Annotated in this window: 53 protein-coding genes and 5 pseudogenes; 34 read left to right on the top strand and 24 right to left on the bottom strand. The window is 65.0% G+C overall.

Features of this window, described 5'->3' with window-relative positions; all coding sequences use genetic code 11:
• Positions 1-250 precede the first annotated feature (250 nt).
• The 5 genes from AZG88_RS16235 to AZG88_RS16215 form a co-directional block, all read right to left on the bottom strand.
• Positions 251-598, bottom strand: coding sequence for a hypothetical protein (locus AZG88_RS16235; RefSeq protein WP_061698273.1), 348 nt, complete (start codon positions 596-598; stop codon positions 251-253).
• 250 nt (positions 599-848) lie between these two features.
• On the bottom strand, positions 849-1,166 hold the full coding sequence (locus tag AZG88_RS16230; protein WP_061698272.1) for a hypothetical protein: 318 nt from the start codon (positions 1,164-1,166) through the stop codon (positions 849-851).
• Positions 1,167-1,648: 482 nt separating this feature from the next.
• The gene (locus AZG88_RS16225) at positions 1,649-2,650 is read right to left on the bottom strand and encodes an NADP-dependent oxidoreductase (protein ID WP_061698271.1); all 1,002 of its coding nucleotides are present in this window, start codon (positions 2,648-2,650) and stop codon (positions 1,649-1,651) included.
• Between the two features lie 46 nt (positions 2,651-2,696).
• Positions 2,697-3,605 carry an SDR family oxidoreductase gene (locus AZG88_RS16220; protein ID WP_061698270.1) on the bottom strand — a complete coding sequence of 303 codons (909 nt, stop codon included), beginning with the start codon at positions 3,603-3,605 and terminating at the stop codon, positions 2,697-2,699.
• 341 nt (positions 3,606-3,946) lie between these two features.
• Complete coding sequence (locus AZG88_RS16215; protein WP_061698269.1) at positions 3,947-4,651, bottom strand: TetR/AcrR family transcriptional regulator; 705 nt, start codon at positions 4,649-4,651, stop codon at positions 3,947-3,949.
• A gap of 176 nt (positions 4,652-4,827) precedes the next feature.
• Between AZG88_RS16215 and AZG88_RS16210 the strand changes: the two genes are divergently transcribed.
• From AZG88_RS16210 to AZG88_RS49900, 4 genes are all read left to right on the top strand, one after another.
• The gene (locus tag AZG88_RS16210; protein ID WP_061698268.1) at positions 4,828-5,793 is read left to right on the top strand and encodes an enoyl-CoA hydratase/isomerase family protein; all 966 of its coding nucleotides are present in this window, start codon (positions 4,828-4,830) and stop codon (positions 5,791-5,793) included.
• A gap of 8 nt (positions 5,794-5,801) precedes the next feature.
• Positions 5,802-6,749: an alpha/beta hydrolase gene (locus AZG88_RS16205; protein ID WP_061698267.1), complete on the top strand. Its 948-nt coding sequence runs from the start codon at positions 5,802-5,804 to the stop codon at positions 6,747-6,749.
• Between the two features lie 11 nt (positions 6,750-6,760).
• Positions 6,761-8,230 (top strand): class I adenylate-forming enzyme family protein, encoded by a 1,470-nt coding sequence (locus AZG88_RS16200; protein ID WP_061698278.1) that lies wholly within the window; start codon positions 6,761-6,763, stop codon positions 8,228-8,230.
• Between the two features lie 218 nt (positions 8,231-8,448).
• Positions 8,449-8,874: a DUF4345 domain-containing protein gene (locus AZG88_RS49900; RefSeq protein WP_082833335.1), complete on the top strand. Its 426-nt coding sequence runs from the start codon at positions 8,449-8,451 to the stop codon at positions 8,872-8,874.
• A gap of 566 nt (positions 8,875-9,440) precedes the next feature.
• On the opposite strand, the pseudogene AZG88_RS16190 reads toward AZG88_RS49900, so the two are convergent.
• The 6 genes and pseudogenes from AZG88_RS16190 to AZG88_RS16170 form a co-directional block, all read right to left on the bottom strand.
• A pseudogene (locus tag AZG88_RS16190) lies at positions 9,441-9,788 on the bottom strand (transposase); the annotation flags it as partial.
• A 59-nt stretch (positions 9,789-9,847) separates the two neighbouring features.
• Positions 9,848-10,192, bottom strand: a complete 345-nt coding sequence (locus AZG88_RS16185; RefSeq protein WP_061698264.1) for an SRPBCC family protein — start codon at positions 10,190-10,192, stop codon at positions 9,848-9,850.
• Between the two features lie 87 nt (positions 10,193-10,279).
• Complete coding sequence (locus tag AZG88_RS51715) at positions 10,280-10,429, bottom strand: hypothetical protein (RefSeq protein WP_156517507.1); 150 nt, start codon at positions 10,427-10,429, stop codon at positions 10,280-10,282.
• 176 nt (positions 10,430-10,605) lie between these two features.
• Positions 10,606-11,472, bottom strand: a complete 867-nt coding sequence (locus tag AZG88_RS16180; protein ID WP_061698263.1) for an alpha/beta fold hydrolase — start codon at positions 11,470-11,472, stop codon at positions 10,606-10,608.
• 240 nt (positions 11,473-11,712) lie between these two features.
• Complete coding sequence (locus AZG88_RS16175; RefSeq protein ID WP_231914030.1) at positions 11,713-12,342, bottom strand: TetR/AcrR family transcriptional regulator; 630 nt, start codon at positions 12,340-12,342, stop codon at positions 11,713-11,715.
• 405 nt (positions 12,343-12,747) lie between these two features.
• Complete coding sequence (locus AZG88_RS16170; protein WP_061698262.1) at positions 12,748-13,596, bottom strand: alpha/beta fold hydrolase; 849 nt, start codon at positions 13,594-13,596, stop codon at positions 12,748-12,750.
• Positions 13,597-14,275: 679 nt separating this feature from the next.
• Between AZG88_RS16170 and AZG88_RS16165 the strand changes: the two genes are divergently transcribed.
• The 6 genes and pseudogenes from AZG88_RS16165 (at position 14,276) to AZG88_RS16150 (ending at position 19,475) form a co-directional block, all read left to right on the top strand.
• Positions 14,276-15,157: an alpha/beta fold hydrolase gene (locus tag AZG88_RS16165; RefSeq protein WP_197487835.1), complete on the top strand. Its 882-nt coding sequence runs from the start codon at positions 14,276-14,278 to the stop codon at positions 15,155-15,157.
• Positions 15,154-17,052, top strand: coding sequence for an AMP-binding protein (locus AZG88_RS16160; RefSeq protein WP_061698260.1), 1,899 nt, complete (start codon positions 15,154-15,156; stop codon positions 17,050-17,052). Before AZG88_RS16165 ends, AZG88_RS16160 begins: the two co-directional genes overlap by 4 nt.
• An 86-nt stretch (positions 17,053-17,138) precedes the next feature.
• On the top strand, positions 17,139-17,315 hold the full coding sequence (locus AZG88_RS51710; protein WP_156517506.1) for a hypothetical protein: 177 nt from the start codon (positions 17,139-17,141) through the stop codon (positions 17,313-17,315).
• A gap of 142 nt (positions 17,316-17,457) precedes the next feature.
• Positions 17,458-17,589 (top strand): annotated as a pseudogene (locus tag AZG88_RS49895) (SDR family oxidoreductase); the annotation flags it as partial.
• A gap of 10 nt (positions 17,590-17,599) precedes the next feature.
• Complete coding sequence (locus tag AZG88_RS16155; RefSeq protein ID WP_061698259.1) at positions 17,600-18,433, top strand: mycofactocin-coupled SDR family oxidoreductase; 834 nt, start codon at positions 17,600-17,602, stop codon at positions 18,431-18,433.
• 55 nt (positions 18,434-18,488) lie between these two features.
• Positions 18,489-19,475 (top strand): MDR family oxidoreductase, encoded by a 987-nt coding sequence (locus AZG88_RS16150; RefSeq protein ID WP_082833332.1) that lies wholly within the window; start codon positions 18,489-18,491, stop codon positions 19,473-19,475.
• 310 nt (positions 19,476-19,785) lie between these two features.
• Here AZG88_RS16150 and AZG88_RS16145 read toward each other — a convergent pair whose 3' ends face one another.
• The 7 genes and pseudogenes from AZG88_RS16145 to AZG88_RS16125 form a co-directional block, all read right to left on the bottom strand.
• The gene (locus AZG88_RS16145; protein ID WP_061698257.1) at positions 19,786-20,118 is read right to left on the bottom strand and encodes a winged helix-turn-helix transcriptional regulator; all 333 of its coding nucleotides are present in this window, start codon (positions 20,116-20,118) and stop codon (positions 19,786-19,788) included.
• Between the two features lie 851 nt (positions 20,119-20,969).
• Positions 20,970-22,649, bottom strand: a complete 1,680-nt coding sequence (locus AZG88_RS16140; protein ID WP_061698256.1) for a GMC oxidoreductase — start codon at positions 22,647-22,649, stop codon at positions 20,970-20,972.
• A 37-nt stretch (positions 22,650-22,686) separates the two neighbouring features.
• Positions 22,687-22,836, bottom strand: a pseudogene (locus AZG88_RS49890) (AMP-binding enzyme); the annotation flags it as partial.
• 67 nt (positions 22,837-22,903) lie between these two features.
• On the bottom strand, positions 22,904-23,296 hold the full coding sequence (locus tag AZG88_RS16135; RefSeq protein WP_061698255.1) for a tautomerase family protein: 393 nt from the start codon (positions 23,294-23,296) through the stop codon (positions 22,904-22,906).
• Positions 23,297-23,672: 376 nt separating this feature from the next.
• Complete coding sequence (locus tag AZG88_RS53670; RefSeq protein ID WP_231914031.1) at positions 23,673-23,777, bottom strand: hypothetical protein; 105 nt, start codon at positions 23,775-23,777, stop codon at positions 23,673-23,675.
• Between the two features lie 74 nt (positions 23,778-23,851).
• A complete protein-coding gene (locus AZG88_RS16130; protein WP_061698254.1) occupies positions 23,852-24,742 on the bottom strand; it encodes an alpha/beta fold hydrolase in 891 nt (296 codons plus the stop codon).
• A gap of 174 nt (positions 24,743-24,916) precedes the next feature.
• Positions 24,917-25,402 (bottom strand): winged helix-turn-helix transcriptional regulator, encoded by a 486-nt coding sequence (locus AZG88_RS16125; RefSeq protein ID WP_061698253.1) that lies wholly within the window; start codon positions 25,400-25,402, stop codon positions 24,917-24,919.
• A gap of 235 nt (positions 25,403-25,637) precedes the next feature.
• On the opposite strand from AZG88_RS16125, the gene AZG88_RS16120 reads away from it, so the two are divergent.
• The 5 genes and pseudogenes from AZG88_RS16120 to AZG88_RS53665 all read left to right on the top strand — a co-directional run.
• Positions 25,638-27,107, top strand: a complete 1,470-nt coding sequence (locus AZG88_RS16120; protein WP_061698252.1) for an amidase — start codon at positions 25,638-25,640, stop codon at positions 27,105-27,107.
• A gap of 267 nt (positions 27,108-27,374) precedes the next feature.
• On the top strand, positions 27,375-28,616 hold the full coding sequence (locus AZG88_RS16115; protein ID WP_061698276.1) for an NADH:flavin oxidoreductase/NADH oxidase family protein: 1,242 nt from the start codon (positions 27,375-27,377) through the stop codon (positions 28,614-28,616).
• Positions 28,617-28,630: 14 nt separating this feature from the next.
• A complete protein-coding gene (locus AZG88_RS16110; protein ID WP_061698251.1) occupies positions 28,631-30,214 on the top strand; it encodes a long-chain-fatty-acid--CoA ligase in 1,584 nt (527 codons plus the stop codon).
• A 66-nt stretch (positions 30,215-30,280) separates the two neighbouring features.
• Positions 30,281-30,802, top strand: a complete 522-nt coding sequence (locus AZG88_RS16105) for a hypothetical protein (RefSeq protein WP_156517505.1) — start codon at positions 30,281-30,283, stop codon at positions 30,800-30,802.
• A gap of 153 nt (positions 30,803-30,955) precedes the next feature.
• Positions 30,956-31,072: pseudogene (locus AZG88_RS53665) on the top strand (TetR/AcrR family transcriptional regulator); the annotation flags it as partial.
• A gap of 286 nt (positions 31,073-31,358) precedes the next feature.
• Here the strand turns inward: AZG88_RS53665 and AZG88_RS52605 are convergent.
• From AZG88_RS52605 to AZG88_RS16085, 5 genes are all read right to left on the bottom strand, one after another.
• Positions 31,359-31,553, bottom strand: coding sequence for a hypothetical protein (locus tag AZG88_RS52605; RefSeq protein WP_197487838.1), 195 nt, complete (start codon positions 31,551-31,553; stop codon positions 31,359-31,361).
• A 75-nt stretch (positions 31,554-31,628) separates the two neighbouring features.
• On the bottom strand, positions 31,629-32,300 hold the full coding sequence (locus AZG88_RS16100; RefSeq protein ID WP_061698249.1) for a winged helix-turn-helix transcriptional regulator: 672 nt from the start codon (positions 32,298-32,300) through the stop codon (positions 31,629-31,631).
• Positions 32,301-32,519: 219 nt separating this feature from the next.
• Positions 32,520-33,371 carry an alpha/beta fold hydrolase gene (locus AZG88_RS16095; RefSeq protein ID WP_061698248.1) on the bottom strand — a complete coding sequence of 284 codons (852 nt, stop codon included), beginning with the start codon at positions 33,369-33,371 and terminating at the stop codon, positions 32,520-32,522.
• Between the two features lie 87 nt (positions 33,372-33,458).
• Entirely contained in the window at positions 33,459-34,547 is a 1,089-nt protein-coding gene (locus AZG88_RS16090) for an alkene reductase (RefSeq protein WP_061698247.1), read from the bottom strand.
• Positions 34,548-34,657: 110 nt separating this feature from the next.
• Positions 34,658-35,521 (bottom strand): SDR family NAD(P)-dependent oxidoreductase, encoded by an 864-nt coding sequence (locus AZG88_RS16085; protein ID WP_061698246.1) that lies wholly within the window; start codon positions 35,519-35,521, stop codon positions 34,658-34,660.
• 133 nt (positions 35,522-35,654) lie between these two features.
• Between AZG88_RS16085 and AZG88_RS53660 the strand changes: the two are divergent.
• A pseudogene (locus AZG88_RS53660) lies at positions 35,655-35,970 on the top strand (ABC transporter ATP-binding protein); the annotation flags it as partial.
• A 62-nt stretch (positions 35,971-36,032) separates the two neighbouring features.
• On the opposite strand, the gene AZG88_RS52600 reads toward AZG88_RS53660, so the two are convergent.
• Entirely contained in the window at positions 36,033-36,587 is a 555-nt protein-coding gene (locus AZG88_RS52600) for an SDR family NAD(P)-dependent oxidoreductase (RefSeq protein WP_197487834.1), read from the bottom strand.
• Between the two features lie 3 nt (positions 36,588-36,590).
• Between AZG88_RS52600 and AZG88_RS16070 the strand changes: the two genes are divergently transcribed.
• The 18 genes from AZG88_RS16070 to AZG88_RS15985 all read left to right on the top strand — a co-directional run bounded on the left by AZG88_RS16070 (position 36,591) and on the right by AZG88_RS15985 (position 56,432).
• Entirely contained in the window at positions 36,591-37,499 is a 909-nt protein-coding gene (locus AZG88_RS16070; RefSeq protein ID WP_231914026.1) for an alpha/beta fold hydrolase, read from the top strand.
• Between the two features lie 472 nt (positions 37,500-37,971).
• On the top strand, positions 37,972-39,237 hold the full coding sequence (locus AZG88_RS16065) for a PucR family transcriptional regulator (protein ID WP_197487833.1): 1,266 nt from the start codon (positions 37,972-37,974) through the stop codon (positions 39,235-39,237).
• 152 nt (positions 39,238-39,389) lie between these two features.
• Positions 39,390-40,130, top strand: a complete 741-nt coding sequence (locus tag AZG88_RS16060) for an SDR family oxidoreductase (RefSeq protein WP_061698243.1) — start codon at positions 39,390-39,392, stop codon at positions 40,128-40,130.
• Between the two features lie 273 nt (positions 40,131-40,403).
• On the top strand, positions 40,404-40,874 hold the full coding sequence (locus AZG88_RS16055) for a nuclear transport factor 2 family protein (RefSeq protein ID WP_061698242.1): 471 nt from the start codon (positions 40,404-40,406) through the stop codon (positions 40,872-40,874).
• Between the two features lie 65 nt (positions 40,875-40,939).
• Complete coding sequence (locus AZG88_RS16050; protein ID WP_061698241.1) at positions 40,940-41,785, top strand: fumarylacetoacetate hydrolase family protein; 846 nt, start codon at positions 40,940-40,942, stop codon at positions 41,783-41,785.
• Between the two features lie 4 nt (positions 41,786-41,789).
• Positions 41,790-42,800 (top strand): C-terminal binding protein, encoded by a 1,011-nt coding sequence (locus tag AZG88_RS16045; RefSeq protein WP_061698239.1) that lies wholly within the window; start codon positions 41,790-41,792, stop codon positions 42,798-42,800.
• Positions 42,797-43,822, top strand: a complete 1,026-nt coding sequence (locus AZG88_RS16040; protein ID WP_061698237.1) for a phosphotransferase family protein — start codon at positions 42,797-42,799, stop codon at positions 43,820-43,822. The genes AZG88_RS16045 and AZG88_RS16040 overlap by 4 nt, the downstream gene beginning before the upstream one ends.
• Positions 43,819-45,120 (top strand): phosphopyruvate hydratase, encoded by a 1,302-nt coding sequence (eno, locus tag AZG88_RS16035; protein WP_156517503.1) that lies wholly within the window; start codon positions 43,819-43,821, stop codon positions 45,118-45,120. The genes AZG88_RS16040 and eno overlap by 4 nt, the downstream gene beginning before the upstream one ends.
• 321 nt (positions 45,121-45,441) lie before the next feature.
• Positions 45,442-46,650 carry an acyl-CoA dehydrogenase family protein gene (locus tag AZG88_RS16030; RefSeq protein ID WP_061698233.1) on the top strand — a complete coding sequence of 403 codons (1,209 nt, stop codon included), beginning with the start codon at positions 45,442-45,444 and terminating at the stop codon, positions 46,648-46,650.
• A 75-nt stretch (positions 46,651-46,725) separates the two neighbouring features.
• Positions 46,726-47,109, top strand: coding sequence for a nuclear transport factor 2 family protein (locus tag AZG88_RS16025; RefSeq protein WP_197487832.1), 384 nt, complete (start codon positions 46,726-46,728; stop codon positions 47,107-47,109).
• An 87-nt stretch (positions 47,110-47,196) separates the two neighbouring features.
• The gene (locus tag AZG88_RS16020) at positions 47,197-48,126 is read left to right on the top strand and encodes a bifunctional 5,10-methylenetetrahydrofolate dehydrogenase/5,10-methenyltetrahydrofolate cyclohydrolase (RefSeq protein ID WP_061698275.1); all 930 of its coding nucleotides are present in this window, start codon (positions 47,197-47,199) and stop codon (positions 48,124-48,126) included.
• A 25-nt stretch (positions 48,127-48,151) separates the two neighbouring features.
• Positions 48,152-49,009, top strand: a complete 858-nt coding sequence (gene purU / locus AZG88_RS16015; RefSeq protein WP_197487837.1) for a formyltetrahydrofolate deformylase — start codon at positions 48,152-48,154, stop codon at positions 49,007-49,009.
• Positions 49,010-49,057: 48 nt separating this feature from the next.
• Positions 49,058-50,389 (top strand): glycine cleavage T C-terminal barrel domain-containing protein, encoded by a 1,332-nt coding sequence (locus tag AZG88_RS16010; protein WP_061698227.1) that lies wholly within the window; start codon positions 49,058-49,060, stop codon positions 50,387-50,389.
• A 59-nt stretch (positions 50,390-50,448) separates the two neighbouring features.
• Positions 50,449-51,849: an acyl-CoA synthetase gene (locus tag AZG88_RS16005; RefSeq protein WP_061698274.1), complete on the top strand. Its 1,401-nt coding sequence runs from the start codon at positions 50,449-50,451 to the stop codon at positions 51,847-51,849.
• A 64-nt stretch (positions 51,850-51,913) separates the two neighbouring features.
• Positions 51,914-52,312 (top strand): hotdog fold thioesterase, encoded by a 399-nt coding sequence (locus tag AZG88_RS16000; protein ID WP_061698225.1) that lies wholly within the window; start codon positions 51,914-51,916, stop codon positions 52,310-52,312.
• A 25-nt stretch (positions 52,313-52,337) separates the two neighbouring features.
• The gene (locus AZG88_RS15995; RefSeq protein ID WP_061698222.1) at positions 52,338-53,210 is read left to right on the top strand and encodes an alpha/beta hydrolase family esterase; all 873 of its coding nucleotides are present in this window, start codon (positions 52,338-52,340) and stop codon (positions 53,208-53,210) included.
• 53 nt (positions 53,211-53,263) lie between these two features.
• Positions 53,264-56,218: a helix-turn-helix transcriptional regulator gene (locus AZG88_RS15990; protein WP_061698220.1), complete on the top strand. Its 2,955-nt coding sequence runs from the start codon at positions 53,264-53,266 to the stop codon at positions 56,216-56,218.
• A 10-nt stretch (positions 56,219-56,228) separates the two neighbouring features.
• Positions 56,229-56,432, top strand: coding sequence for a hypothetical protein (locus AZG88_RS15985; protein ID WP_156517502.1), 204 nt, complete (start codon positions 56,229-56,231; stop codon positions 56,430-56,432).
• The last annotated feature ends 513 nt before the right edge of the window (positions 56,433-56,945 follow it).

Genomic DNA, 56,945 nt, shown 5'->3' with positions numbered 1-56,945 from the left:
CGCGACTGCGCCTGAACACGTCAGCACACTCGAGATACTCGGCCCATCGCCAGGTTGAGCGGAGTCCGCATTGCCCACACTGCGTTCCGCAGGCACGGCAGCCCTGACGGAGCCCTTCCCGAAGATCGCCCGGCGGCGCGGTGGGGCGGGCGGGGCNCTACCGCCCCATCACCGCACTACCCCACTCTCGCGGGACCTGGCGATGCTATCTCCACACTGCTGCCCCGTCCCGCTCGCGGCGGGGCAGTGCTCATACGCGGCCGAAGAGCTGCCGCACACCACCGTCCTCATCGACCGCATACAGCGCCATTCCCAACAGATCGAGAATTCGTTGCGGTGCCCGCCTGGCGGCTTCCACCGATCGCGGCTCGTCCCGCACGACCAGGGCGAACGACACCGACTGATCCGGCTCGCTCGGCATCCGCCGCACCAGCTGCCCGATCGCGGTATCGACATCCAAAACCGGCGCGGTGGACGCACCCTTGACCTCGACGTAGAGCCGGTGGCCGTCCTTCTCGGCAACGATGTCGACGAACTCCGTATCGGTGCGGACTACCCACCCCTGAGACGACAACCACTCCGCGAAGTCCCGGGCCACGCGAGTCTCATCACCTCTCATGACGGACACGGTAAGCCTGAAACGTCAGTTCCGAACAACATCACAGCGCACAACACGCCAGGCGCCGGCGTTGCCACGGCTGAGACATACCCGACAGATCGTCTGGTGAGATCGACGTACCCCCTGCAGGACCTCATCCACGTCAGTCATGTAATCGACTGACTGCTAGCGCAATTCGTGTGCAATGTTTGACGCCGCCCAGAACCGGCCACGAAGCTGCTACCGCCGATTACTCTCCCCGATGTCGGCCGGGTGTCCGCACGCCCGAATCCGGGTCCGGGCTCGGGTTCGGGGCGGAGCGGTAGGAGCCCGGATCGATGGTCAGGTCTTCGGTGTCGGCGAAGACCAGCCGCCCGTCGTCGAGCGCGACCGCCCACCGATGCACCGGCGCCCACTCGTGCCCACCACCGCCCGGATCGGTCACCGCCGCATAATCCTCGACCACCTCACCGATGAGATCGGCCCCGGCGCTCCTGCGGACCAGCACCCGGACACCGACCGTCAACTCCGGGCCACCGACCGGCCGATTGCTACTGTTTCGGGCCATGCTGATGCACCTCTTCGCTCGGCTCAACCCCCGAGATCGAGCATAAGCACCACCCGGCCCGGTACGCGACCCGACCTGCACAAACACACCGCGATCGAGAACGCTGCCAAAGCAGTCGGCTGTCATCGTGCGGTCGGCGGCCACCCAGACGCGCCCAGCACACAACCGACGTGCTGCCTTCGCGCGACAGCAACCGGCGCAGGCCCGCCAGCCGTCGTCGCGAACGCGGCGACCTCGCCGGATACCAGCTCGGTCGCCGCTACCTGCACCCCGCTTCCCATTCGAGCGGCGACTGCGAAGGTGCTGCCACTGGGCGCCGACTTCGGCGGGGCACTGCGCGAAAGGGTCAACGGCTGCCACCCGGCCCTGCCGCAGGACGCGGGCATAGCGACCCGATCGAGGAAGAGGCCTCTGGTCCTGCGCGACGGAAGTCGAATCGATGAGCACCGCAAGTTGGCCGTCACCAGCCTTCGATGACATCGTCATCCGACCTTGACGACGACCTTGCCCTTGGCGCGGCCCTGTTCGACGTACGTCAATGCGTCTTTGGTCGATTCGAGGGGAAAGACCTGATCGATGACCGGGCGTATGGTGCCGGCATCGATGATGGACGCGAGCTGGCGTAGTTGGTCTCCACTCGATTTCATGAACAGGAACGAATAGGTCACCTTGCGTCGTTTCGCTGCCCGTCTGATTCGTAAGCTCAGCAAGCGCATCACCTGTTGCACGACCCAGTTCAATCCGGCTTCTTTCGCGAAACCGGGATCGGGCGGGCCGGAAATGGAGATGACCTTCCCACCGGGTTTGAGAACGCGGAGTGACCTGGTGAGCGTCTCGCCGCCGAGGGTGTCGAGGACGAGATCGTAGTCGTGCAGGATCTCCGCGAAATCATCCTTTTTATAGTCGATGACGACATCCGCACCCAGGCGCTCGACCCAATCGGCATTTGGGGTGCTCGTCGTCGTGGCGACCGTCGCGCCGAGATGCTTGGCTAGTTGAATCGCGAACGTGCCGACACCCCCGGAACCGGCATGGACCAGAACCTTCTGCCCCGCTTGCAGATTTGCCCTCTCGATCAGCCCTTGCCACGCGGTCAAACCGACCAAAGGGATCGACGCCGCCTCTTCCATGGTGAGTTCTCGTGGCTTGATCGCCACGTCCTCCTCGTTCACGGAAATGAATTCCGCGAACGTGCCGATCCGATCTTGCCGGGGTCGCGCGTATACCTCGTCGCCGGGCTTGAATCGGCGCACCGCGGCGCCGACTCGAACGACGACACCGGCCAGGTCATTGCCGAGGACGATCGGTAGGCGGTACGGCAGAATAGCTTTGAGCTTCCCCTCCAGGATCTTCAGATCCAAGGGGTTCACACTCGCTGCGTGGATTTGAACCAGGACGTCATCATCTCGCAACTCCGGGTCGGGTACCTCACCCGCCCGCACACCGTCAATGTTCCCGTATCGATCGAGAACGACAGCCTTCATCGTGATTTCCTATCTCTTGTGTTCGTGCGGACCACAGCCGGTTTCGCTAGATGCGCGCCGGGCTGCGCTGATCGTTTTCGGTGGCGCGCGGCAACTCTGGAACGAGTTGGTCGTTCCTGCCCAGGGCGGCAACTTCGGTTTCGAGGGCGGGAACTGTCGCGGCGGAGAACCGCCTGGTCCACGGCCATACGACCGGAGAATTCAGCAGCGCCTTGGCCCAGTTGGCGACGGCGACCGCCCGGGGAACGTAGACGCGACTGCGCCGATATGCGAGCCCGTCGACGATGGCGGAGGCCGCTCGGTCGACACTGGTCGTGACGTTCCCCGGATACGGCAGGCGCTGACGCATCTGCTGAAAAGAAGGAATGTCGACCTCGGCGCCCCGCACGAGGTCGGTGTCGATCCAGGACGGGTGGACAAGACCGACGGTGATCCCGAGGTGGGCCACTTCCGCGCGATAGGCAAGTGCGAGCGACTCGACCCCGGCCTTACTCGCGCCGTAGGAGGCCAGACCGCCGATCGAGGTGAAGGACAGTGCGGAGGCCACGATCAGGACGTGGCCCCGGCTGCGTTGCAGGTGCGGTGTCGCATGCTTGAGGGTGCGGAATACGCCGTTGAGGTTGATGTCCACGACGCGTTCGAAGGACGCCTCGTCCGCGTGTCGCACCGTTCCATAGGCGGCCACTCCGGCGTTGGCGACGACCATGTCCACCCCGTTCATGACATTGGCGCACTCGTCGATCGCGGACTGCAGCGCCGCGCTGTCGCGCACGTCCGCTTCGCACCAGTGCGCCGACGGCCCCAGTTCGGCGGCCAGGGCGCGCAGCCTGTCGGGTTCGAGTCCGATCAGGGCGACGCGGGCTCCCTGGGCGGCGGCGAGGCGTGCCACTTGCTCACCGATGCCGCGCGCGGCCCCGGTGACGATTACCTTGCGGCCCACGAGTTCACGTTTCATGCCTCGACTGTAACTTCGTTATATGGCGAATGCAATGGTCCTCGGCATCTCCCCCCGGATTCCCCGGTTTCGACCTGGCGCCCGTCCGCGAGTCGCCGGGCCGCGGAGACCGACGCGGCGGCAGGCTCGCGATTGGGTGCCCATGCTGGCATCGACACCGGTAGCCCTCGGCGAAACAAGCGCTACCAGGCACAGAGTTCGGGGATCCTGGCGGTACGCCATGAGGCACCGTGGGGGCCCTTGCCGACTGCGGCGGAACCCGCTGGGCCACAGCGCCTCCCGGGTGCCCGAGAGCGGGCCTCGGGCTCAGCTCGCCGCGCCCGGGGCGCCGCGGTCTCGGCTCAGGCGCCCGCCGAGCTGTCCACCGCCGGCCGGACCGAGTCGTACAGGCCCACCGTCTTCTCGTGTGAGGCCTGCGCGCGTTCGCGGGTGTCGCCGAGGCCGACGGCGAAGTTCACCCCCATCGGCAACAGGACCTGGGCTACCGCGTCGTCGAACTCGGCGAAGTGCTCGCCGAGCTCGAGGGTGATGTAGCCGTGCACGAGACTCCACAACTGCGCCGCGACCACCTCCGGGAGGTGGGGCCCGACCCTGCCGGAGCTCACCAAGCGCGCACACGCGTCGGTGACGTGTGTGTAGGCATCACGGAAGGCCGGAGAATGTCCACTCAACCGCACGTCCGACTCCAGCGGTCGGTAGGTCGCGCGTGTGGAGAGTCCGAACATCAGGTCGTAGAGGTGGGGGTTCTCGCGCGCCTGGCGCCGGCACGTCAATGCCAGCGCGAACAGATCCACGACCGGATCCTTCGTCACAGGGACCTGGGAAAAGGCCGTGCCGAGTTCGGTGAATCCATGGTCTGCGACCGCGCGGACGAGCTCGGGGATGCCGCCGAAGTGGTGGTAGACGACCATCGTCGACAGTCCGGCCGCGGACGCCACCGTCCGCGCCTTGATCGCGGACGGGCCCTGTTCGGCCAGCAGGCCGACCGTGGCTCGAATCAGCCGCTCCGGCACACCCTCGGGTGTGGTCGGCGACGTCTCTCCCATATCTCCACCTGACTTCGCATTTTCCGCCCGGTGGGCACCGAAGTACCGAGTGACCCTTGCCACCACCGCATAACATGGTTATAGTACGTCATAACGAAGTTACAGGTTGATGGCCGCTCCCACGGGTGCTCGCCGCACGTCCTTCCCCTTCCTCCCATTTACGGATGTGAAATCTCATGACACACGAAGACAAAGGCCATCTCGAGGTCGAGGACCGCGGGGACGTGCTGATCGTCCGCGTCGACGGCGGCCCGCACAGCCTGTTCGGCCTCGACATAGCCAACCAGCTCGAGGAGTTGGTGGACCGCGTCGACCGCGACGCGCACGTCCGTGCGGTCGTGTTCACCGGGACACGTCCCGGCCGGTTCGTCAGCCATGCGGATGTGCGGTGGCTGCAGGAAGAGGGTGCAGCGGTCCCGCCGCTGGGCCGTCGCGGTGCCTCCGCGATCGCGCGGGTGGCCAGAGGCGCTGATCGCGCCCGCGTCCTCGAGCCCGTGGTGCGCCGAACCCCGCTGTGGGGAGCGGTCCAGCTCGACCGGCTGCACGCGACGTTTCTGAAGATGAACGCCAGTGGTGTCATTTTCGTTGCCGCCCTGAATGGTTCAGCCCTCGGCCTCGGCGCGGAGTTCGCCTGGGCGTGCGACCTGCGGGTCATGGCCGACGGTGACTTCTTCATCGGCCAGCCCGAGGTACTGCTGGGAATCAATCCGGGTGGTGGCGGTACCCAGCGCCTGACCCGACTGATCGGCACCCACCGCTCCCTGGTCGCCATCCTCGAAGGCAGGCCGTTCACTCCCGCGCAGGCCCTCGCCAACGGAGCCGTCGACGAGGTGGTGGCTACGGGCGACGTGATCACGCGGGCGACCGAACTCGCCGAGTACTTCGGCGCCCGCCCGAGGGAGGCGGTCGCGGCGGTCAAGAGGTCGGTGTATTTCGGCGGATCGATGTCGCTGACGGAGGGTTTGCACGTCGAGCGCACCGAATTTCTCGGCACCGACCAATCCGAGGACGGTCAGCAGCTGATGCTCGACTACCTCGCGACCACCGACGCCACCGGTGAGCTGCCCCTCTACAACCCGGACATCTACAAGCAGGCCCTCGAATCGGGCCGCGTGCCCGGCGGCTCGACGAACGGACGATGAGACCCGCCATGGCCACCAAGAAACCTTTCACCCGCCACGACGTCCTCTTCTCCTCCGGTGACAGCTCCTGCGCCGCGTGGCTGTATCTGCCCACCGGCGTCACCTCACCGCCCGTCGTCATCCTCGGACACGGCCTCGGTGCCACCCGCGATATGCGCTTGGATGCCTTCGCCGAACGTTTCGCCAGGGCCGGCATCGCCGCCTTCGCGTTCACCTATCGGCACTTCGGTGACAGCGGCGGTAGGCCGCGCCAGCTGCTGTCGATCACAAAGCAGCTCGCCGACTGGGATGCCGCCATCTCCTGGGTGAAGGCTCGTGGCGGTCTCGACAGCACCCGTATCGCGGTCTGGGGTAGCTCCTTCGGCGGTGGCCACGCCATCACCGTCGCGTCACGGCATCCGGAATTGCGGGCGGCGGTCGCGCAGTGCCCGTTCACCGACGGGTTGGCCTCCGCGCTCGCGCTCGGCCCGGCCGCCTCAGTGAAGGCCTCCCCCGTGGTCGCCCGGGATCTGATGGCCAAGGTTGGTCGGCGCGCGCCGGTCATGATTCCGCTCGCCGGGCCCCCCGGCTCACTGGCTCTGATGAACGCCCCGGACGCGCTGTCCGGTTACGAGGCGATCGTGCCGGCAGGGACGACATTCCGGAACGAGGTTGCGGCACGGGTGATTCCCAGTCTCGTTACCTACCGGCCCGGGCGGGCAGCGAAGAAGATCGCCCTCCCGATCCTCTTCTGCGTGAGCAACACCGACACCGTCACCCCACCCGCCCAGACCCTCCGATACGCGCGGACCGCACCACGAGGCGAGATCAAGACCTACGACGCCGGCCACTTCGACTTCTACCTCGGCGAACCCTTCGAGGCTTTGGTCCGTGACCAGATCGACTTCCTCACCCGCCAACTCGACTCGGCACCGGTCACACCGTCACCGGGCCGGGCCGCACCACACCGAAGGTGAACACGACCACGATGAACTTCGCATCGCTGCCCGACCGCCGCGCCGATCTCGACCCGCACGCACCCGCGGTCTCCGACGCCACCGGATCGCTCACCAACGCTCAGTTCCTCGACCGAGTTCGCGCGGCCACCCGCCACCTCTATGACCGGGGAATCGGGCCCGGAGACGTCGTGGCCCTGAAGCTGACCAACCGCACCGAGTTCGTGGTGCTGCTGTTCGCGACCTGGCGGCTCGGCGCCACCATCACCCCGGTCAACCCGGCACTGACCGACGTCGAGGTCGCTCGGCAGCTCGCCGACTCCGCCGCACGGCTGCTCGTCGTCGAGGACGGCACGACCCTATTGGGTGGCGTTGCCACTCTCGCCGTCGACGAGCTGTTCCAGGAGGCGACCGAGTCCGATCACACACCACCTGCGGACTCGTCCGCACTCGCCCTGCTGATTTACACCAGCGGCACGACCGGGGTGCCGAAGGGCGTGATGCTCGACCACACCAACATCGACGCCATGGCCGAGATGGGTGTGCAGGCGCTGCAGTTGGGTCCGGCAGACCGATGCCTGCTGATCCTGCCGCTTTTCCACGTCAACGGCATCGTCGTGAGCGTCCTCACCCCGCTACTCGCCGGCGCGAGCGTCGTCATCGCCGGCCGATTCGATCCCCGAACCTTCTTCGACCTCGTCGAATCCGAACGCCCGACCTTCTTCAGCGCGGTGCCGACGATCTACGGCATCCTGGCGACGCTCCCGGACGAGGTTCGACCCGACACGTCCTCGGTGCGTTTCGGCATCTGCGGCGCCGCACCTGCCTCAGCGGAGTTGCTGGCCCCGTTCGAGGACCGGTACGGGTTTGCCCTCCTCGAGGGTTACGGGTTGTCCGAAGGGACCTGCGCCTCCACTCTCAACCCGGTCTCGGGACCCCGGCGCGCCGGAACGGTGGGGATTGCTTTCCCGGGTCAGGAGCTCCGCATCGTCGACGCGAACGGCACCGAGATGGGTGCGTGTGTGGACGGTGAGGTCGTCGTGCGCGGCCCCAATGTGATGCGCGGCTACCTCGGCCGTCCGGAGGACACCGCACAGACCGTCATCGACGGATGGCTGCACACGGGCGATGTCGGCCACCTCGATCCGGAGGGCTACCTGACCCTGGTGGGGCGCTCGAAAGACATGATCATCCGCGGCGGCGAGAACATCTATCCCAAGGAAATCGAGGACGTCCTCGCCGGTGACCCGTCCGTGCTCGAGGCCGCCGTGATCGGAGCCCCCGACGACAAATGGGGCGAGGTCGTCGTCGCCTACGTCCAACCACGACCCGGCACAACCGTCGATACGACCGCGCTGCAAGCACACTGCACGCGCCAGCTCAGTCACCACAAGCGGCCCACCACCATCGTCGTCGTGGACGCCATCGCCAAGAACGCCGTCGGCAAGATCGACAAGACCATGCTGCGGGCCACCCACCCCACCACCGCCGCAACGCAGTGACCAACCCTGACCACGCCGCCAGTCGCAATGGATAGCAGCGAGGTGCTGGCCCACGATTTCTCGAGACAGGTCCAGGCGGGCGTGACCGGAGATCTAGCGGCGCTGTACTCGCAGCCAGGCAGCTTCGAACCGGCGGTCCTCGCGCACCAACGTAATGACCCGGCGTGCAGCGCGGCCGGTGTCACGAAAACACCATCTGTCAACGGAAGGACATTCGGATGAAAGACGACCAGGCGCAGTTCGCACCCCACCGAGGTGGTAGTCCCACCCGGCGAAGATTGCAGTGGACCCTCGCGGTACTGGCTGCAATACCAATGGCTAGCGCGGCCGGGGAGGTCGTGCGCGGCCCTCAGGGCGTGCCGGGCGGATCGCCAGCTGTGATACCGACGGTGGACAGCGCGCTTCGATATGCCAATGTGTACAAGTTCGCGGTAGGGCCTGCCATCTGGTCTCAGCTCGCGCATGTCGAGCGATCGCCTGCCTTGACCTTCGCTCTCTCAACCGTGTTCATCGGCGGTCTGGCTCGCCTGAGGTCGTGGCAACAGAGCGGGCGACCGCACCCCGTTACCGTGGCAGCAATCGTGCTCGAAACCGTCGGAGTTCCAATTGTGCTTGCGTGGCAGAGGCGCGTTTCGTCGGATTGACCGCAACCAACCGTCGTCCCTGACGCCCAAAGCATTTGCGGTAGCGGCACGGATAAGAGGTTGTCTCATGTCGGGAGCTTCTTGTAGCAAGTGAGCGCAGCCGCGAGATGGAGGAATCCGGCAAAGTGCTCGGCGTGGCGTTCGTAGCGGATGGTCAGGCGCCGGTAGCCGGTGAGCCAGGCGATGGTGCGTTCGTGAGTTCGGCGATGACCCCGAACGGTATGCCACCGCGACGGCCCGCAAGAACTATGCCGCCACCAGTCCTATCACCCGAGCCTCCGGCAAGAAGAAGGTGGTTGCTGCCCGGTTTGTGCACAACGATCGGCTCGTCGACGCGCTGAACCCTCAGGCGTCCTCGGCCCTGCAAGCGTCTCCCGGGGCACGCGCTCACTACGACAAACAACGCGACCGCGGTCTCGATCACGGTTCCGCCCCGCGGCACCTGGCGAACCGGCTCGTCGGCATCTTGCACAGGTGCCTCAAGACCCACACCCGCTACGGCGAAACCACCGCCTGGTCACATCACGCCGAGAAGCGTGCTGCTTGACACTTTAGCTCCTGGGATGTCTTGTCGCCCGGACGCTGGCCGCGTCCAGGATCGCTGCCGACCAGTCGAGTTCGCCGGTGTCGCTGAGCCGGTCATGAACCTCGCGATGCAGATTTTCGAATACCCCTGCCGCCGCCCATGCGGTGAACCGGCGGTGCGCGGTAGGGACGGTCACTCCGAACGAGGGCGGAAGGTGCCGCCACCCGCACCCACTTGTCAGCACGAACACGATTGCGGTAAAGATCGCACGATCGTCGACCGGCGCGCTCCCACCTCCCTGCGGGCGGGCGGCGAAGCGCGGAATCAACGGTTCGACAATCTCCCACAACGCATCCGACACCAACCGCAGTGACAACTCATCTACCACACGTCACATAGTGCACCACAAGTCACTTCATCCACATGAGACACACTCTTAGTAGTTATCTATCGCGGCAATTGTTCTTTGGAATGAGTAAGTATGGTGCTGCCGTCTCCATCGGGTTCGAGCACAAAAGATACGCGAACTGCGCTTCGCTTGTCGCTGTACTCGATCCAGCTCAATCGCCTTGGTGCATCGAGTTCCACGACGCGGCACCTTACTTCTTGCTTCTTACTATGGCTCCTCAACCGAAACGTGAAGTCCACCTTCATCGTCTCGACAGAGCCAGTGTGCTCGATTTCGTCCCACTCTTCGTACCAACCGGTTATCTCGTCAACCGTGGTCAGTAACCTCCACAGTTCTTCGGATGATGTCGCGATCGTGATCGACTGCGTCGGAACATCGGTCATGTGACCTCCCCGGGAGTGTTGCTCATGCTTTTCGGACGGTTTCAACTAAAAGTTAGTGGTGCAGAGGGACGCTGACCTGATTGACAATCAGGCGGTGAGTGACCTCACGACGTCGGGCCGGTCGAGCAACGTGGCCCCAGCGTCGTCGCGCCGGATCGATCCCCGGCCAAGTTTCGCGATCAGCTCACCGGCACGCACGAGAACAGTGCCGCGGATCAGCGAGGTCACGGTCGTCATCTGTTAGGCAAATGCCGCACGGGGGCAACGGGCATAGCGAAAATCGGCTGTTGTCCCCGGCACAGCCGGATAACCCTGCCCGCCCGCGGGCGGGCGGGCGGATCGCGCCCTGCTCGTGCCTTCTCGGCAAGCTGGTTCGGCCTGTCGGCAAGATCCGAATCGACCGTCCCGTGATATCAGCGGGCGAGGAACTCGAGCGCTGTGGGGGCGAACTTGTCGTGGTGCTGGAAGATGCCGCCATGACCCGAGTCGGGGTAGATGATGAGCTCGGAGCCGGTGATCCGGCGGTGCAGGTCCTCCGAGAGGACGGAAGGCACCATCCGGTCGTTGTCACCGTTGGCGATCAGGGTGGGCGCGGTGATCTTTGACAGGTCGGCGGGCCTCGCGCGTCCCCACTTCTTGATCGCTTTCAGCTGTGTCTGAAATGCTTTCACTTTGATCGGCATGTCACGGTCGGTGGTGCGCTCGGCGAGACGCTCGACGAACGCGTGTGCGGCGCGTTTGCCGGTGGCGTTGCGGTTGAAGAACAAGAATTCCTTCGGGTCCCGCCGTGCGAGTGTTGCGCGCAGTGTGTCGTAGTAGGTGGTGCCTGCGACCTTGTCGATGTTTTTCCCACCGGCCGGGCCGGTGCCGGTGAGGATGAGCTTGCGGACGAGCTCGGGATGCCTGACGACGAGGTCTTGGGCAATCATGCCGCCCAGAGAGAACGAGAAGATGTCGACCTTGTCGAAGCCAAGGGCACGGATGAACCTCACGGCGTCGTCGGCCATGGCCTCGATGTTGTCGGGAACGGTGCCGGTGGAGGCACCGACTCCCCGGTTGTCGAAGGCGATGACATGGTGTTTCTTCGCGATGGGGTCGATGATGCGGGGGTCCCAGTTGTCCAGCGTCGCGGCGAGGTGGACGAAGAAGACGACGGGAATCCCGCCCTTGGGGCCCAGCTCGCGAAAGGCATAGGTGACACCCTCGGTAGTGACGGTGCGCGCCGGCGCGTCCTTGTAGGCGGTAATGATGTTGTCTGGTGTGGGGTTTTTCGTATTCATGGTGTTCTCCTGTGATGACGATTGTCGTTCGTTCCATGGGGATGTAGGTGATGTCGCGGGCGTTCCGGCCGTTGCGCCGTCGGCTGTCCATGGATTTGCCGCGTCTGCCCTGAGTTGCCAAGCGGATTGTTCGCTATCCAAGTTCGTTAGGTGCGCAACACTTTTCGTGATCTGCGCCGAGGTCGAGTACGCGAGAGCTGATGCTTCGCTGCTATTTTCCGAACTGGTCAAACAGTTCCATCAGCCCTGCTGCTCGGAGCCCAAGAGTGCGAGGGCATTCTGGACGCCCTGCTCGAGAACCTCGTCGGCGAGCTGTCGATCGGCAAGGGCGCGGGAAAGTTGCAGTGTCCCGACCATCAGGGCGAAGACGCTGAGTACCTTCGCGCGCGCCGACTGCGGATCCAGCGGCGCCACACGAGCGGCGATTTGGTCGATGACGACCAGCATGCCATCGGTATATGCCCGCTTGGTCGCGTCCGTGCAGCGTCCGATCTCGTCGAGCAGGGCCGCAGAAGGACAGCCGTCCTCTGGGTTGTCGCGGTGCTCAACCGACAGGTATCCCCGCACCAACTGTTCGAGTCCGGCATGGTCAGGCGCGAACGCACTGAAACTCGAACCTTGTTCGCGGAGTTGGTCGATGACGGTGGTGGCGACCAACTCTTCCTTGGATGCGAAATGAGCATAGAAGGCACCATTGGTCAGGCCGGCGTCCTTCATCAACGTAGCGATCCCCGAGCCATCGATGCCATTTTGCTTGAACCGCCGGCCCGCCACTTCGACGATCCGCCGCCGCGTCGCCTGCTTGTGCTCTTTCCCGTACCGCACCGCATCCTCCTCCACTTGCCGGGGATAACCCTTGCTCTCCGGCAACGCTTACTTTGTAATATTACATTACGATCATACTCCCATTTGGGGTCCTCAACGGTAAGGGCCCGCTCGTGCCGAGTTGCGTTCTCACGCTGCGGCAGGCAACCGTTCTCGCACTTGCCGACGCGGGATCGCAGACAGCGATTCGCGCACTTTGTACCGGTTCCTCAACACACCAGTGCGACGGCGTAGATCGACGAGATGTTGTCGATCCGCGACGGTTGCGGCGGGCGGGGCGCCACAAATCATACTGACGTTGCCGAAGTTCCTCATCCGTCCTTGCCGGACCCCTGGTCCGCCCACCGCGGCTGAAGGTCCGCGGGCCTGCACCGCCGGTCGCTCGGTCCAGGCTTTGCTACCACGACCTTTGCGCGTTGTCGGTCCCAGGATGGAGCTTGCCTGAACCGGTCACCCGAGGAACTCCAGCACCTGCGGGACGAACCGCTCATGGTGTTGGAAGAGGCCGCCATGGCCAGCGTCTGGGTATATGCGGAGCAAGGCGTTCGGCAGACGGTGCGCGAGGTCGAAGGAACTCCGCGTCGGCAGCATGCGGTCGTCCTCGCCGTTCGCGACGAGCACTGGATGCTCGATCGAGGCCAGGTCCATGGGATCCTGTGCTCCCCAGCGACGAATCGCGACGATCTGTGCGGCGACACCCCACGGCGAGGTAGGAGCGACGCGTCCTTCTGTACGTTCCTCGAGCCGATTCACGAAGTCCGTCGCAGCCGCCTTCCCGTGAGCCGTTCTCGTGAAGAAGAGGTAGCGCTTCGGGTCTTTGAGGGTGAGCAGGCCGTGCAGCATGTCGCCGAGCAGGGTCGGGGTGATCTTGCCGACGCCGACCCCGCCCGCCGGCCCTGTGCCAGCGAGGACGATCCTGCGGACGAGCATGGGCTCCTTCGTTACGACCATCTGCGAGACGAACCCGCCCAGGGAGAAGCCCATCAGGTCGACCTGCTCGAGGCCGAGCGCTCGGACGAAGGCAATGGCGTCGTCAGCCATCGCCGAAACCGTTGCAGGCGTGCGCCCCCCGGATCCGCCGACCCCGCGGTTGTCGAAGGTGATCACGCGTCGCTCTGATCCGATGCCGTCAATGACCCGGGGGTCCCAGTCGTCGAGGATCGCGGTGAAGTGATGAAGGAACACAACGGGAACGCCGGTGTTCGGTCCGAACTCTCGATAGGCGAAACGGGTCCCATCGATGTCAATGGTCTGGGTTGGCGAGTTTTTCGCGTTCCAGAGTTCGGTGTTCAGGGTCATGACGCCTCCTCGGCAGACGGGGGTTTGTCTTTATATTACGCCCGTAATATGATCGTACGGCAACACGCTTCATTGCGCTACGAGTAGCCGCTTGAAGATCGACGTACGCCGACAGGAGCCGGCGATCAGTCGAATGCGCCGAGGATCCAGGGGTGCGGCGGACGTACGGCGGGCGGTTCCCCGCCGCACCGCGCGCATTCGACGCAGGCAAAGCCACCCCATGGAGGGCCGAACACATCGCCGCCGTAGCTCACCGCGTGCCCGATCAGCATCGCCTACGAGAGGTCACGGCGCGCGCTCGCGGGACACCTCACATCCTGCCGCCGCGGCCACCTGGTCCAGAGAGTTGTCGCGGGCGGATCTTCGGACACAAGCACGGCGTTGTCGTCCCCCACGGCGTGACCGGCCGCCAAGCAGGCCTCCATCCTTCCCGAACGATCAAAGCGGTAGCGGCCCATATACCGATGCGCAGCGAGCCGAGCCGTTCCACCCACCGAGCCCCCCTTCGAATTGTTACTTGCATGATGGAAGTGACTGGGGTTACATTTAGCGCCCAGACCAAACGCGAGGGTCACGGCGCCGATCGTCCTGACCGTCCGACGGGCAGGGCGCCGACGGACGCCATCCGGATTGGCCCAGTTCTCGCTGCCAATTGATGAGGTGCAATATGAGTTCTTCCGTGAGCGATCAACCTGTCCAGCAGTACCTTTCGGTCGAGGCCCAAACCCAGTACGTGGAGGTCGGCGGCGTCCGCTACGCGTATCGGGAGGTGGGAAGAGACCAGCACAGGGGCACAACGCCTTTGGTCTTCCTGCACCGTTTCCGGGGAACCCTCGACGACTGGGATCCGGCGTTCGTCGACGCGGTGGCCGAACACCGGCACGTCATTCTGTTCAGTGACGCGGCGGTGGGTTCGTCCACCGGGTCTCCGGCCACGAGTGTGGACGAGAAGGCCGATAATGCGGCGTCCTTCGTGAGGGCACTGGGCCATGACGTCGTGGACGTGCTCGGATTCTCCATGGGTGGCTTCGTTGCGCAGGCCGTCGCGATGCGGGAACCAACCTTGGTGCGCAGCGTTGTCCTCGTCGGCACCGGCCCGGGCGGCAACCCGGAGACCGACCCGCACACCGACATTGTTTTCGACATCGCCCTCACACCCGAGTATTCGTTCGAAGATATCCGCTATTTGTTCTTCGCCGACGGTCGCGATGCCGAGACGCAGGCCTACATCGACCGCCACGCCCTCAGGACCGACCGCGAGCCTCTCGTCGCACCGGCGACCATCCAGGCGATGGCCGGACTGATCATGGACTTCATGGGCGGCAAGACCGACCACTACGCCCGGCTCGGCGCGTTGCGCCAGCCGACGCTCATCGTTTCCGGGGACGACGACCACTTCTTCCCGGTCAAGAATCAGTGGCTGCTCTACCGGGAGCTGGCCGACGCGCAGCTGGCGGTCTACCCCCAGGCCGGGCACGCACCGCACCAGCAGCACCCCGATGCAGTCGCGGCGCAGGTCACCCGCTTTCTCCACGTCCAGGACACGGCAGCGTCTGTATGACGAGCTACGGCAGCCTGTATGAGAGTTGGCGTGAGGATCCGTTCGGATATTGGGGCGAGCAGGGAACCCGCATCGAGTGGGACACCCCGTGGACCGCGGTGTTCGACCCGAACACCGGTCCCTACGGCCGGTGGTTCCCCGGCGGCCGGCTGAACACGAGCCACAACTGTCTCGATCGTCACGTGGAGGCGGGCGCCGGCGACCGGCTCGCGCTGGTCTGGGACAGCGCGATGACCGGCGAGAGCGCCAGCTACACCTACCGCGAGCTGCGCGACCGTGTCGCGAAAGTCGCCGGCGCGCTGGCAGCAGTGGGCGTCGGCCGCGGCGATCGCGTCGTCATCTACATGCCGATGGTGCCCGAGGCGGCAATCGCCATGCTGGCCTGCGCCAGGCTGGGGGCAGTCCATTCGGTCGTGTTCGGCGGCTTCGCCGCCTCCGAGCTCGCCGCCCGGATCGATGCCACCACGCCGCGGGCGATCATTGCCGCATCGTGCGGCTTGGAGCCGGGCCGGGTGGTCGCCTACAAACCCGTCCTCGACGCCGCACTATCTCAGGCGCGCCACCGTCCCGACGCTTGTTTCGTGCTGCAACGTCCCCAAGCGATCGCCGCACTCGACCCCGGCCGCGACCACGACCTGCTGGTGGCAGAGGCAGCGGCACGCCCGCACCCACCGGTGCCTGTGGCGGCCACGGACCCGCTGTACATCCTGCACACGTCGGGGACAACGGGGCGGCCGAAGGGCGTCGTCCGGGACAACGGCGGCCACGCCGTGGCCCTCGCCGCCTCCATCCCGACGATCTTCGGGTTACAGGCCGGTGACGTCTTCTGGGCCGCATCGGATGTCGGCTGGGTGGTCGGCCACTCCTACATCGTCTACGCGCCACTCCTGGCGGGACTCACGACGGTCATGTACGAGGGCAAACCGGTCGGCACCCCGGACGCCGGCGCGTTCTGGAACGTGATCGCCCGGCACCAGGTGAATGTCCTGTTCACCGCGCCCACCGCGATCCGCGCGATCAGGCGGCAGGATCCCGAGCTCGACCTGACGAGCCGATACGACATCTCGTCCCTCCGTGCGGTTTTCCTGGCCGGCGAGCGGTGCGACCCGCCGACCGCGACATGGCTACAGTCCCGGATCGATCGGCCCGTCATCGACAACTGGTGGCAGACCGAAACGGGCTGGCCGATTACCGCGCGGTTCCGCGGCGGTGAGCTGACACCGTTCAAGCCCGGTTCAGGAGGTCGGCCGAGTCCGGGTTTCGAGATCCGGGCACTCGACGACAACGGCGTCCCGCTGTCGGCTGGTGAGACCGGCAACCTCGCGCTGCGGCTGCCGCTTCCACCGGGGTGCGCCCCGACCCTGTGGGGCGACGACGACGGGTACCGCGCGTCCTACCTGGACGAGTTTCCCGGTTGGTACCGCACGGGCGACGCCGGGCATCTCGACGAGGACGGCGACGTGTGGGTCCTCGGCCGCACCGACGACATCATCAACGTTGCGGGGCACCGGCTTTCGACCGGCGCGATGGAGGAGGTTCTCGCCGCACATCCCGACGTGGCCGAATGCGCGGTGATCGGAGTGACCGACTCGCTGAAAGGCGAGTCGCCGGTGGGCCTGGTCGTCCTCAAGACCGCGGTGAACCGCGACCCGGAGACCGTTGTCAGTGAGCTTGTCGAGATGGTCCGCAGCCGGATCGGAGCCGTGGCCGCCTTCCGCACCGCCCTGGTGGTCGACCAACTCCCCAAGACCCGGTCCGGGAAGATCCTCCGCCGGACGCTGCGCGACCTGGCAAACGGCGAACCCGTGCACGTGCCACCGACGATCGAGGACGCCAGTGTTCTGGAACGACTCCGCGACACCTTCCCGGCGCCGCCAGCGGCGTCGGTCCACTGACGCCTGACAGACCCGAGATGACCCGATCCCCGGGTCCGCTCACCTGAAGGACGAAACCCCACGGAACTTGTCAACGTAACCGTGCCGTGTCGTCCCAACCAGAAGGAGAGAACTGCAAATGGGGCGTCGTGCCCGACATGGTCGAGCCGGGCCAGGGGGGAGCCATCGTGCTGACCAGCTCCACCGCCAGCCTGCGCGGCATTCTCGGCCGGTCCCGCGCAGCGCTCGGTTATGTCGCCTCCAAGCACGGCCTGGTCGGCTGATGCGCTCATACGCTAACACCCTTGCGGCGCATTCGATTCGAGTCAACACGGTGAACCCGTCGGGTGTGGAGACGCCGATGATCACCGCCGCCTCGATGATCGGCTTCGTCGAAGCGAACCCGCATCTCGCACCCGACATCACCACCCCATGCCGATCGACCTACTGCCCTGCCAGGACGTCAGCAACGCCGTCCTCTACCTGGTGTCCGACGACGGCCGCTACATCACCGGCACGACCTTGTCCGTCGACGCCGGCTTCAACAACAAGAACTGAGGAGACGATCATGACCGGACGTGTCGAGGGCAAGGTTGCATTCATCACGGGCGCCGCTCGTGGACAGGGTCGCGCGCACGCCGCGCGGCTGGCGTCGGAGGGCGCCGACATCATCGCCGTAGACCTGTGCGGGGGAATCGATTCGGTGCCCTACCCGCTGGCGACCGACACCGATCTCAAGGAGACGGTGCGCCTGGTCGAGGGCCTCGGGCGACGGATCGTGGCAAGCCGGGCCGATGTGCGCGACCTCGCCGCACTGGAGACGGCGGTGGCCGCGGGCGTCGCCGAGTTCGGGCGTCTCGACATCGCCGTGGCGAACGCCGGCATCCTCTCGGCCGCGCCCACCGAGGCCCTGGCGGAGCAAAGCTGGCAGGACATGATCGACGTGAACCTCACCGGGGTCTACCACGCAGCCAAGGCCGCGATCCCACACATCCGAGCGGGCGGCGAAGGCGGGGTGATCATCCTGAGCAGCTCTGCGCTCGGCATCCGCGCCATGCCCAACCTCCCGCACTACGTCGCCGCGAAGACGGGCGTGATCGGGCTGATGCGGGCGATGGCGCTCGAGCTCGCCGCCGAGAAGATTCGGGTCAACACCGTCAACCCCAGCATCGCAGACACGCTCATGGTGCAGAACACCGCCGTGCATCAACTCTTCGTCCCAGACGTCGAAGACCCGACCCGCGAGCAGGCCGCGGAGGCGTTCGCCACCCTCAACCCGATGCCGACGCCCTGGGTCGATGCCGAGGACGTCGCGAACGCGGTGCTGTTCCTCGCATCCGACGAGGCGCGATACGTGACCGGACTCGAGATGAAGATCGACGCCGGATTCTGCCTGGCATGACGTCGGGCGACACCATCCCATCAATGTGTAACCAGTGTGTGAAAGGAACTGTGTAGTGAGAGCAGTACAGATCGTGAAGGACGAATCCGGACAGCGCGCAGAACTGACCGAGATCGCCGACGATGACCTCGGCGAGGGCGACGTGACCATCGCGGTCGACTACTCGGCGGTGAATTTCAAAGACGGCCTCGGCGTGACGGGCATCGTTCCGGTCGTTCAGCGGTTCCCGGTCGTCGCCGGAATCGACCTGGCCGGCACCGTTGTGGACGCCCCCACCGAGTCGGGCTTCGCGCCGGGCGACGCCGTCGCGGTGAACGGCTGGGGTCTGGCGGTCGACCACAACGGCGGGTTCGCCACGCGCGCAAGGGTGCCATCGGGCTGGTTGACCAGGATCCCTGCACGGTTCACCACCTGGCAGGCCATGGCGATCGGGACGGCGGGGTACACGGCGGCTCTCGGTGTCGTCGCGCTCCAGCGCCGCGGCGTCACTCCGCGTCAGGGGCCGGTGCTGGTGACGGGCGCCGCCGGCGGTGTCGGCTCGGTGGCCATCGCCCTGCTGGCCGCGCTCGGACACGAGGTGCACGCCTCGACCGGGCGGCCGACCGAGGAGGCATACCTGCGCGCCTTGGGAGCCGGGGAGATCATCGCCCGCTCGGAGTTGGCGGAACCTGCCGAGGCCGCACTCGGCGCGGAGCGGTGGGCGGCGGCGGTGGACACCGTCGGTAGCCACACCCTGGTAAATGTCCTGGCACAGATCCGCTACGGAGGAACGGTGGCGAACTGCGGGCTGGCCCAGGGACTCGACCTACCGGGCTCGGTCGCGCCGTTCATCCTGCGCGCGGTAACCCTTGTCGGGATCGACTCCGTCAACGCCCCGGTCAGCAGCCGGGACGAGGCATGGACTCTGCTGGACAAGCATCTCGACGACGCACTGCTCGAGAAGATGACATCCACGGTCCCGCTCGACCAGGCTGCGGCGGTGGCACAACAGGTCCTCGCCGGAACCGTCCGTGGACGAACGGTGGTGGACGTCAACGCCTGAGGGCGACAGCGGACGGCGGGTGGCCCACCGGTACGGGACCACTCGCCGTTCCGTCCCAGATCCACCCACGACGGTTCTCCCGCCGACGGCGCGCTTCAACGTCGACATCTCCGGCCCGACCTGTGAGGACACACGGGCCGACGTTTGCACACGACCGCCGCCTGTCGGAGCCGGAACCCGCTATCGGCAGGCTTTGACTACATTGGCCCGGACGGCCTGTCCGCGCACATGCCGTCCGGGTCTATCCCGGTGCCGTCAGGCCAACCCGTACCCGACTGTCGGAACTGGCAGCAACGTCATGGCTCCGAGTTCAGGTGGTGACCTCGTTCCGCCGAGCAAGGACGGCGCGCAACCGGTCATCGGCGGACGGTCCAGGCTGAAAGCTGGTGTGCTCCTCATCGAGAGGATCCCCCGTGGAGCGGTCGATCAGCAGTGGATCGACGTCGATACCCGAGTCCTTGTGCACTAGAAGGACGTTCGGCGCTTCGGGCGGGAAGTTCTCGTTGCCCCAGGCGTAGAGCGCGATCAGCACGGGCCGGAACGCCCGTCCGGATTCGGTCAGGACGTACTCGTACCGCGGGGGCCGTTCGGACCACTGTTGTTTGTTGTCGGCGAGGGCGCGGGCGCCGTCACGGATCGCCAACGCGAGTCGGCGCGGCCGCGGCGGCGGGCAATCGCACCGAGGTTGTGCTCGGTCATGGTGACCCGCGCGGGGAGACGATCCTCGTCGTCGCCGGTGAGCAGGGCGCGGAGCCGGTTGATCAGCATCCGCGTTTCGGCGATGATTTCGCCGATGGAGTTCGGATGACCGGTTCCCCATGATCGCCGCGCAGGAGGAGCGGCGGCATCACGACCACAAGTCCCGTCGCCTTTCGGCCATCGGCATTCGCTTCTTGAGCATCCTGTTCCCGCCGAGGGATTCCGCCCCTCTCACGATCGGCCTACCGGCCCGAAGGCCGGACCCGACGGGGTTTCCATGTTCCACGCACACGAGATGCGACCGGGGAGGGCGCCCTCTATACCCCGAGACCACGGCCTGTGGCCTCCGGGCGCCGCTTGCCGCCTCTGCCAGCGGCCAGGTCCTATCACCTGGGTTCTCGACTCGTCTTCCCGGGCTTCAGATAACGAGGCGTCATCAAGGGTTCATTCGCATGCGCCCGTCCGGCCTTCCCCTCGCCCGGTCGTTCCCCCGGACGGAACGGGGGCCCTTGGGCTTCTTCCCTGAGCTTCGCACCCCCACGGGCAGGACCCGTAGACGCACGTCAGGGCGGGGATCGGTCGCGAACACCAACCGAGAACTACGTGACCGGCATCGCGAACCTCCAATCCACGAGCTCACTCACATGCGCGACACCGTGTCGCACCCACAGGTTCTGATCATTACTCGCGCACTCCCGGAGCCGGCCAACGGGTGATAGGTGTTCCGGTTCTCGCCATCGGGGCGGAGGACGGTGATGTGGTACCCCTTCTCCAACAACCGCGCCGCGACCACATTCATTGGAGCGCACCTGCGTGGGGGCGATCACAATCTTCGTCCCTGCTGAATCCCGGCAGCTGCGCCATGCCGTACTCGGCGAGAGCGGTGATCGTGAGCGCGGGGTTAACTCCAGGATTGGCGGGCAGCGCAGCAGCGTCGCAGACGATCATGTTCTGGTAGCCGAACACTCGCAGTTTGCTGTCGACAACGCCGGTGGCCGGATCGGAGCCGATGACCGCACCGCCGAGGATATGAGCCGTCCACGGGGCATTGCGAAACGCCTCCGTGAAGGTGCTGCCCGCCACCCCGCCGGTCTCCTCGGCGAGCCACTTCGCGACCTTGTGCCCGACGTCGAGGAAGGTCGGAGCAGGGCGCGCCTTATCGATTTCGCTGACGAGCGAGTAGCCGTCGCCGGTGCTGCGCTTCTGCGCCCGCAACCGGACGGCGTTGTCGCGCGGCTGCATGACGAGCATCGCGATAGACCGGGCGCTCCAGCCCTCGGATCGCTTGGTCGCCTTCCATCGTCGAGGGTGGAGCGTGACGGTCGTCAGCCATTTGATCCGGCGGACCAGGACGTTCCCTTTGCCTGTGAGCACGGTGAACTTGCCCTGCCAAGCGTCGGCGTTCTTTCCAACTGTCAGGAGCTCGACTTGGGTGTCCGCGCCAAAGATCAGGCGGCTGGGTGCGGTGACGTCCTGCCACGCACCCAGATCCTCGGGGAACTGAACGCTGAGGAAAGTCTCGCTGTTCGTTCGGACCAGGTGGCCGAGTCTGTCGCTGATCCGCGGCAGCGATCCGCGGTGCTTGCAGTCGGCAAGCAGTTCGTTCGTCGCGACAGCGCCACCGGCAAAGACGACGCCGCGCGCGGTGTACTCGGCGCGGCCGCGCGATCCGTCGGGGCTGCGCTGTTCGGTAACGATCCGGTATCCGTCTGCGCCGTCGGGGGCGCCGAGGGGCTGGACATCGATGACCTCCTGTTCGGCGATGATCTGTGCGCCGCGCTTCTGTGCGAACCACAGATAGTTCTTCGTCAATCGGTTCGCCGCACCCGTACGGCATCCGATCATGCAGTCTCCGCAGCGAGTGCACCCTGTGCGTGCCGGCCCTTCGCCGCCGAAATACGGGTCGTCGACCGTCTTGCCCGGCTCGCCGAAGAACACGCCAGTCGGTGCGAGTCCAAAACTGTCGGCAACACCGAAGTGCTCGCCGATGCGCTTGGTCAACTGGATGGAGACCGAGTCGTACGGGGATTCAGAGACACCGAGCATGCGCTCTGCTTTGTCGAAGTGCGGCTCGAGTGTCTGCTGCCATGATCCGAGATGGCCCCACTGTGGATCGTCGTAGAACCCATTCTGCGCACGGAAGAGGACGCCCCCGTACATCAGGCTTCCGCCGCCAACGCCGGTCTGCGAGGCGGTCTCAACGTGGCGGAACGCGACATCCCGGAGGATGCCGTAGAGCCCTTGATCGGGTGCCCAGACGAAGCGGTCGATGTCCGTTGTGGACGTTGGCAAGTCGCCGTCCTGATAGCTTCGACCGCGTTCGATCACTCCGACGCGGTCTCCCTTCTCGGCCAGGCGCAGCGCGGCGACACTGCCGCCGAAGCCAGAGCCGACGATGACCCAGTCGAAGTCAAACTCCGCGTCCGACGGGTCTGACGCGGCGGCCCTGTGCGTTGTGTTCGGGTTGGCATTCATCGTTGAAGCACCTTCCTCGGTGGTGTGGCGTCGTCGCTCAGGTGAGCACACGGTGGGGTTCCGTCGGCTGCTGCCGATCGGCGAGAGCGATGATGGGATCAAGGACGGTCGCGTTTTTCGGAAGGCGATCGACGATGACGACGTCGCGGAACACCGCGACAGGACCGATCCTTCGCCGCACCAGCGCGACAAGCTCTTCGCCAGGACGGTCGGCGGACCGGGCTCATGGGCTTCACGGCAGGCGTCCAACAACTTCACGTCTGCGCCGCTAGTTGGAGTTCTCCGCGTCCGAATGAGAAATTTTCTTTTGGTACCGGGATCAGTGCAATGAATACGTCGTCGGGCGAGATGCCTAGAGCTTTGACGGTGTGGTCGCAGATGGCGCGCACGAGAATGCGTTTGTCGTCTAAGGGGCGCTCTGCTGTGAAGAGCACGGTGATGATTGTCGCGTCGTTGCTGCGATTCATTCCCATGTAGGTGGGGTTGAGGACGAGTGTGCCGGCGGGTTGTTCGGAGATCACGACGAACTGGTCGTCGGCCGGGATGCCTAGCGCATCGTGAAGAGCCTGGGGCAGCGCCGTGGCAAGCGTTTGCTTCTGGTCGGTGGTAAATCGTTCAGCGGGGACATGTGCGTTGAAGACGGGCATGGCTTGCCTTTCGTCGAGGCCCCTTTTGCTCGGAGCGACTCTTCTCGTGGACTCTTGGGCAACTGGACCAATAGGCGCCCGCGCCGATCTCGTCGTCCGGCACCTCGGTCAGCTCGGCGTGCGTCCAGTGGCTGCCACCCCAGGGCGGTGCGTCAGTGTCAGTGATGCCGGCTGGCGTCAGCCGTGACCGCTCGCCGATCTCGCGAGCACGTCTCGCAGGCGGTCCACCACGGCGCACCCCCTCGGCTGCCAGGGCCCCGCCACCTTGGCCACCCGGTCCCGCAGCTGCCGATAAGTGAAGGTGATCTGCTCGCCCGTCATTGCGCTGTCCCACACGAGGGCCGGTCGTTCCCCAGCTCCGGCGTCGACGTGACGGTCAAGGCAGTTGGCGCTGGTGTTCAGGCGAGCTCTGGGGGAACCATCGACCGTACGGCCCGGACTGCTCGTCGAAGACCGCATCCCAGGGTGCGTCCCAGTCGATTCTCGATGCCTCTGCCTCCCCCTGCCCGAGCCGGTCGCTTCGTCACCGCTCGTAGAGCTGGCCGTAGCCAGGCATCAGGCCTGTGCCCGGTCCTGGACATCGAGGAAGCGGTGGACCTGCGACGCGACCTCGTGGGGGTGCTGCTGGTGCGGCCCGTGGCCGGCTTGCGGGTAGATCGCCAGCTGAGCGTTCGGCAGCTCCCGGTAGAGTAGCCACTGGTTCTTGGCCGGGAAGAAGTTGTCGGAGTCGCCCGATACGATCAGCACCGGCTGGCTGAGCTGGCCGAGCCGTTCGTAGTGGCCGGTCTTGCCGCTCATGAAGTCCATGATCAGGCCCGCCATCGCCTGGATGGTCTCGGGGACCACGAGCGGCTCGCGGTCCCTGCGCTCGGCGTTCCGGTCCATGTAGGCCTGGGTCTCGGCGTCGCGTCCTTCGGCGAAGAACAGGTAGCGGACGTCCTCGAGGGCGTACTCCGGCTTGAGCGCGATCCCGAACACGAGGTCTGTGTGGGGGTCCGTCTCCGCGTTGCCGCCGGGCCCGCTGCCGACGAGCACGGCGCTGCGGACGAGGTCGGGCTCGTCCAGAGCCAGTGCCTGGGCCACGAAGCCGCCCATGGAAAAGCCCAGCACGTCGACCGCGCTGTAGCCCAGTGCCCGGATGAAGGCGGCGGCGTTCTCGGCCTTGCCGTCCACCGTCGTGGCGGCGGTGCCCGTCGAGGAGCCGACCGCAGCGTCGCTGAACAAGATGACATGCCGGTGCTCAGCCACGGCGTCGACAAATTCTGGGTCCCAGTCGTCGAGCGTGCCGCGGAAGCGGTTGAGGAACACCAACGGGATCCCGTTCGAGCCGTCGGCCGCGCCGAGCTCGCGATATGCGTATCGGACCTCGTCGACCTCGACGTACTGGGTCTCGACGTCGTTCGAACGGTACCGCTGGTCACCGCGCTGGATGGTGGGAGAAGTCATGTCGCATCACACCTCAGGAGGATGGGTCTGCAGGTCCACGGGGCGTGGCTGCTCGGGGACCGAATGTAACCCAAGTCACTTCCATCATGCAAGTATCTCAGGCGATATTTCCACCCAGGACGCGCAAAGCCCCGTGACCGCAACGCGAGCGCGCGGTCACGGGGCTCGGATTAGTCAGGCGTTGCGAACGGTAAGCAGCTCACGAAGGCGACGACTAGCCGAGGGGCCAGGCTCGAAACGTGTGTGCTCTTCGTCGAGAGGGCGTCCCGTGGATCGGTCAACCAGGAGCGGTTCGACATTGCGACCCGACTCGCTGTCCACGAGCCGCACATTGGGTGCGTCGGGCGGGAAGTGTTGACTGCCCCACTCGTACAACGTGATCAGCACTGGACGGAATGCCCGGCCTGCTTCGGTGAGCACGTATTCGTCCCGCGGGGGGCGCTGGTTGTACTGGCGGCGCTCCAGAATCCCGGCGTCCACCAGAGCGTTGAGCCGACGGGCCAAGGAATTGGTCGAGATACCGAGGCTCTTCTGAAACTGATCGAAACGGCTGATCCCGTGCATGGCGTCACGCACGATCAGAATGCTCCACCACTCGCCGACATGCTCAAGCCCAAGCGCGATGGGGCAGTCCATGTGCTCAAAGCTCGTACGTTCCATGATGAAAGTCTATCGCAGACCTGTTGCATGAGGTCACCCCTCGGGCAGCATGAAGGTCCGTGAGCGCGACGAGCCCGTTCCGCGCAACGTCGCCGGTCGCCGGGCGAAATCAACACCGGTACACAGCAGTCCAGATCAATCATCCCGCCCGCTCCCCGCGCGAATCTTTACGATCCCTTCACGCCGTCAAATGTGCTATCGTTTTTTCAAGTCATTACTTGAAAATGGAGTTCAGATGAGTGGCATCACTTTCGCGCCGGCCCATGAGCAGGCCCAAGCCGTGGCTTCCGGTGAGGTGTCGAGCGTGGAGCTCGTCGACCTGTATCTCGAGCGCATCGCTGCTCACAATCGCCGACTGAACGCGATCGTGACCCTCGATCCCGACCGGGCACGCGCGGAGGCCGCCGCCGCGGATTCGAAGCGCGCCGCGGGCGAGGAGCTCGGGCTGCTGCACGGCCTGCCGATCACCCTGAAGGACAGCTTCGAGACGCAGGGGATGCGGACGGTGTGCGGACGGCCAGACCTCGAGGGCTACGTGCCGGAACGGGATGCCGAGGCGGTCACCAGGCTCCGCGCCGCTGGGGCGGTAATCATGGGCAAGACGAACATGCCGGCCGGCAATCAGGACGTGCAGGCCGACAACCCCGTCTTCGGCCCGACCTCGAACCCGTGGGACCTCTCGCGCACGTCCGGCGGCTCTGCAGGCGGTGGCGCGGTCGCGACGGCGGCCGGTCTGACGAGCTTCGACTTCGGCTCGGAGATCGGTGGCTCGACGCGGATCCCGTCGCATTTCACGGGCCTGTACGGGCACAAGTCGACCTGGCACTCCATTCCGCTGGCGGGGCACGTACCCGGCGGCCCCGGTGACGGGCGCTGGCTCGACATGGACATGGCGTGCGCGGGCGCGCAGGTGCGCGATCCGCGCGATCTGGTGCCGATCCTGCAGGCGACCGTGGGCCCGCTGGATCCCGACGGGGGCTTCAGCTACGCGCTTCGCCCGCCGCGCGCGACGAAGCTCGAGGACTTCCGCGTCGCGGTCTGGATCGACGATCCGGCATGCCCGGTCGACAGCGACATCGCGGCCGCGATGGACGACGCCCGCACGGCGCTCGTGGCGGCCGGAGTCACCGTGGTCGAGCATCCCGCGAGCCTGCCCGTCGACATCGCCACCTCCCACAAGGCATTCCGCCCACTCGTGTACGGCGCGTTCAGCTACGACCGCTCCGGACTGACACCGGCCTCGAACGCCGCACTGCTCGGTCGGCTGCTGCAGCACCCTCGGGGCGACGCCGGACACGCCCTGAAGGGCACGTTCCAGTCGCACTACAGCTGGATGCAGGCCGACACCGCCCGCCACGCGATCCGACTGCGATGGATCGACTTCTTCAAGGACTTCGACGTCGTGCTGATGCCCGTCGCCCCCACGGTCGCACCTCCCCACCACGACAAGCTGGTCGACAAGTTCGGCCGCTCGATCGACGTCGACGGCGAACAGCGCCCCTACTGGGACCAGGTCAAGTGGAGCGCCCTCGCGAACATCTCCGGTGGGCCGGCCACCACGATTCCGGTGCGCCGGGGGCGGACCGGACTGCCGGTCGGGCTGCAGGTAATGGGCCCTGCCGGAGGCGATCTCACCACGATCGAGTTCGCGGCACTGTTGGGCCGCGAGGTGGACGGCTACGTGCCACCGCCGGCCTACGCGTAGGTAGTCGGGCGCAATTTAGCTGGCCAGGCGATCCGGCCTACTCGACCACAGCATTCATCCGTGCGCCGGGCCGTGTCCAGGTCGACGCCCCCTCCGCGCAGGCCATCACCCTTCCGATCACGACGTGGGTGCCACGCTCGACCAACCGGCGGTCCCCGCGCCAGCGGTCACTCACCATTGAAACCAGATCGGTTTATTAATCGATATCTTTTATTATGCTTTTATGAAGTTGTGACTTTGTCGAATCCACACCCGAAGGACCACACCGTGACCTCCCTGCACGAACCCCTGACCCTGCCCAACGGCCGGGTGCTGCCCAACCGGATCATGAAGTCCGCGTTGAGCGAGGCGCTCGGTGACAAGAAGAACTCCGCCGACCACCGGCTCGAACAGCTCTACCGAACATGGAGCGAGGGAGGGTACGGCCTGATCATCACCGGAAACGTCATGATCGATCGCCGTCAGCTCGGCGAACCCGGCAACGTCGTGATCGAAGACAACCGGGACCTGGACGCGCTATCGCGTTGGGCCAAGACCACGCAGGACGCCGGCGTCCCGATCTGGGTGCAACTCAACCATCCCGGACGCCAATCGAACCCGCTCGCCCTCGGACACACCCCCGTTGCCCCGAGCCCGATCCCGCTCGACTTCCCCGGTGCCACCGCGCCGCGCGAGCTGACGTCGGCCGAGATCGAGGACATCATCGAGCGATTCGCGAACGCCGCGGCCGTGTGCGAAGAGGCCGGCTTCGACGGTGTGCAGGTGCACGGAGCCCACGGCTACCTCGTCGCACAATTCCTCTCGCCACTGTCGAACCAGCGCACCGACGAGTGGGGAGGCGACCCGGAACGCCGCATGCGCTTCGTGCTCGAGGTCGTCCGCCGCATCCGGTCCCGCGTCTCGCCCGGCTTCGCCGTCGGCATCAAGCTCAACTCGGCCGATTTCCAGCGCGGCGGCTTCACCGAGGAGGAGTCCCGCGGCGTCCTCGCCGCACTGGCCCGGGAGGGCATCGACCTGATCGAGGTCAGCGGCGGCAGCTACGAGTCGCCGGCGATGATGGGCACCGCGGCGGCATCCACCCGGGCACGCGAGGCCTACTTCCTCGAATACGCCCGCACCGTCCGCACACTGGTGGGTGACATCCCCCTGGCGGTCACCGGCGGCTTCCGGTCGCGTGCCGCGATGGACAACGCCATCGAGAGCGGCGAATGCGATGTCGTCGGCATCGGTCGCCCCACAGTCACGACGCCGGACGCCGCTGAGGTGATCCTCGCCGGACGCGCTCCGGCCCTCGTCGCCCACCAGCTGCGCCTCGGCATGCGCCGTGTGCTCGGCAAGATCGCCGACGTCAAGGCGCTCGACGGCTTGCTCGACCTCAGCTGGCACACCGACCAGTTGCATCGCCTCGGCGCCGGGCTCGCACCCGACCCGAACCGCGGACGCCTCACTACCGCCGTCGCCATGGTGCGGCGCAACGGCCGAACGTCCTTCCTGCCCAAGCGCGGCTGACCCCGAGGAGTGTCATGTTGAACTTGTCGATCCTCCTCGAGGACTCCGCCCGCAGGTATCCCACCCGCCCCGCGCTGGTGTTGGGCGACACCCGGCTCACCTACGCCCAAGTCGACGCCGCCGCCAACCGGGTCGCCAACCTACTCGTCGAACGCGGCATCTCGCCGGGCGACAAGGTTGCGCTCAGCTGCCCGAACCTGCCCTGGTTCCCGATCATCTACTACGGCATTCTCAAGGCCGGCGCGGTCGTCGTCCCGCTCAACGTGCTCCTCAAGGGCCGCGAGGTCGCCTACCACCTCGCCGACGCCGACGCGACGGCGTACTTCTGCTTCGAAGGCACCCCCGACCTGGCCATCGGCACCGAGGGCCACGCCGGATTTCGTGAGTCGCCCGCTGAGCACTTCTTCCTGATCACCGCCGATCCCGCGGCGCCGAGCCCGATCGAGGGCGTCGAGACGCTGGGCCAGGCGCTGGCAGCCCAGCCCACGAGCTTCGACTCCGTCGTCACGGCGGCCACCGACACCGCGATCATCCTCTACACCAGCGGGACGACCGGCCAGGCCAAGGGCGCCGAACTGTCGCACGCGAACACGATGCTCAACACCCTCACCGTCAACCGGCTCTTCGACAACCAGCCGGCCGTGGACACCCACGTCCTCACCCTTCCGCTCTTCCACACCTTCGGTGCGACCGTGCAGATGCACGCCGGCTTCTCCATGGCGGCAACGCTGCTCCTGGTCCCCCGCTTCGACGCGCAGCAGGTGATCGGGCTCATGCAGAAGGAGGACGTCACCTTCTTCGCCGGGGTACCGACGATGTGGTGGGCGCTGCTCGATGCGCTCACCGACGACGTCGACATCGACCGGATCGCCGGAAACCTGCGTATCGGCGTCTCCGGCGGGGCCAGCCTTCCGCTCGAGATCATCACCAAGGTGAAGGAGCGGCTCGGCGTCCAGATCCTCGAGGGCTACGGACTCTCGGAGACCTCCCCCGTCGTGACATTCAGCGACCCGGACCGGGAGCCACGGGCAGGCTCGATCGGCGTCCCCATCTGGGGTGTGGAGTGCAAACTCGTCGACGACGAGTGGAACGAAATCACGGACGACGGCTCGGGCAGTGCGATCGGGGAGATAGCGATCAAGGGCCACAACGTCATGAAGGGCTATTACGGGCGTCCGGCGGCCACTGCCGAGGTCATGAAGGACGGCTGGTTCCGCTCCGGTGACCTCGCACGCAGGGACGCAGACGGCTTCTACTACATCGTCGACCGCTCCAAGGACATGATCATCCGCGGAGGCTTCAACGTGTATCCGCGTGAGATCGAGGAGGTGCTGATGACGCACCCCGACGTCAGCCTCGCGACCGTGGTCGGCGTGCCGCACGAGAGCCACGGCGAGGAGGTCAAGGCGTTCGTCATCCTCAATCCCGGCGCCCGGACCACCGCCGACGAACTCATCGCCTGGGGAAGGGAGCAGATGGCGGGCTACAAGTACCCCCGCATCGTCGAGATCGTGGCGTCACTGCCGATGACCGCCACCGGCAAGATCCTCAAGCGCGAACTCAGCTCGCGCCCCACCGTGCCGCCGGCACACCCGTAACCATCTGATGAGAGTCGGTCAGGAGCGCGGCGCCGCCGACCCGCATCAGAAGCACTTACTCGCGGTATGGCGCCGGCAGCTCCGGGGAATATCAAACCCATTCTGCCGTACCGTCTACCGACCGGTGCTTTTGCCGGTCCCGTCGTCCGCGTCGAACCCGGGGTGCGGCGACGACCTGAGCGCTGCCAGACCGTCGATCGGATCGGTGCCTTCGCCGAATTCATTGCCGTGACCGAGGATGACGTGGCGACCAAGCCAGGAGAGCTCACCATGGAAGAGGCGGCGTCGAGCCCTCTGACCGGCGTGACCGGATGGCAGGTGATGAACGTGAAGGCGAACCTGCCAGCGGGACAGAAGGTTCCGAGTCATGCCGGTTCCGGCGGTGTAAGGACTGTTGCGAACCAACCGGCCAAGCATCTGTGTGCGCCCGTGGCCACGACAACGAGCACGACGCATGCCGAGTGGGCCAAGCGCCTGGGTGCGGAAACCGTGATCGACTACAAGAAGGACGATTTCGCGGAGATCCTGCATGACAACGATCTGGTCCTCGTCACCCTCGGCGGTGAGACCTTGGGGTTTTTCGGGTAATGAACGCGTCCGGCACGGACGGCGAGCGTTCCAGGCGCCCCTTCTCGATGTGGGCGAAGACGTCGATCGGGCGGCACCCAGGCCCGTCCCATCAGCCTGGTTCTGTTCCTACAAAGCACCAGCGGAGTCCGGCAAACGGAGGTTCGCGGCGCCGTGCCGAAGTCCACTAGGGAATCCGCCACCCGATTGGCGCGGGAACAGATCACCGAGCGACTCGTCGACGCCGCCACCACGCTGCTCGCCGAGAAGGGCCCTGCCGAGATCAAAGCACGATCGGTCGCCGAGGCCGCGAATGTATCCACAATGGCGGTCTACTACCACTCGGCGGACTACCCGAGCTACTCCGGGCCGTCGTCGACCGAGGAAGCCGAGACCTCGACCGGGTCTTCGAAGCGGTCCGTCCCAGCGACGTCCCCGTGGCCGACCCTTGCCCAATGGCGCTGTCCAGCCGCCGATCCCCCGGCAGAATCCGCGCCTCTACGATCTGGTGTTCGGGCTGTCCACACGCGGAGGCTACCGGCCGCTTCAATCGCCGATTCCTGGCACCAACGCATGGTCAGAGACGTTCCGGGCCGCCTTTACCCATGTTGTCCAGGCATGCACTCGCCTCGTGCGCAGCAGCCGCATCCGTGGCGACCAAGACGCCGAGATCGTCGCCATCCAACTCTGGCAGCCGAAAGTTTCGACCCCGTCGCTCGCCGGTCGGCCCCACAACGAAGTCAGGCGGGTCGAGTTCATCGGCGTCATTCACCAGTCGCCTCCGACACGGTCCTTCGCCCGGAATCCAGGAGGCGAATTCCCCGTGATCTCTCGCGGCGCGCCTGAATCAGCTCGCCGACGCCCCCACGCCGCCGAGGGTGTACACGCGAAGGAACTCGTCCAGATCCTCGGCGCTCGCGTCGACGACGAGCGTGCCGGACTTCATGGCGTCTGCCACTGTGATTTCGTCGTTCGCGACGGCGAGTAGTGTCGAGATATCGGTCTGGAGACGCACTTTCGGTGTCGTGGGAGCGGCGCCCGGCCTGAGCACGATGCCGTTCGCTGACGGGCCGATCCATGCGGATTCTTCGCCCACGTCGAACTGGACCACGCCACCGAAGCGGCTGGCGGCGTCTGCGTCGGCGCGCGCGAACATCCCCTGGATGATCCACTCTGCGCGAGTCATGTCCGCGTCATCGAACCCCGCACCGTGCCGGAGTCCCCAGGCGGCTAACTGCCCCAACATCGGACGCAGTTCTTCACCGGCGCTAGTGAGTGCGTACGCCGCGACCGATGCCGGCGGAGGCAGCACGATTCGTTCGATCACACCGGCCTCCTCCAGGCTCTTGAGACGGCTCGCGAGTAGGTTCGTGCCGATACCCGGCAGTCCCGACGCCAGGTCCTTGTACCTGCGGGGCCCCATCCCCAGGTCACGCATGATGAGCAGGGTCCACCGCTCGCCGAGTAGGTCGAGCGCACGAGCGAGCCCACAATTCTGGCCGTACGTCCGAGCATTCATAACCATAGTATAGTCGCTACTTCATTTTCACGTTGTTCCTGCTTGCTATATCCGATAAACATCCGCGGACGACGAGCGTGCCCGTGACGAAGCCGACCACCATTTCCGCGGGAGAACAACACCGAGAGGCCAACTTTCGTCGGGGCACCAGATGAGTCGAACGCAGCGGTCAGACATCGCGACTCATCTACGGCTCATCGCGAAGTCGCGATTGCTGCCTCAGTCGGCGAGGAACCGCTTGACCTCGGTGGTGAACTCCTCGAGGTGCTGGAAGAGGAACGCGTGACCGGCATCGCTGTAGAGCACGAGTTTGGCCGACGGGAGGTGCTCGACCGCCGAGTAGGAGGCGAAGGCGTGAATCATCACGTCGTGCATCCCGTTGGCGTAGAGGACGGGTTGGGTAATCGTCTTCAGGTTCTCCACCACCTGTTCCCACTGAGTCGCCAGGGCTGCGGTGATCGCCTGGAGCTGACCCATGGCGGCCTCTTCGCTGACGGCCGGTGCGCCCGGGGGCATCGCGGCGGAGACCTTGTCGAAGTGCTCGAGCCCCAGCTTCCGGGCTTCTTCGGTCTCCGGGTAGAAGAGGTACAGGGTGTCCTCCACGTCGGCGTTCGGTTTCGCCATGATCTGCAGGACGCGCTCGGTGATGCTCGGCATGTTGGGCGCGAGACCGGATCCACTTCCCGCGACGATCAGCTTACGGACGAGGCTCGGCCGCGTCAGGGTGACGGCCTGCGCGACGACACCGCCGAAGGACCATCCGAGCAGATCCACCTCGCTCAGGCCCAGTGCGTCGATGAAGTCGATCGCGCCGGCCGCGAAGCCCTCCACAGTGGTCAGGGCATCACCGCCGGTGTAGCCGATCCCGATGTTGTCGAAGAGGATGACGTCGCGGTCGGCGGCGAGGATGTCGAGGAACTCCGGATCCCACCAGTCGACCGTCGCACGGAAGCGGTGGACGAGAACGAGGGGGATACCACCGCGCGGGCCGAACCGGCGGTAGGTGAAGCGACCCAGCGCTCCGTCGACCTGGAGGTTCTCAGCGGTGTTGATCGGCGTGTAGGTGCTCATGTCGTTTCCTCGCAGAGGTTGTGATGATCGATCTGCTGCTTGCGATGTCGACGAAATACCGACAGTGTCGACGAAATAGGTTTCGTGTCAGGAGATCTCGGCCAGGGTCGGGTAGTCGGTGTATCCGCGGGCGTCGCCGCCGTAGAGGGTGCCGAAGTCGACCTCGTTCAGCTCGGCACCGGTACGCCACCGCTCCACGAGGTCCGGGTTGGCCAAAAAGCCCCGCCCGACGACGACCGCGTCGGCAAGTTCCTTGTCGAGAAGCTCCTCCACCGTCTGCAGCGAGGTGGCAGCTGGAGCAGCGAGGTTGAGGAGCACCGAGCCGCCGAATCGCTGACGCAGGTCGCGGACAAGCGGTTCGATGGCCTCGAACGGGTTGGCGAGAATGCTCAGGTACGCCAGACCCAGCGGAGCGATCCCGTCGACGACCGCCCGGTAGGTGGCGGTCAGGTCCTCCCCGGCAACCTCACCGATGCCGTTCAACTGGTGGCCGGGCGAGAGCCGCAGACCGACACGGTCCGCACCGACGGCATCGGCCACCGCCGTCACGACCTCGACGACGAAACGGGCCCGCCGCTCCGGCGAACCGCCGAACTCGTCGTCGCGCAGGTTGACCGTGGGGTCGAGGAACTGGTGCAGCAGGTAGCCGTTCGCCCCGTGGACCTCGACGCCGTCGAGACCGGCGCTGATCGCGTTCCGGGCCGCGTTCACGAATTCTGCTATCACACCGGCGATCTCCCCGGACTCGAGCGCCCGCGGCACGTCGTGGTCCACCATGCCCGAAAGCGTGAACATCTGCCCGGAGGCCTGCACCACGCTGGGTGCGACAGTGTCGACCCCGCCCTTGTTGCTCGCATGGGCGACCCGGCCGACATGCATCAACTGCGCGACGACCGTTCCGCCGGCCTCGTGCACGCCGTCGGCGACGAGCCGCCAGCCTTCGATCTGCTCGTCGGTGTACAACCCGGGCACAGCCGGATAACCCTGACCGACCGCGCTGGGCGCGGTGCCCTCGGTGACGATGAGCCCCGCCCCGGCGCGCTGGGCGTAGTACTCGGCGTTCAGCGCGGTCGGCGCGTTACCCGCTCCCGCGCGGCTGCGAGTCAACGGCGCCATGACAAACGACTGGGGCAGATCCCAGGAACCGATCCGTACCGGTTTGAATGCGACAGACATGCGGTGATCCTCCTGAAGGGTGGCGGGCCGGAGCTCAACTCCGATAGCTAACTTTAAAAAACAATAGCGTTAACTATACTTTTTGGCAACCGTCCGCTCAGTCGTCATGCTCAGCTGGTCAATCGGCCTTCACCGTCTCGCCGGTCGAGTTCGCGCAGCATCGCCTGCGTCGTGGCATCGGAGGCCTGATGCGCATCGAGCGCCATACCCACCACGCCTCGCAAGGCCGAGACCCCGGCCCATCGTCGCGGACGGAACACCCTCGCCTTCCTGCGCTCGACTCCGCCGACAATCGCCGCCGCGGCCTCCGTGGGCGTGATCCGTTTCCGAAACGGGAGAGGCAAGGTTCCGAGTAGCTTCTGCGCGGTGGGATCGCTGTCGACGCTCTGCCGGATCATCTCCGTGTCGACGAGCGAAAAGTACACGGTCGTCACAGTGACGCCATGAGATGCGAGCTCCACCCGCAGCCCCCGACCCAGTTGTTCGACGGCCGCTTTGCTCATCGCATACGGAAGGGTGCCGGCACCGTTCAAGAACGCAAACACCGAGGACAGGAGAACCACGTGGCCTCGATTGGCGATGACCGACGGCAGGCACGCTTGAACGGTGGTGAGCACACCGCCGACATTGATGTCCCACAACCGATCGTTGACCTGATTAGACGACGCGCGCACGGTCGATCCCCTCGCTGCGACACCGGCATTCGCGATGACGATGTCAATCCGTCCGAAATGATCCAGCACCTTCTCGACGGCGGCGGCCATATCGTTGGCGTCGGTCACGTCCCCCTTGAGCGACAACACGCTCGCGGACCCGCGATCGAAGACGACCGGAGACTCCTCCAGATCGATGATCGCAACGCGCGCACCCTTGTCCACCAGGAGCTGCGCAGTCGCGGCACCGACGCCACGGGCACCGCCCGTGATCACCGCAACCTTTCCGCCGACCGACATCCGGTTCTCGTTGTCATCCATCAGATCTCCTCCGCGCCTGCGACCGGCCGACGCCGGTTGACTATGTTGATGCAGATCACAGTAAGAACTTTCAAGGGATATTGTCAACGGTATATTTATTTCAAGTGCTCGCAAGTAGAAGTAGGTAGCCTACGTCCGCAAGATCGCGATGGAACTCGTCGCTCCGCTGAGGGCGGAGGACGAGCCGCCCGGGTAGATCTCCCGCGGCCCCGCGCAGGCTGCCGGGCCTGCCCGCGCTCTGGTGCTCGATCCGCAGATCATCCTCGTCAACGAGTCGGACTCCAGTCTGGACCCGGTGCGCACCACCTAGCATCAGCCAGACGCTGATCGACATCAACGCCGAGATCGACGCGACCACCCTGCTCGTCTTGCACAACATCACCCCTCGCACACGGTGCCGATGCATCGCCAAGCTCTTCCGTCGTCACCTGCTGAGGTTCGGTCCGCGCGCCGATCGGCGGTTTCGTCGCCGCGACCGGACGCGGCTGGTACCCCCGCTACCGCGAGGCGATCAGTCAGGCAGGCGCGCCGGTACATCTCCGGCCCCGCCCGGCCGCGGTTCGGGCCGTGCTCGGGAGAAAGGAACTCGAAACTCAACGTCCTCGCTGTTCCTCGCAGCGGCGCAGGAACTCCGACAGCAACCCGGCGGTCCGCTCGGGTTGTTCGTCGACGAAGAAATGCTCGCCATCCACGGCGGCCGTTTCGAGTTCAGTGCACCGCGCGCGCCAGGTGGCGGCACCACCTCGAACGCGTCGCTCTCGACACCGTTGAAGACTGCGGTGACGAGATCGGCCGGCTTCATCTTGGGGTCGTCGGTGTGGGCGGCCATCGCGGTGTCGACATAGCCGACGTGCACTCCGGTGACGAGGACCCCATGCGGTGCGAGCTCGAGTCGGAGGGAGTTCGTGGCGGACCACAGGGCGGCCTTCGACGCGCTGTAGGGGCCACCGGCGGCGTACCAGCTCGCGACCGAGTGCATGTCGATCAGCACTGCGTTCTCGGCGGCGCTGAGGATCGGGGCGAACGCCCGCGCCACGAGCAGCGGGGCGAAGAAGTTGATCTCCATGGTGTGACGGAGATCGTCGTCAGTGATGTCGAGCAGGCTGGCGGTCGGCGGGAGGCACCACTCGAACTCCGAGAAGTCACCGAGCCGGTCGTCGGCGACCACGACGTACTCGTCGCCGCAGACGGCACAACGTACGTCTACAGAGAGCTCTGCCCCACAGGCGGTATCCCCGTCGTCTTCTTCGTCCACCTCGCCGCTACCTTGGACAACTGGGATCCCCGCATCATCGACCCCATTGCACAGAAGCGGCATGTCATCGCGTTCGACAACAAGGGCGTCTGCGGATCCTCCGGAACGGTTCCCGGCACGATAGAAGAAGCAGCCGACGATGCCTACGCCTTCATCCGCGCGCTCGGCCACGACACGATCGACGTATTCGCCTTCTCCCTGGGCGGCATGATCGCCCAGGACCTGATCGTGAAATACCCCCAGCTGGTTCGCAAGCTGGTGCTCACCGGCACGGGACCGCGAGGCGGCAAGGACATAGACAAGGTCGTCGCCACCACATACCGGGACAACCTCCGCGCGACCGTCACGCGTTCGGACCCGAAAGAGTTCCGGTTCTTCAACCGGAACGTCGTGCGCAAACGCGCAGGAAAGGCGTTCGTCGAGCGGCTCGAGGATCGCACCATCGACCGCGACGCGAATGTCAGCATCAGCGCCTTTCGGACGCAGCTGAAGGCGATCCAGAAATTCGGGCGCTCGCAGCCGTCGAACCTGTCCACATTCACCCAGCCGACGCTCATCGCCAACGGCGACAACGACCGCATGCTGCCCACCGTCCTCTCGGAAGACCTGCACCGCCGAATTCGTGGCAGCGAGCTGATCATCTACCCGAACGCCGGACACGGTGCCATCTTTCAGTTCCACGACGACTTCGCCGCCGCCGCGGTGAGGCTCCTCATCCCGTAACCGACCCCCGTGCCGAAAACCGGTCATACGCATGCTCAGAGACAATCTGCAGTCGAGGTCAGTGGTGGTGGTGGTGGTGGTGCGAAATCGGTGAAGGAACAAGATCGAATTCAGTCCGCCGCCCAGTGGGCGAACGACTCAAGTCATTACTGGTTGCAACGACCGACTGGCTTCGCCAGCAGAATCAGCCCGCCAGTTAGGCTCCCAGCCACATCTCCGGGTTTTTTGTGCTCAAAGCCAATATCACTGGCGAAATTTTTGCGCTCAGAGCACTACTGCCGAGCATCGCGTCGAGGATAATGACTATGCCGACGCCCGGCGACAGAGTTCGGGTCCCATGAGTCCTAAGCCCGAACGTCGCCGAAGCGGAAAATGATCGATGACGTTCTGACCGTTGGGCGGGCACGACACAAGGATGTGTATTGCGGTGACCAAGCAACGGGGCACATGGGTCCGAGATCTCCACATAGATGTGGAGCAACGGGTCGAGCCTGTTTGTTCCCCCCAGTTACTGGATCCGGCAAGAGAGGAACTCGGCCGCGGCGCAGTCGACTGGGCGATCCGACTCGGGCGTGACGTCGCAGCGCGCGCTGTGTTGAACTTCCCCGAGTTCGGCTCGGGAGCTCCGCAATTGGCGACGCTGCGGCTGGGGACAGAGTCGGCAGCCATCATTGCGATGTTGGGCATAGATCGCGGTGACGGGGAAACACCGGAGATCACAGAGGACGCGGTCCGTGCAATCCAGGATTGGGTACACCGCGGAATCCCTCTTCACATCATCTGGGCAGCCATGCGGCAGGGTCACTCCTGGTTGGCCGAGGGGTACATGCGGGCCTGCGTGGAATCGGTTCCCATCGCCGCACAACCCGATCAATTGCAACTGACCTCAGAGGTGCTATTCAATTTCGTCAACCGGTTCTCGGCCGCAGTGGGCCGCGAATACGGAGAAGAGCACGAGCGCTGGATCATGTCCACCGTCGCAGCGCGAGACGAAGTCGTTCGCTCCATACTCGACGGGAAGATCCCCGACACCACGGACGCGGAGAACATCCTCCACTACACGCTTTCTCATCGCCAGCACATCGGGGTGGTGCTGTGGGCGGACACCGTCGAAGGGGCCAGCGGATCGGCGTTGCACACCAGCGCGATGGCACTCCTGCATGCGGTCGGTGCAGAACAAACCCTCCTCGTTCCCCATGGCCGTCACAGCATGCACGGGTGGGGCAACAGCGTTCGTCCCTTCATCGGGCAGGGGACAGACTCTCCGGCGATGCTGGCAGCCGGGGTACGCGCAGCAGTCGGCACCAGCCACGACGGCGTTGACGGGTTCGCCCGGACACACGAAGAAGCCGCGGCGAGCAAACGGGTGACCGAGATTTTGCCAGGAATCAGCGAACCAATCGTCGATTTTCCCTCAGTACATCTGCTCACGCTGCTTGCACAGGACAGGGAAAAGGCGACCTACTTCGTCCGGGCTGAGCTGAGCGACCTCGCCGGTGACGACGCGCAGCACTCCGAACTACGCAAGACCGCAATCGCCTATCTACGACATCGGCGGAGTCCCCTCGCGGCCGCCCAGGAACTCTTCGTCGTGCGAAACACCGTCGCGTACCGGTTGAAGAGAGTCGAGGATCTGCTGGGACATTCACTCGATGAGCGGACGCTCGAGACATGGGCAGCGCTGGTCCTCAAGGAAAGTTTGGTATGTGACGCGTCCGCACCTAGAGAGAGGAATTGAGCTCTCGACCCTAGAAGCGCCAATACGTTTCGCTACGAGCCACTTGCTGCGGCCAGCAGCTCTGACGTTCACTGGCTCGAGGACGACCCACCTGATCTCCCGGGACTCCAGTTCGCGGGCTGACGGGTCGCTCACTCGAGAAAAGAGAACCCATGGTTGACGCACCCGCCGAGACGGCTGTCGTCGTCGACGCAGCCACGGGTCTGGGTGAAGCCACGGCCCGGGCGTTGGCCAACGGTGGGTTCCACGTTGTTCTCGGCGCAACAGGCGCCGATAGATGTGTCGAGCTCGCCGCCGATATCGGCGGCGAGGCGATGCATCTGGACGTGACTTCCGAGGATTCCGTCCACTCATTCGCGGAAAGAATTCACAGTGTTTCCGCGCTGATCATCGCCAGCGGCCCACGGCGTCTGGAATCACGGGAAGACGCCAGCACCGACGACTGGCGGTGGCGGTGGGAGACCAACATCCTCGGTGCCTTACGCCTGACGAAAGCGTTTCTGCCTCACCTCGCCGCAGCGGACGACGGGATCATTGTCGTTGTCAGTACCGCCGAGAACCCGTGCACTGAGTGCATCGAGCCGGACGGAGGTGCAGTCTATTCCGAGACTCGCGCGTTAGACCGATTGCTGGAAGCGGAAGTGAGCAATTCCGGCGTCCGGCTCGCGAAGATCAGATCGGCACCGACCGAGGAAGCGACGACACGGTCGGAACACCTTCGGGCTGCCCAACACATGCCTGATGGTCTCTATAGAGACTATTCACCCCGAATGGCCAGCGACGTAGCCGACTTCATCAGCTATGTCGTGACGGGACCGGCGAAGTCGTTCGTCGAGGAAATCTCCATACGGCCACGGCTGGATGCGAGTCCGGCGAGTGATCGGCTGAGCTAGGCCGCGGCTTCCCGATCGCGGGCGCGCCAGTACCGGCACTGACGGCGCATCGGCGGGATCGCCTCGTCCACACCGGGGACCAAACGCGAGTTCCGTTCTTATGCTCGGCGCGCAAGAGCGGTGTAACCCCCGTCACGCACGATGGATCACGACCCCCACTGCCACCGCCTTCGGACGAGGGACACGTGCACAGAACGGGGTTATGGGCGCACGTCGGTTGGCCGGCAGACCACGCGGCACACCGCGCGCCGAACCACTACGAAAGGGAACACCATGAGCGAACAGCTGGTGCAGGCTGCTCACGTTTATGACTGGGACGAACACGTCAAGCCTCCGATCGGCACGGTGGAACGGGCCCTGTGGCTCGCGCACTGGCACATGGAATGGGAGAACCCTGAGCAGCTGGACAAGCTTGCCGAGCTCTACCACCCCGATGTGGAGTGGGAGACCCCCGGGCGGCGTATTTACCAGAAGGGGAACGTGCCGAAAATCATCGAGAATTACCGAGCGATCTGCGACAGCCTCGAGTTCATCTCTGCGCGGCGCGTGGATCGGTTCGCAACTCCCGATCGAGTCTTCGACGACAGCGAAGCGCTGGTCAAACTGGTGAGCGGACACGGTTTCCCGAACCATCCGATGCCGGTCGGCAGCCTTGTCGACATGCGGATAGTGCACAGCTTTCACATCAAAGACGGCCTCATCATTCGCGAGAACTCGTACGAACTGTGGCGGAAACCCGTCTAATCCCCCAACCCGACCAGCGCCGCCGAGGCGGGGTTGACCAACTCATCGCTCGAAGGAGACCAGCCATGAAGTTCGCCAATCAATCAGGCCGATTCGTCGTACTACATCCGGGTGGGGGTGTCGTCGATGTCGAGACGGCCAGCAAGGGCGCGTTCGGTCCGTCGCCGACTGACGTGTTTCCCGTGTGGCGTGAGTTCACGCAGTGGCTGGCGTCCGCCTCGTTGTCACCAACCGGCCCGTTGGTGACAGAACAGTTGGACGCACCGTCACCCCGTCCTCCGCAGGTGTTCGGAGTCGGCCTGAACTACTCATCCCATGTTGACGAGGGCGGCTTCTCCTTGCCGGACAGCCCGTTGACCTTCACCAAGTTTCCCAGCTCGGTGACGGGACCGACCGGTGATATCACCATCACCGGTCCGCAGGTCGATTGGGAGGTTGAACTGGTTGTCGTGATCGGTGAGACGGTGAACGCCGTCAAAGCCGAGAATGCATGGGATGTTGTCGCAGGTGTCACTCTCGGGCAGGATATCTCGGACCGGGAGGCCCAAAACCGACCCAAGCAGTTCCCGCAGTTCAGCTTGGGTAAATCTCGGCCGGGCTTCAGTCCGATTGGGCCGTTCCTCGTCACCCCGGACGAACTGGCGGACCGCGACAACATTGAACTCGCATGCTCGGTCAACGGCGAACAAGTCCAGAAAGGGCACACCCAGAGCCTGATCTTCTCGGTAGCCGCGCTGATCGAGTACCTTTCCGGGCTGGTAACCCTGCTCCCCGGCGACCTCATCTTCACGGGCACCCCTCCCGGTGTGGGAGCCACGATGGACCCGCCGCGCTTTTTGGCAGACGGGGACATCCTCGTCAGCACATCGCCCGAACTCGGCCAGATGAGGCACCGCTTTGTCGCACCGTGACGCAGTGCCGGGGAAAGACCGCGTCCTGGTGGTCGACCACGCCTGGCCCGACCTCGACGTCGAGCAGACGGTGCTCGGGGCGGCCGGCATCGAGGTGGTCGCTGCTCCGAGCAGCGATCATGATGAACTCGTCGACGCGGTCGCGGACTTCGACGCCATCATGGTCAACTGGCTCCCGTTGCCGGCGACCGTCATCGACGCCGCGGTCCGTTGCCGAACGATCGCGCGGTTCGGAGTGGGGGTCGACAACATCGACGTCGATGCCGCGACCCGCCAGGGCATTCTGGTCAGCAGGGTGCCCGTGTTCTGCACCGACGAAGTCGCCGAGCACGCACTCGCCCTGATGCTGACCCTCGGCAGGCGAGTCGTGTCGTTTGCCGAGCAAACGCGATCGGGTGGATGGTCGAACATGGCGGCCGGGCCGATGTTCCGTATCCGCGGCAGCGTCCTCGGTGTCGTGGGTTGGGGAGCGACGGCCCAGGCGCTTGCATCGCGCGCTCAGGGAATCGGCATGCGGGTAGTGGTCTATAGCCGCACCGTGTCCGATTCCGCCCTGCCCGATGGCATAACCGCAGCGCCGTCGCTCATCGACATGGCCGCGACCGCGGACTTCCTCAGCATCCACATCCCGTTGACCGAGCACACCCGAGGACTTATCGATGCTTCGGTCATCGCGGCCATGCGGCCTACCGCCTATCTCATCAACACTGCGCGCGGACCGATCGTCGATACCGATGCGTTGGCGGACGCGGTGCGCACCGGCCGAATCGCCGGCGCCGGGATCGATGTTCTCGACGCCGACCCTCCGGCACCGGGCAATCCGCTACTGAGCTTGCCTAACGTGATCGTCACGCCCCATGCGGCTTTCAATTCTGTCGAAGCTCTCAATGATCTACGCCAGCAGGCCGCAGCCAACGTGCTGTCCGCTCTATCGGGGACACCACCGGTCAACACGGTCAACCCCGGCATTCTAGCCAGAGCCGACCTCCGCCTAACCGTAGGACAATCGCAATGAGCCAGTCAGAGGCCCATCTCGCTCCGCATGCGGCGTTGACCGCGGAGTCCGTCATCGACTACCTCGTCGACCGCGGAGTGGTTGATGAGGGGGGCGGCACTGTCGAGGTACTCAGTGGCGGCGTCTCGGCCGATGCTTTCGCCGTGCACGCCTCGAATGGGTCCTGGGTGGTCAAACAGGCGCTCGCACGACTGAAGGTTGCGGCGGAGTGGCGCGCCGATCCCTCTCGGATCCTCAACGAAGCCGCGGCACTACAGGTGGTCGGTGACCGTGTACCCGACAGTGTTCCGTCGGTTGCCTCGGTCGATCAGGACCGGCTGATCCTCGTCATGCAGCACGCCCCACCAGACCTCCACGACTGGAAGTCCGAACTCATGGCGGGGGGAAGTGAAGGCAGTGCAGATACCGCAGCGCGTCTCGGGGAGATCCTTGCGGCCCTGCATGCCGGCACCTTCGGCGACCCGATTCTCGCGTCCCGATTCGGTGACACCGAGTCGTTCGTCGACCTGCGAATCGACCCGTTTCACCGGGCCGTTGCACGCCGGCTACCCGACCTCGCCGGCCCCCTGGGCGCGCTCGCCGCAGAACTGACCGAACACCCGAAATGTCTGGTTCATGGCGACTACTCGCCCAAGAATGTGCTTGCCTCGGGACCGTCGGCGTGGGTGATCGATTGGGAAGTTGCTCATTTCGGCAATCCGGTTTTCGACCTGGCCTTCATGCTCGCCCACCTGATGTGCAAGACGGCGCACGCGCCCCGTCACCGCGCGGTGTACCGGGGGTGTGCGCAGAACTTCCTGACCGCGTACAACCGCGACGTACCCGGCGCACTGAAACCGGACCCGTTCGGCCTCGTCCGGCATACGGCCGCGGTCGTCCTGGCCCGTACCGACGGCAAGTCCCCCGCCGCATACCTCGAGCCACCACAACGAGAAGCCGCGCAACGAGCCGCAATTGAGCTGCTCAACGCAAGAAGTATTGATAGTGATGTCGTCCAACAACTCTGGAGTGTTCTGACGTGAGCTCAACTATTTCCTCCGTTCTCGCCTGGGAGGCGCTCGATTCCCGCGGCAATCCCACCGTGGCGTGTGAAGTACGGCTGCGAGGCGGTGCGACGGGCACGGCGATCGCGCCGTCTGGTGCGTCCACCGGTGCTCACGAAGCCCATGAGCTGCGCGACGGCGGTTCCCGCTACCGGGGCAAGGGTGTTCTCCGCGCAGTCGCCAATGTCAACGGCCCGCTCGCGAAGGCCGTGATCGGTTTGGACAGCAGCGACCAGCGCGGCGTCGATGAAACGTTGCGGGCAACGGATGGCTCCGGGAACCTCTCGAAGCTCGGGGCCAATGCAGCACTGGCCGTCTCACTCGCGACCCTGAAGGCCGCTGCTGCCGCCGCGCAACAACCGCTCTGGCGTTACGCCGCGGCTGACGACCTTCCTGCCGAGCTCCCCATGCCCATGATCAACATCCTGTCCGGCGGCGCACACGCCGGTCGAGCGGTGGACATTCAGGACGTTCTGGTCATGCCCGTCGGAGCAACCAGCTTCGCTCAAGCGCTCGAATGGGTCGACCGAGTCCGCTGGGCCACCGCCGCCCACCTCAATGACCTGGGCTACTCCACAGCTCTGGTTGCCGACGAAGGTGGCTACGGTCCACAACTGCCCACCAATCGCGCCGCACTCGACGTCGTCACCCGCGGCATTGAACGGGCCGGCTTTGCCCCCCGCACCGACGTGGGAATCGCACTCGATATCGCCGCCACCCAGTTTTTCGACGCATCCTCGCAGCGATATGTCCTCACCGCCGAGGACCGACAGCTGACGGCGGCGCAATGGGCGGAAGAGCTGGCGCAATGGGCCGAAGACTTCCCCGTCATCTCGATCGAGGATGCGATGGCCGAGGATGATTGGGAAGGGTGGGTCGAGGTCACCGACCAACTCGGCGCCCGGACACAGATCATCGGCGACGACCTGTTCACCACGAGCGTTGATCGGCTTCAGCACGGCAACAAGCTCGGCGCCGCCAACGCGGTCCTGGTCAAACCGAACCAGATCGGCACCGTGTCCGACGCCCGCGCCCTCATTCAGGCCGCCAACGACTCCTCCTACGCAACGGTGTTATCCGCCCGATCGGGCGAAACCGAGGAATCGTGGCTCGCGGATCTGTCGGTGGCGTGGCGAACCGGCCAGATCAAGGTCGGCTCACTCGCCAGGTCGGAACGCACGGCGAAATGGAACCGCCTGCTCCAGCTGGAAGCCGAATTGGCAGGAGAAGCGACCTTCGCCGGCCGCTCCGGCATCGCACCCCGCCGGCGCAGCTGACTCGACTCCGGCCAGCACTCGCAAGGTTGAACGAAGGCCGAGTAGTCGGCGACGCCACCGCGGCCGAGTGTCGAACCCCATTCACTCGAGTTCTGTGATGAGGCGTGACCATCCGCTCGCCGTGCAGCGCAATTCGACAGCCGAGGTTGTGGCTCAGCGCACAAGAGGCGAGTGGCGGCCGTCACACATCATGGATATCACAAGCTTTTGAAGTAACACCGATCGCTCCGGTAGCCAACACCAATGGCCAAGCCGACGAGAACCGAACCGCGCCCCACGCCGAAGACACCGCGCGGCAGAACTCATTCAGGAGGATTACCGATGACCACCCTGCAGACAAGTGACCGGGCGACCGACGCGCCGACCAAGGACGAACTAGTCCAACGCGCACGTGATCTGGGTCCGCTGCTTGCTGACAACGCCGCCAAGGGCGAGTCCGATGGCCGCGTCGCCCAGGAATCGATCAACGCGCTCACCGAGGCCGGACTCTTCAAGCTCGCAGTCCCCAAGCGCTATGGGGGCTACGAGACCAACATGCGTACCCTTATGGAGGTCACGGCCGCTATTGGCGAGGCAGACGGAGGGACGGCCTGGGTCGCCACGATCCTCAACGGCACCGCGTGGCTGACCGGGTTGTTCAGCCAACGTGCCCAAGACGACGTCTTCGGCAGCGACCCCGATGCACGCGTGTGCGGCGTCATCACCCCGAGTTCGCAGGCCACCAAGGTCGACGGCGGGTACCGGGTAAGCGGGCGATGGTTCTTCGCATCCGGTTCCTCGCACGCGACGTGGGCCGTGGTCGCCATCCCGGTGACCAACGCGGAAGGCGAGACGGTCGACGGTGGGATGGCGCTCGTTCCCGCGACCGACTACCGCATCGAAAAGACCTGGTATGTCGCCGGAATGAAGTCCACCGGAAGCAACTGCATCGTCGTCGAGGACGTCTTCGTCCCCAGTCATCGCGTCATGTCGGTGTCGCAGGCGATTCAAGGAACCTATGCCACCGAACTCACCGACGAGACGATGTACCGCTCCTCGTTCGTTCCATTCCTGACACTGAACATGGTCGGACCGCAGCTGGGGATGGGCCGTGCGGCCCTGCGGATGGTGACGGAGAAGGCTTCCAAGAAGTCGATTTCGTACACCCACTTCGACACTCAGGCCGATTCGGTCGCATTTCAGCTGGCCATCGCGAAGGCCGCGACCAAACTCGACACCGCGATGCTGCATGCGTATCGCGGCGCCGACGACGTCGACAACGCTGCTGCCGACGGCAGCTACCTCGACTACACCACACGGGCACGCGTACGCGCGGACACCGGCAAGGCCGTCGAGACCGTCGTGGAAGCCATCAACGACCTGCTCTTCGCCAGCGGCGCCGGCAGCTTCGCGGAGAACAACCCGCTGCAGCGGATCTGGCGCGACTCGAGCACCGGGGCACGCCACGCGCACGTCATCCCCGACATCGGCTACGAGGTCTACGGCAAGGCGCTGCTCGGTGTCGACAACACCGTCACCGATCTGGTCTAGACCCGCCCATTACCGAGAAACCAACAGATGCACGCGCGAACGGGGACGAAGATGACGACTACCACCGCCGAGACAGTGGACTTGTTCTTCGAAACGATGGCAAATCAGGGTGTGCGCACCGCTATCGAGCGGTACGCAGATGAGAATTTGACCTGGTGGTCGGCCGGCGCCGGAAACGTCGAAGACAGAATCGGCGAGTTCATGGACGAGTTCGGCGCACAGGTATCCGGTGCCGTCGAGTTGACCGTTGGCGCGAAGACATGTGAAGGCGACCGCGCCGCAGTCGAAGTAACACTCCATGCCGAACTGACCGAAGGACGCATCTACCACAACAACTTTCATTTCCTGTTCGAGTTTCGGAACGGCGTCATCGTCAAGATCGCGGAATACCACGACACCCACCACGCCTACGAAACCATCGGCCCCACCCTCCGCAAAGTGGGTTTTGTCGATGCATGAGGCACACCAGGATCGGCACCGATACGTGCGATTCGCCGACCGCCAACCAGCAAAGTTCGATCAGTCAGTCCCAGAGAGGTGTTCACGATGACCGCCGAAGTGATCGACGGCCGCAAGATCGCCGCCAAGCTCAAGGAAGAAGTCGCCCTCGAAGTCCAGCAGCTCAGGGCGGACGGCGGCGAATGCGGTATAGCAACGGTCGTGGTGGGCGACAACTACGGAGCCACGGTCTACCAACGACGGATCGGCAAGATCGCCGACGAACTCGGCGTGCCCTGTCGACAACTGCGCTTCGGATCCGACACCAGCCAAGACGACTTGCTGGACACGATCCGAGCCCTCAATAGCGACCCCGCCATCAGCGGCATCCTGATCCTGCGGCCACTTCCCGAACACATCTGTGAGGTCGACGTCTTCCGGGAGCTCTCCCCGGCGAAGGACATCGAGTCGGTGCATCCGGAAAATGCGGGACTGCTCGCCCTGGGCACCCCCCGATTCGTCCCGTCGACCGCAGCGTCGGTGTTCTACGTGCTCGACTCGTGGCTGGACGCCGTCGGTGAGAATCGCGCCGATTTCTACCATCGGAATCTCATCGTCGTCGTGGGGCGCTCCAACACAGTGGGTAAGCCGGCCGTGTCGCTCGCCTATGACCGGCAGGCGGCGGTGCAGTCGATCGATGTCTGGGCAAGCCAAAACGGTCGTCTGGGATGGCATACCCGACGAGCCGACGTGCTGATCGTGGCCGCCGGTGTCCCCGGTCTCATCCGGGCCGAGCACGTGCGCGAAGGCGCCATCGTCCTCGACGTGGGAATCAACCCGGCCCGCGATCCCGAGACCGGTGCGGTCCGTATGGTCGGCGACGTCGACTTCGCCCAGGTGGCTACGCGTGCCCGCGCTCTGACCCCCGTTCCAGGCGGTATCGGACCCGTCACCGATGTCTGGCTGCTGCGCAACGCCGTCCTGGCCGGGCGCAACGCCGTCCGGGCCGCCGGCAACGGTGTACTGGAAATGGTGTGATGTCATGAATTCGACATCCCCGCAGATAAATCCCGGCTACGTGCTCACGTTGTCATGCCCTGATTCGCCGGGCATCGTCTTTGCGGTCTCCAAGTTTCTCGTCGAACACGACTGCAACATCGTCGAGAGCAAACAGTTCGGTAATCCCGGCAGCGGCATGTTCTTCATGCGCGTCCAGTTCGAAGGGGCACATCCGCACGCCCTTTCGATCGATGCTTTGCGGGTGGCGTTCGAACCGATCGCAACGACGTTCGCGATGGCCTGGCGGCTGGCTGAGAGCAGTGAGAAGCAACGAGTTCTGATCATGGTCAGCAAGTTCGGGCATTGCCTCAACGATCTGATGTACCGCGCCAGCATCGGCACTCTCAACATCGAGATCGTGGCAGTGGTGTCGAACCATCCCGACCTCGGATTCCTGGCTGACCATTACGATATCCCGTTCCATCACGTGGCAGTGACGTCGGAGACGAAACCCGAGGCCGAGGCAGCACTTCTGCGACTGGTCGAAGAACTCCGCGTCGACCTCGTCGTTCTCGCGCGGTATATGCAGATCCTGTCCTCCGACCTGTGTAAGGAACTCGAGGGTCGGGCGATCAACATCCACCACTCGATACTGCCGAGCTTCAAGGGCGCACGCCCCTACTACCAAGCTCATGACCGAGGGGTGAAGCTGGTCGGCGCGACCGCCCACTACGTCACCGGTGATCTGGACGAGGGTCCCATCATCGAGCAGGAGGTTGCCCGGGTCGACCACTCGATGACCGCGGAAGAGGTCACGGCGCTGGGCCGCGACACCGAATGCGTCGCCCTCGCCCGGGCTGTCCAACGACACACCCAGAACCGGGTCCTTCTCGACGGAATCCGCACCGTCGTCTTCACGTAACCGCTCGAGCCACCATCAGCATCACATCTCACGAAGGGTTCCACTCCGATGACAGATTCAGCGCCGTTCCGCGCCTTCACCTCTGCAGCTCCGATGCCGTATCCACCGAACATCGGACTGCCCGAGTACACGGGGTGGAAGGATGAGCAGTGGGCATGGAAGAACACCGTCTACATCGGGGACTGGTCGTTCGTCCCACAGATTCGCATCACCGGTCCCGATGCGCTTCGCCTGCTGTCAGATCTGTCGATCAACAGCTTCGCGAACTTCCCCATCGGCAAAGCAAAGCACTGCGTCCAATGTGACGAGAACGGGAATGTGATCACCGAGGGGATCCTGATCCGCCACGGCGAAGAGGATTTCGAACTCGAGTGCGGTGTCCCGCAGTGGACGCTGTTCCATCTCGAGACCGGTGACTACGATGCCAAGGCATCGTTCCCGTCCACTCACAAGTTGCAGGTGTCCGGACCGAAGGCACTGCCGCTGATGGAGAAGCTGACCGGTGCCAGCCTCCGCGACGTCAAGTTCATGAACAGCAAGTACGCCACCATCGCCGGCCGTGGCGTGATGCTGCTTCGCCAAGGCATGGCAGGGGAGATCGGTTTCGAACTCCACGGTCCGATGGAAGGCCACGACGAGGTCTACGCCGCGGTAGTGGAGGCCGGCCAGGAGTTCGGCATCCGTCGACTCGGATGGCGGTGGATCCAGCTCAATCACCTCGAGTCCTGGTATCCGACCGCCTCGGTGCATTACCTCAGCGCGCTTGCCGGCGGAACCAACCGCGAGTATGTCGAATTCATGGACAAGCACCTGCCCGACGAGTGGGTCGGCACCGTCATGGAAGGTCCGTTGCGCTACGACTTCGGCGCGACGTTCACCGGAAGCTGGGACGGGCCGGACATCGAGGGCCTCCACCGGAACCCGGTCGAGCTCGGCTGGACCAAGAGCATCAACTTCGATCACGACTTCATCGGACGCAGCGCACTCGAGGCGTTGGTAGCCCAGCCCCGCAGGGTGGGAGTCACTCTCGAATTCAACAGCGACGACCTCATCGCGATCTACTCGTCGATGTTCAGCGATGGTCCCGTCTACCACCTGTTCGAGATTCCACATCCTCCGTTCGCGAGCAACTGGGCGGACAAGATCCTCGTCGACGGCCGCGAGGTCGGTCAGTCAACCCATCCGGGTTACAGCTACACATACCGGAAGGCGCTGGCGATCAGCTTTATCGACGTCGAGTACTCGGAGCCCGGCACCGAGGTGAAGGTGCTGTGGGGAAATCCGGGTGAACCGCAAACCGAGATCCGCGCAACCGTCGCGCGCAAACCGTACAAGCAGGACGAGCGCCGCAAGGATCTGTCGCTTTCCGGAGCGAGCTGAGCGAGTGACGCCGCAAGGACCATTCGTACACCTACATCGAAGGAAATAGCGGATCGATGATGCTCCTGCCCCAGCTGACACTCGCCGCCGACACCACGGCACCGGCTGTGACGATCGGGGACATCACGCTACGGCGTGACGAACTGTTCGAAGCGGCCGGCGCCGTCGCAGCACGGATACGCGGCGCACCGGCCGCTGCAGTCCATGCCACGGCCAGTGTGGAAACCGTGGTCGCCGTGGTCGGGTGTCTGCAGGCCGGTGTCCCGTTCGTGCCGGTACCGCCCGATGCCGGGGTGGTCGAACGTAACCACATAATCCGCGATTCCAAGGCCGCGATTTTACTCGGCCCCCCGGGGGAGTCGGATCCAGAAATCGAGCGAATCCCCGTCGATCGGACAGAACGGCGCACGCCCATCTGGTCCGAGGGGCAGCCCACCGACACCGCGATGATCATGTACACCTCCGGGACCACGGGCAAACCCAAAGGTGTGGTGATGTCGCTCGGCGCGATGGCGGCCGGTTTGGACGGGCTGGCCACCGCGTGGGACTGGACCGGGGACGACGTCGTGATCCACGGCCTGCCCCTGTTTCACGCCCACGGGCTGGTGCTCGGTCTGCTCGGGGCACTTCGCCGAGGCGGCAGCCTCGTTCACACCGGACGTCCGTCTCCGGCGAACTACGCTGCCGCAGCCGATAACCACCCCAACGCGGTGGTCTTCGCGGTGCCCACTATCTGGTCGCGCCTGGTCGCGGATCCGGCCACCGCCCGACCATTGGCCAGCGCTCGGCTCCTCGTGTCGGGCAGTGCGCCGCTACCGGTATCGGTCGCCGCCGCAGTGGCCGAACTGACCGGCCAGATCCCCGTTGAACGCTACGGAATGACCGAGACCCTGATCGCGCTGGCCATGCGTGCCACCGGTGAACGCCGGCCGGGGTGGGTCGGCACCCCGGTGCCCGGTGTGCGTACCAGGATCATGGAGAACAGCGTTGCCGTACCAGCCGACGGTGAAACCGTGGGTGAACTGCAACTGCAGGGACCCAACCTGTTCGATCGCTACCTTGGGTTACCGGACGCCACGGCAGAGTGCTTCACCGAGGACGGATGGTTCCGCACCGGTGACGTCGCCGTCGTCGATGACTTCGGCTACCACCGGATCGTCGGCCGGGAATCCGTCGATCTCATCAAGACCGGAGGGTTCAAAGTTGGTGCTGGAGAGGTCGAAGCGGCGCTACTGGATCACCCCGATGTCATCGAGGCGGCCGTAATCGGGGTCGAGGACGCCGACTTGGGTCAACGCATCGTCGCGTACGTCGTAGGCGACGTTGCACAATCGGAGGCACTGATCGAGTTCGTGTCACACAACCTCTCGAGGCATAAACGCCCCCGGGAGGTCAGGGTGGTAGACAGTTTGCCCCGCAACGCGATGGGCAAGGTGCAGAAGTCCGCGCTCACACAGTGAATGTGATGCTCAGGCGACGCGGTGCCGGCACCTCGGGCCGGCCGCACAAACGAATGGAGACGATGTGGAGACCGATCACCGACAAGACGCATACGCAGACTATCTCGGAGTCGAGGTGGACACGCTCAGGGAAGGCCACGCTACCGCGGCGCTGACGGTGAATCACCATCACCTCAATCCTCACGCGACCGCTCATGGCGCACTGCTCTATTCCATCGTCGGGGCCGCGTTGGCGGCAGCAGCCAACGATGGCATCAACACCGGGGTGGTCAGCGGTGTCCACATCGACTACCTCAGTCCCGCGTATCGCGGCGATCGCCTGATCGCCACCGCGACCGTCGCAGAGCACCTGGCCCGCGAGAACCTCTACACAGTCCGGTTGGTCCGCGTCGCCGACGGTCAGATAGTGGCCCGGGCAACGGGACGGGCTACCCGCAGAACCCGCACCGAAGCTACCCCGTAGTGCTTATCAGCGAAGGAGATTGACGATGCGCACACCCTTGACGACAGCGCAATCGTTCGAAATGCGGGTCGGTGACGACGTGCGCCGATACACGATGGTGAGTGCGGTCGGAGGCGACCTGGCAACGTCGCCGGTCATCGTCGATTTGCACGGTAGCGGGTCGTCACCGGAAGAACACATCGCAGTCACTGCCGCGCACTCGTTGGCTGAACGAGGGGCAGTCGTCGTATTGCCACGGGCCGACATTCCGTTTCGTCTCCTGCCCGAATGGCCTACAGGCTGGGCGTGGAACGTTCCCGGCAGCCCGTTGCCCGGTGAATCCGAGCCACGGCAGGAACCCGACGACGTGATGTTCATCGGTGAACTTATCGTTGAAGTCGTCCAGCGGCACGGTGCCGACCCGTCGCGGATCCACTTGCGTGGCTATTCCGGGGGCGCTCGATTGAGTGCGCACCTGGCCGCACGATCCGGCAGCTCACTCGCTTCGGTGTGTTTCGTCAGTGGAGTGCGTTTCGTCGACGGCGTGGGCGAGTGCGCGCCGGTGCTCGCGATTCACGGACGGCGCGATCACCTCAACCCCTACGACGGGGGCGCGGGCAGCCGGTGGTCGGAATCGGTGGAGTCAGCGGTACAGCGCTGGGCTGGCGCAGTGGGATGTGAACCAGTTCCGACGGTGCGGGCGATCACCGACACCATTCACGCCGTCGACTATCGTGACTCGACTGGATTCGCGGCCGTACGGCTGATCAGAGTGGACGACGCGGAGCACGCATGGCCGGGGACGCGGGACCGCGACCACATCTCACAGTTCGGCTGTTCCGGCGACCTCGATGCGTCACAGGCGCACTTGGACTTCATCAATGACGTCGAGAACCAGTACACCGACTCGTTCCGGTGACCGCAGTACGCCCGACAACTCCGGGGACCGTACCGTCCGCGGAGAAAGAGCACATGCCCACTCCTGAACGTCCCACGCGGGCCGACGTGCCCGCTCCACTGTTCGAACGCGGCCGAGAGGTCGAGGCGATTACCCGGGCCGTGCGCAGCGGAGCCCGCGGGGACGGCCAGATGCTGCTGATCGAGGGGCCCAGCGGGATCGGGAAGTCGAGACTACTCACCGCCGCGCATCACATCGGCGTGGAGGTCGGGGCCGAGGTACTCACCACCTGTGGAGGAGAACTCGAGCAGGACTTTCCGCTCGGGCTCGTCCTACGACTCCTCGAGACCCGGCTCACACGGGCCACCTCCGCCGAGCGGGACGCGGTCTTCCGTGGTCACGCCGCTCTGGCCGAGCCGATGCTCCACCGCCCACTGCACGAGACCACCACCGCGCTGACCGATCAGTTCGTACTCCTGCACAGCCTCTACTGGTTGATCGCCAACCTTGCCGAAGAGCGGCCACTGGTCCTGATCGCCGACGATCTGCAGTGGGGAGACGAGCTGTCCATACGGTTTCTGCTCTATCTCACCCAGCGACTGGGGGACCTCCCGGTCACCATCGTCGGGGCGGTCCGCACCGGCGACCCCGCAGCGGAGAACGAACTCGTCGCCAGGATTGCGTTACAGGCCTCGCATACCCTCCAACCGACCGAGCTGAGCCGCGACGGAGTCAAAAAGCTACTGCACACGCTGCTACCCGACGCCGGAGAAAATGACGCCCTGGTCGAGGAGAGTTGGACGGCCACCCGCGGGAACCCATTCCTGCTTCGTGAACTCGCCACGGCGATGATTTCGCGTTCAGCCGTCGGAGCCGCCGACCCGTCCGGCGTGGTTCCCGACACCGCACCCGAATCGGTGACGCGCAGCGTCTTGCTCCGCATCGCACGGCTCGGTGACGACGCGCTGGCCCTGACTCGTGCTGTCACCGTCCTGGGCACCTCCACATCACTGACCACCGCGGCAGAACTGGGTGGCCTGGACTTTGCGGATGCCACCATCGCGGCCGAACGGTTGACCGCGGCACAGATTTTCGCCGACGAGGCGAACGTGTCGTTCTATCACCCCATGATCCGCGCCGCCGTCTACCGGAAACTCCCCTCGCATGAACGAGCGAGATTGCATCTCGAGGCCGCCAAAGTGCTCCGGGCGTCGGATGCGGACATGGACGAAGTCGCGGTGCACGTCATGAGAGGCACCCCGACCGACGCCGAGTGGGCACACTCGGCCCTGCACTCGGCAGCGAAGAGCGCGGCACGAAAAGGTGCTCCCCGCGCGGCTGCCTGCTACCTGCGCCGCGCCCTGACGATGAAGTATGACGACCCGCGCCAACACGCCAACCTGCTGATCGACCTCGGCATCATGGAAGCCGCCGCAGGTGAGACCAACTCTCTCGGTCACCTCGAAGCCGCCCTCGAACTGATCGACGAACCGGAAGAACAGGCGCGGGCAATGCATGCACTGGGCCAAACCCTGTTCCGGTACGGTCGCCCGGCCGAAGCGCTGCCCGTCTTCCGCCGCGGAGCGGACACCTTCACCGACCGCGACCGCGACCTCGCCCTGCGATTCGAGGCCGGATACATGGCCTCGGCGACCTACCTGGCCGACCACCCCCACGAAGCCCACAAACGGGTCAGCGCACTCGCCGCAACGTTCCCGTCACACGCCGCGCTGAGTTCAGCCGAACGCCTTCTGGTCCTGCACCTGGGTGTGTTCCGCGCCATGTCCGTGCCCCGCTCCGCCGACCACGCTGAACTTATTCTTCGAGCCCTCGGCGACGGTGTGACATTGTGGCGAGAGACCTCCGATGGCATGACCATCAGCCACGCCATCCTTGCCCTGACCTGGTGTGGGCGCGCCCAAGACGCCGCCAAGGTCGCCGGCAGTGTCCTCACCGACGCTCGCATGCGCGGCGACTCCTTGATCTTCGCCGAGATTTCTCTCGCCAGGTCGATGGCGATGTACTCGCTCGGGCGAGTCAGCGAGGCGATGGTCGACGCACAGACCGCGATCCTGGGAATGAAACGCGGCTGGAACTCGACCGTCCCGGCGCCGCAAGGACTCATGGCCTACTGCCTGCTCGACCGCGGGGAACTCGAGCTGGCAGCGGAGGTCGTTCACGATGCAGAGACGCAACTCCGCAGCCGAGAGACGCGAACGTTGAATGTCTGGTTCTACATGGCCCGGGGCCGGCTACGCCTGGTTCAAGGAGACAACGTCGGCGCCGCCGACGACTTCCTCAGCACGGGGAACCTTCTCGAAGCCAATGGCTTCCACAACCCCGGCTACATGCTCGCCCCCTGGCGATCACTCGCGGGGCTCGCGCTCCACGCGATCGGAAAGACCGATGCGGCTATCGAACTGATGGACCGCGGCATCGAGCTTGCACGCGAGTTCGGGCTGTGCTCAACTTTGGGCTCTGCGCTCCGGTACCGGGCGCTGATCGCCTCACCCAACCCCGACATCGCGTTGCTCGAAGAATCGGCCACCGTACTCGAGTCCACCGAAAGCTCGCCCCTCGAAATGGCGCGTACCCTCATCGAGTTGGGATCCGCGCAACGCCGGGCCGGGCGCAAGGTTCAATCCCGACAGACCCTTCGGAAGGCCCTGGATCTCGCCCATTACTCCGGGGCCACGGCGGTCGAGCAGCAGGCGCATCAGGAACTGCTCGTCAGTGGGGCACGGCCCCGCAGACCGGTCCTGCGAGGACTCAAGGCGCTGACCCCGAGCGAACAACGGATCGCAGGCCTGCTCGCGGACGGTATGACCACCCGAAGCATCGCCGAAACCCTCTACCTGACGATGAGCACTGTCGAATGGCATCGGCGAAACATCTACCGAAAACTCGACATCGACTCCCGCGAGAGGCTGCGTACCGCACTTGACGACGCGACGAAAATCCCGCAGATACTGCGAGCTGACGAGCGCCAAAACCCCTCGCAGAGCCCTGACAACACTCCCTACTACTAAGGAAGCGTGCATGCTCCCATTACTCCGTCATGCCGTGATCACCACCGTTGGCCTGCTTGCACCGGGACGATCACGGGTGTGCGCCCTCCACCTGATCCGCCAGATCGCACTCGCGCGCGTCCAACAACGGGTCATCGCCATGGCCGGCACCGATCCTTTCACCGATCCGCGCATCCCGAGGACACCGATCTCCTCCGAACGCCGGCGCGGATAACTGTCACCACCAGACGCACGACCTCACCGAGGACGAACACGTCGCGCTCGGCCCAGCCGCGAACTCAGAAAGGACGAAAACGGTGGACAGCATCGACACGGCAATCCTCGAGTTCGCACGCCGATGGATGCCTTTCGGCGGACCACGACCAGAAGACGTTCTCGTCGAGTTCGGCATGAGCAGCTCGATACGATGAACATCTCGCTCGGATCCTCGAAACCCTTCCCGACGGTGTACTGCCCATCGACGAACTAAAAAGGCTACGTGCCAGCCCCGAGACCGGTGCGACCGATGGATACCGAAATCACAGAACTCACATGGAGATGAGCGCCGCCCACAAGAAGAGCCGGCGTCGCACGAATCCACGAGAATCCGCCTAATCCGCACCACCAGACGGACCTCGACCCACACTTTTGAAGGAACACCCTTGACCAAGCCCAGCACCGACAGGTACACCTTCGACGAGGAAGATGTCGTCGTCACGCACGAGAAGTCCTATGCGGCAGGTGTTCC

Origin of the sequence: Rhodococcus sp. LB1, from assembly GCF_001583455.1 — a bacterium.
GTDB lineage: Bacteria > Actinomycetota > Actinomycetes > Mycobacteriales > Mycobacteriaceae > Rhodococcus_F > Rhodococcus_F opacus.
This window is presented reverse-complemented; position numbering and strand designations above follow the sequence as displayed.

Excerpts from the sequence above, each read along its gene's own strand:
- AZG88_RS16100 (WP_061698249.1), bottom strand. The coding sequence starts at position 32,300 with ATGAATGCTCGGACGTACGGCCAGAATTGTGGGCTCGCTCGTGCGCTC.
- AZG88_RS16020 (WP_061698275.1), top strand. The coding sequence starts at position 47,197 with ATGACCGCCGAAGTGATCGACGGCCGCAAGATCGCCGCCAAGCTCAAG.
- AZG88_RS16085 (WP_061698246.1), bottom strand. The coding sequence starts at position 35,521 with ATGGATGACAACGAGAACCGGATGTCGGTCGGCGGAAAGGTTGCGGTG.
- AZG88_RS15995 (WP_061698222.1), top strand. The coding sequence starts at position 52,338 with ATGCGCACACCCTTGACGACAGCGCAATCGTTCGAAATGCGGGTCGGT.
- AZG88_RS16110 (WP_061698251.1), top strand. The coding sequence starts at position 28,631 with ATGTTGAACTTGTCGATCCTCCTCGAGGACTCCGCCCGCAGGTATCCC.
- AZG88_RS16090 (WP_061698247.1), bottom strand. The coding sequence starts at position 34,547 with ATGTCTGTCGCATTCAAACCGGTACGGATCGGTTCCTGGGATCTGCCC.
- AZG88_RS16205 (WP_061698267.1), top strand. The coding sequence starts at position 5,802 with ATGGCCACCAAGAAACCTTTCACCCGCCACGACGTCCTCTTCTCCTCC.
- AZG88_RS16185 (WP_061698264.1), bottom strand. The coding sequence starts at position 10,192 with ATGACCGATGTTCCGACGCAGTCGATCACGATCGCGACATCATCCGAA.
- AZG88_RS16230 (WP_061698272.1), bottom strand. The coding sequence starts at position 1,166 with ATGGCCCGAAACAGTAGCAATCGGCCGGTCGGTGGCCCGGAGTTGACG.
- AZG88_RS16120 (WP_061698252.1), top strand. The coding sequence starts at position 25,638 with ATGAGTGGCATCACTTTCGCGCCGGCCCATGAGCAGGCCCAAGCCGTG.
- AZG88_RS16125 (WP_061698253.1), bottom strand. The coding sequence starts at position 25,402 with ATGGAACGTACGAGCTTTGAGCACATGGACTGCCCCATCGCGCTTGGG.
- AZG88_RS52600 (WP_197487834.1), bottom strand. The coding sequence starts at position 36,587 with ATGGAGATCAACTTCTTCGCCCCGCTGCTCGTGGCGCGGGCGTTCGCC.
- AZG88_RS51715 (WP_156517507.1), bottom strand. The coding sequence starts at position 10,429 with ATGACGACCGTGACCTCGCTGATCCGCGGCACTGTTCTCGTGCGTGCC.
- AZG88_RS16200 (WP_061698278.1), top strand. The coding sequence starts at position 6,761 with ATGAACTTCGCATCGCTGCCCGACCGCCGCGCCGATCTCGACCCGCAC.
- AZG88_RS16135 (WP_061698255.1), bottom strand. The coding sequence starts at position 23,296 with ATGCCCGTCTTCAACGCACATGTCCCCGCTGAACGATTTACCACCGAC.
- AZG88_RS16010 (WP_061698227.1), top strand. The coding sequence starts at position 49,058 with ATGACAGATTCAGCGCCGTTCCGCGCCTTCACCTCTGCAGCTCCGATG.
- AZG88_RS16225 (WP_061698271.1), bottom strand. The coding sequence starts at position 2,650 with ATGAAGGCTGTCGTTCTCGATCGATACGGGAACATTGACGGTGTGCGG.
- AZG88_RS16050 (WP_061698241.1), top strand. The coding sequence starts at position 40,940 with ATGAAGTTCGCCAATCAATCAGGCCGATTCGTCGTACTACATCCGGGT.
- AZG88_RS15985 (WP_156517502.1), top strand. The coding sequence starts at position 56,229 with ATGCTCCCATTACTCCGTCATGCCGTGATCACCACCGTTGGCCTGCTT.
- AZG88_RS16095 (WP_061698248.1), bottom strand. The coding sequence starts at position 33,371 with ATGAGCACCTACACGCCGATCAACACCGCTGAGAACCTCCAGGTCGAC.
- AZG88_RS16155 (WP_061698259.1), top strand. The coding sequence starts at position 17,600 with ATGACCGGACGTGTCGAGGGCAAGGTTGCATTCATCACGGGCGCCGCT.
- AZG88_RS49900 (WP_082833335.1), top strand. The coding sequence starts at position 8,449 with ATGAAAGACGACCAGGCGCAGTTCGCACCCCACCGAGGTGGTAGTCCC.
- AZG88_RS16140 (WP_061698256.1), bottom strand. The coding sequence starts at position 22,649 with ATGAATGCCAACCCGAACACAACGCACAGGGCCGCCGCGTCAGACCCG.
- AZG88_RS16030 (WP_061698233.1), top strand. The coding sequence starts at position 45,442 with ATGACCACCCTGCAGACAAGTGACCGGGCGACCGACGCGCCGACCAAG.
- AZG88_RS16105 (WP_156517505.1), top strand. The coding sequence starts at position 30,281 with ATGGCGCCGGCAGCTCCGGGGAATATCAAACCCATTCTGCCGTACCGT.
- AZG88_RS16060 (WP_061698243.1), top strand. The coding sequence starts at position 39,390 with ATGGTTGACGCACCCGCCGAGACGGCTGTCGTCGTCGACGCAGCCACG.
- AZG88_RS16210 (WP_061698268.1), top strand. The coding sequence starts at position 4,828 with ATGACACACGAAGACAAAGGCCATCTCGAGGTCGAGGACCGCGGGGAC.
- AZG88_RS16180 (WP_061698263.1), bottom strand. The coding sequence starts at position 11,472 with ATGAATACGAAAAACCCCACACCAGACAACATCATTACCGCCTACAAG.
- AZG88_RS16130 (WP_061698254.1), bottom strand. The coding sequence starts at position 24,742 with ATGACTTCTCCCACCATCCAGCGCGGTGACCAGCGGTACCGTTCGAAC.
- AZG88_RS16170 (WP_061698262.1), bottom strand. The coding sequence starts at position 13,596 with ATGACCCTGAACACCGAACTCTGGAACGCGAAAAACTCGCCAACCCAG.
- AZG88_RS16055 (WP_061698242.1), top strand. The coding sequence starts at position 40,404 with ATGAGCGAACAGCTGGTGCAGGCTGCTCACGTTTATGACTGGGACGAA.
- AZG88_RS16040 (WP_061698237.1), top strand. The coding sequence starts at position 42,797 with ATGAGCCAGTCAGAGGCCCATCTCGCTCCGCATGCGGCGTTGACCGCG.
- AZG88_RS16220 (WP_061698270.1), bottom strand. The coding sequence starts at position 3,605 with ATGAAACGTGAACTCGTGGGCCGCAAGGTAATCGTCACCGGGGCCGCG.
- AZG88_RS16215 (WP_061698269.1), bottom strand. The coding sequence starts at position 4,651 with ATGGGAGAGACGTCGCCGACCACACCCGAGGGTGTGCCGGAGCGGCTG.
- AZG88_RS15990 (WP_061698220.1), top strand. The coding sequence starts at position 53,264 with ATGCCCACTCCTGAACGTCCCACGCGGGCCGACGTGCCCGCTCCACTG.
- AZG88_RS16160 (WP_061698260.1), top strand. The coding sequence starts at position 15,154 with ATGACGAGCTACGGCAGCCTGTATGAGAGTTGGCGTGAGGATCCGTTC.
- AZG88_RS16005 (WP_061698274.1), top strand. The coding sequence starts at position 50,449 with ATGCTCCTGCCCCAGCTGACACTCGCCGCCGACACCACGGCACCGGCT.